The following is a 54,526-nucleotide window of genomic DNA, read 5'->3' as shown; positions in this document are numbered from 1 at the left end:
GAAGACCGAGCCCGGGCGGAGTTCCGCGGGTTCGCGCTGTCGACGCTGCCGGAGCAGTACCACCTGGAGATGCGCGCGCTCACCGCGGCCGTCGCGGCCTCGGTCGGCTCCGCCGAGCAGCGCGAGCAGGCTCACGCGCTGCTCGCGGACTACGCGGGCACGCACGTGGTCGTCGGCGGCTGCGCGTCCTATTCCGGTGCGGTCGACCACCACCTCGGCCTGCTGTGCGCCGCGCTCGGCCGGCACGAGGAGGCCGTCGCGCACCTCGAGGCCGCCGTCACGCAGTACCGGCTGCTCGGCGCGCCGGCGTGGGCGCAGCGGGCCCGGGAGCAGCTGGCGGACGCGACGCGCGGCTGTGTGTTCCACCGCGACGGTCGCGTGTGGACACTCGGCTACGAAGGCCGGCAGGTGCACCTGCCGCACACCAAGGGTCTCGCCGACCTCGCGGCGCTGCTCGCCGCGCCCGGCAAGGACGTGCCCGCCCTCGAGCTGCTCGGCCAGCCGGCGACCGGGGCGGACCCCGTCCTCGACGACGCGGCCCGGCGCGCCTACCGGGCGAGGATCACCCGGCTCGACGCGGCCATCGCGGACGCCGCCGACGAGGCGGAAGCCGAGCGCCACCAAGCGGAACGCGCCGAGCTGGTCCGCCAGATCACCGCGGCGGCCGGCCTGGGCGGCCGCCCGCGCCGCCTCGGCGACGACGCCGAGCGCGCCCGCAAGGCGGTGACGGCCCGCATCCGCGACGCGATCGAGCAGATCCTGCGAGCGCACCCGCCGCTGGGCCTGCACCTGAGGGCGACCGTCCACACAGGAACGTACTGCGCCTACCGCCCACCGGGCGACCTCCGGTGGCGGCTGTAGTACGCCGTCACTTCGCGATCAGTGAGCATCCGGTCCGGCCACTCGACGAAACCCGCCTGGCGTGCGACGTCCTTCACAGCGTTCAGCGCGCTGCTCCACTGGTCGGATTCGATCGCCTGGGGCAGCCGCCAGCCCAGTTGCTCTCGCCGGGCTTGGCGCAGGGTCAGTTTGCGGAAGTCCCCGCAGTGCCCGGCTTCCTTGTCCGTGAACGGCGGGTCGCGCGTCCACGGCCGCAGCCCGATCCGCTCGAACCGGACGAGGGCGTCGGCAGCGAGGCGTTCGGAGGTCGCCACGGCTTCGTCGATCGACGGGCGGCTCCGCAGCTCCTGGAGTTGCTGCGTCGCGGTCATGCCTTCGATGCGGGGATCGGAGGGGTCCGCGGGAAGACAGGCGGTCAGCAGGAAGAGGAGGACGAGGGTTCCCGCGGCCATCCTGCCTCTGGTCATCGGTCCGTCTTACCGGCCCGCGGTCACGAGGAGATCGCGAACGGCTCGCCGCGGCCATCTCGTGACCGGGTGCGGGCCGGTCTCCGGGGGTGGTCAGGTGCCGAACCGGTGCGTCGCCGGATCGGACGTCGTGTGCGCCGGCCAGCCTGGGTTGCCCGTCTTCGCGAATTCGACCCACGTCCGGTGCACGCGGTCGGCGAGGCCTTCGGGTGCGCGGCCGGGGCCGAGCAGGCCGGTTTCGCCGTGCAGCCACGGCTCGTCGGCCAGGTCGAAGACGAACGGCAGCTCGACGGTGTGCGCGGCGCCGAGCTGGCCGTCGAACGCGGTTGAGCGGTGGCCGAACGAGTAGACGTGGGTGCGGCCCGGGGCGAGGCGCGCGTGGGCGTCGGCCAGACGCGCCGTCCCGTGGCCGAACAGGGCGTCGCCGAGCGCGGCGGCCTCGGCGGTGCCGGCCGGCTTTCCCTGGGGGACCAGGTACAGGTTCCCTTCTTCGGTGTTGGTGCCGACCAGCAGGTCGACCTGATCCGCGGTGAGCGCGTCGGCGGGCTGCGTGGGCAGTACGAGGCTGAACGGGCTCAGGCCGGCGAGCGGGTCCGCGGCGGTGTCCGTGCGAAGGTCCAAACCGGACAGTGCGGGGAGGGCTTCGAGGAAACGCTCGTCCGGGATGCCGGCGAAGGCCGAGGCCGTCGGCGCGGTGCCGAGCGCCGCGGCCGCCGCGGTGGTGACTCGCCGGGCCTGCTCGGGCGTGAAGGCCCCGGTACCGCTGCCGCTCTGCATGATCGCGCGCCGGAACAGGCCCTTCGCCCCGGCTGTGGCGAGGAGCGCGCCGACGAGCGTCGCACCGGCGGACTGGCCGAACACCGTGACGTTGCCGGGGTCGCCGCCGAACAAGGCGATGGTGTCCTGGACCCAGCGCAATGCCAGCAGCACGTCGAGCAGGCCCCGGTTGTCCGGGGCGCCGTCGAGCGCCAGGAACCCGGGGACGCCGAGCCGGTATTGGACGGTCACGAGGACGACGCCGTCGCGGGCGAACGCCCGGCCGTCGTAGAGCGCGGCGCGGGCTGACCCGGTGACGAAACCGCCGCCGTGCACGAACACCATGACCGGGCGGTGCCCGTCGTCGGCGGCGGGCGTGCGGACGTCGACGGTGAGGTAGTCCGCGCCGCGAACCCAGCCGGGCCCGAAGTACGGCGTCAGGTCGAGGCGGCCGAAGTCCCGGACGGGCTGGGGCGCGGTCGGTCCCGGTCCGGTCCCGTCGCGGACGCCGGACCACCCCGGGTGCGGCGCCGGCTCGCCGAAGCGGCCGGCGCCGATGGGCGCTCGGGCGTACGGGACGGCGCGGTAGCGCTCGCTGAAGGTGTCGCGGAGGCCGCGGACGGCACCCGCCGGCGTCCGCACGACGGGATTCTGCTGATCTGACAAGGGAAATCCTCTCGGGTCAGGCGCTGCGGGGGAAGCCGGCCCAGCCCGCGATGGCGAACCGGCTGCCGTCGCGTTTCACCTGGGCGGCGCCGTGCCCGCCGAAGTGGGCGGGGAAGACGAGCGCGCCGGTTTCGGCGGCCCGGCCGAGCAGGTTCCGGCGGGTGACGCGCGCGGCGGCGGGGTCTTCGCAGAAGCACGAGTTGGTCTCGGGCTCGGCGATCTGCAGCGCGGTGTGCACGAGGTCGCCGACGAACACCGCGCGGTCCCCGCCGGACTCCAGGTGCAGCACGGACGATCCCGGCGTGTGGCCGGGGGCGAGTTCCAGCCGCAAGTCGCCGTCGATGCGGTGCGAGCCGTCCCACAGCTGCGTCAGCCCGGCTTCGTGCACGGGGGCGACGCTGTCTTCGAAGACGTTCTGGTTGCCGCGGCCGAGGCGGGGCCGGTGGTCGTTGGCGGGGTTCCAGAAGTCGAAGTCGCGCCGCGGCATCAGGTAGGTCGCGTTGGGGAAGGTCGGCACCCAGGTGCGCCCGTCCAGCCGGGTGTTCCACCCGACGTGGTCGACGTGCAGGTGGGTGTTGACGACGAGGTCGACGTCCTCGGGCCGCACGCCGGCGGCGGCGAGAGTGCCGAGGAAGCCGGTGTCGAGGTGGCTCCAGACGGGGGAGTAGGGCCGCTCCTTGTGGTTGCCGACGCCGGTGTCGACGAGGATCGTGCGGCCGCCGCTCCGCAGCAGCCAGGTCTGGACCGCCGACCGGCATTCGTTCGTCTCGGGGTCCCAGAAGTCCGGGGCCAGCCAGTCGCGGCGGTCCTGCCAGGACTCGTCGGTGCTGTCGGGGAAGAACTCGGCGGGGGTCATTTCGACCGAGCCGTAGAACTCGGTGATGCGGGTGACGGTGACGTCTCCCAGGGTGATCCGGTCGGTCATGGCGATCCTTCGGTTCGTGGGGAGTTCGGTTCACACCGCGGCGGTGCGTTCGTGCAGCCACCGGGCCAGCCCGAGCAGGGTGGTCTCGGCGCTGAGGGCCATTTCGTCGCGCAGCCGCGCGACTTCCTGGTGGCTGGTCCCGAGCACGGGGTCCATCCGCAGCAGCCGCCATTCCTGGGCGACGATCGTCCCGGGGTGGTCGTCGCGCAGGAGCCAGCGCCAGCGGACGATCCCGTCGGCGATCCCGCCGACGACGAACGAGAACTCGCCGGGCGGGTCGGCGGTGAGGACCTGCGAGCGGCTGTCCCACTCGCGGTCACCGCGGCGGTTGTGGCCGCCGAACCACGCTCCGGGTACCGGTCCGGCGCCGTCGTCGTAGCGCACCCGCGAAGCGGTCGGGCTCCACAGCCCGATTCGGGTGACGTCGCTGACGAGGTCGTAGACCTCCCGCGGCGAAGCCGGCACCCAGACCCGGCGGGTGAAGGTGAACGCCGCCGGATCGAGAACGCTCGTGGTCATGGTGGGGGATCTCCTGGACTTCTCTCGTGCGCCGCCCCTTGGCGGCCGCGTCCAGGTTCACCGGGCCGGGCCGCGGCGAGCCAGCCCCGGCGTTTCCTACCCCTGGCGGTGTCAGGTTGGCGGCGCCGCGGTGGCGCATACTCGGACCATGGCTGATCACGGGCGGCTGGCCGAGTACCTGCAGGCGATGCGCGCACGGGTGCGGCCGGACGACGTCGGGCTGGAGACCTACGGCGAGCGCCGGCGGGTGCCCGGGCTGCGCCGGGAAGAGGTCGCGAGCCTGGCCGGCGTCAGCGCGTCCTACTACGTCCGGCTCGAGCAGGGCCAGTCGGCGAACGCCTCCGACCAGGTGCTCGACAACATCGCGCGGGCGTTGCGCCTCGACACCGACGAGCACGAACACCTGCGGGTGCTAGCCCGGCCACGGCGTCGCCGAGCCGCGAAGCGCCCGCCGGTCGAGCGGGTGCACGAGGCGACCGGACAGCTGCTGGACGGCCTGGGTGACGTCCCGGCGATCGTGCTGGGGCGGCGGACCGACGTCCTCGCGTGGAACCGGCTCGGCCACGCCTTCTTCGCCGGCCACCTCGACTTCGACGCGCCCGCGCGGCCCGCCGACCGGCCCAACATGGCCCGCTTGGTCTTCCTCGACGCGCACACCCGCGACCTCTATCCACAGTGGACAGCGAAGGCGAAGGCGGTCGTCGGCAACCTGCGCCTGACCGCCGGCCGCCACGGTGACGACCAGCTGCTCAACGCGTTGATCGGGGAGCTGGTCACGAAGAGCCCCGAATTCGCCGCGCTGTGGGCCGACCACCGCGTCCAGGCCTGCACGGCCACCGAGTACGCGATGCGGCACCCCCTGGTCGGCGACCTGGTGGTCCACCAGCAGGCGATGACCCCCGCGCACGCGGCCGAGCAGACGCTGGTCGTCGCGACGAGCGAACCCGGGTCGCCGTCCCAGTCGGCCCTCGTGCTGCTCGCACGCGCGGTCCGGGACGCCGCGTGGCTCCGCCGGTAGGGTGCGATCGAGTGGTGGAGGGCGGTGGGCATGGGAGCGAGCAAGCCCCTCCTGCGCTCGGCGGTCCTCGCGGCGGTGTGGGCGCGGATTCCCGGGGTGGAGGTGCTGTCGTCGGGTGATGGTGGCCCGCTGACCCGGACCGTCAAGAAGATCGTCGATCCGCTGGTGCTCCGGACGGCGGCGCGGCCGCGGCTGGGGCGCCCGCTGCTGGAACCGGCCGCGGCGGCGGAGCTCACCGAGCTCCTGCTGGCCGACGCGCCCCGGCTGAAGGCGACGGCCGCGTGGTTCACGCACCTGAAGCGGCAGCGCCGCGCCCTGCGCATCACCGCGGGCGACGTCCAGGACGTCTGCTTCCCCCTGGCGTACGAGCTCGCGACGGGCGTCGGCATGCCCGGCCCGGACGCGCCGGAGACGGCCGCGGCGGCGTTGCGCGAGCTGCACGGCGAAGGCGACGAAGCCGGCGTTGCCCGGCTGACCGCGTACCTGACCGATCCCCGGGTCGCCGCGGACCTCACCACCGAGCTGCACCGCCGCTGGCACACCGAAGCCGATCCCGGCCTCGCGCCGGAGGACGCCGTGGCGCTGCTCGGCGAGTTCGTCGACGACCTCACCGACGCCACGTGGCGAGTGCTGGCGAGTTCCGCCGCGGGGCACGCCCTCGGGCTCGCCCTGCGCCGGCCCGGCGGCGCCGACGTGCTCCCCAGCTGGCCGGTGCTCGGGCTGCAGCGTGGGGACCGCACCGCCGTCCCGCCGTTGCTCCGGCGCGACGAAACTGGGCCCGAGCTGCTCGAACGCAGCGTCGAACGGCGGGTGCGGGCCACGCTGCGCCGGCTCCCGGCCGACGAGCGAGGGCCGCTCGAAAGCCTGGTCGACGACGAGCTCGCCCGGATCGCCGCCGGCTTCGGGCTCGGGGTGCCCGCGCTGGCCACCTGCTTCGCGCTCGGCGTCGTCCTCGCACCCGCGCTCCGGCCGCTCGACGGCGTCGCGGCCGCGAGCGGGCCCGAGTTCGCGCGGCAGCTCAACGCCCAGGTCGCGCGCGAGGGGTATGTGCTGCACGCCCGCCGGGCATTGGCGGGCGCCACGCCGCTCACCCCGCGGCCCGACGCCGAGCTCGTGCGCGAACTGCGCGAGTTCGCCAAGCAGTTCCTCGGCCGGCTGTGGATCCGGCTGCACGGCTTCGACGTGCGCGGTGACCTCCCGGCCGATGCCGCGGACGTCCGGGACCTCGTCACCGGCGTCGTCCGCTCGACCTCCCTGGACTTGCGGACGAAGGTGCGCCGCGCGCTCCTGGCCCGGCTGCCGGAGCTGGAGGCCGTGTCGTGACGCACCCGGTGCACACGCCCGTCGTCGCGGTGGACGGCGGCCTCGTGCGCTTCGCCCTGGCCGACCTGCTCGCGGGCGCGCCCGGGCCGATGCGCATCGAGCTCGGTGACGCGGCCGCCGCGGAGCCGTGGCTGACCCGCCTGATCGGCGAGGACCGCGCGGTGGAGGCGATCACGGCCGGCCACGTCGACGTCCCCGGCCGCCCCGAGCTGGCCACCCTCGCGCTGCTGCTGTGGGCCCGCCGGTGGTGGCCCGCGAGCCCGGCGCTCGGCGTGCCGCCCCTGGACCCGGCGCTGCTGGACCTCGAAACGGCCGTCGCCACCGCCGCCGTCGAGAACGTCGCCGAAGGCATGCTCGACGGCTTCGAAGCCACCCCGGCCGAGCTGTTCGCCGCCGCCGCCGACGGGGTCGCCGCGACGGCGGTCGCGGACGAGGTTCGCGACCTGTGCCGGAGGTTGTCGGCGTGGTTCGACGACCGGGACGACGTCGTGCGGGCCGAAGCCGCCGCCGCGCTCGCCGCCGCTGTGGAGCCGGGGCAGCGCGCGTACGCCCTGGCCGCGGGCACCGGCTCCGGGCCGGCCGAGGACGGCGTGGTGGCCGAGGGCCGGGCCAGCGTCGACTGGGCGCGGGTGCCCCCGGGTGTCCTCGACGCCGCCGAGGACACAGTGACCTGGCGGATCGTCGCGGCCGCGGCGGCCACCCGGCTCGAGGTCGAGGTCGCCGGGGCGCTCGCCGACGCGACCCTCACGGCGTTCGCGACCCACGACGGCGAAGTGCTCGCGGAAGTCCCGTTGCTCCTGGGGCCGGGCTGGTTCGCCGGCGCGGCCGATCTGGACGACGCCACGGCCCGCCGGGCGACGTCCGTCCACATCGGACTCATCGTGGGCGTGACGGCCGAGGACATCGCCGGGACGACACCGGCGGACCGGGCCGAGGTGGTGTCGCTCGTCCGGGCGCGTGGTGCGCTGCCGCCGGCGGCCCGGACGCTGGCCGAGCGCGCGGCCGCCGCGGCGGGCGACGAGGAGTTCTGACGTGCTCGCCGGGATGCCGCCGCCGCTGAACCCACCGGACCGGGCCCTGCCGGACGAACTGGCCGGCGCGAGTTCGCACGGGTACAACTGCCGGTGCGTCGCTGCGCACTTCGGCCTGGACCCGGCACCTTACGGCGTCCTCCCCGCGTGCTCGCTCACCGAAACCGAGTACCAGGGATTGCTGGAAGAAGCCCTCGAGATCCAGCGAACGGCCAAACACCTGGCCGCCGCCCGGGACATCGCGGGCGCGCAGCGGGAGTACGGCCGGATGCGGCAGCTCGCGCACCGGCTCGACCGGACCGACCTCGAGCTCGCCGCCGTCAGCGACCTGGCCACCGTCTGCTACTCCGCGGGCGACCTGACCAAAGCCCGCGTGTGCGCCGAGGCCGTGCTGAACGCGTTCCGCGTCGGCGTGGCCGCTGTTGTCCACTTCGGACAGTACGCCGAGATCAGGATGATGGAAGGCTCCCGCGAAGTCGCCGAACGCGTCCTCGTCTCTCTGTCCACAGAGGAGGGTGACGTCGCGCGGGCCCGCGAGCTGATCGCCGGGCAGCGTCGCCGCGCGGCGCTGCGGAAGGCGGCCGAACCGGGGCAGTACCCGCGCGTGCTGCTCGACCCGCACGGCGCCGACGAGCTGACGCTGCGCATCCTGGAAGCGCGGGTGCGGGTGGTCGCCGGGGATCCGGCCGGCGCGCTGGCCGCGCTCGAGGACATCCTCACGGCGCTGGAGGCCATCGCCGATGTCGAGGAAGTCCGGGACCAAGTCGCTTCGCTGCAGGCGATGGCACGCGCCGAACGCGCGGGCCTCCGTCAGGCCGGTGGCCAGGACGCGGCAGCGCGGGCCGACCTGGTCCGGCTCGACGCGCAGCACGAAGGCCGGCCGGCGGCCGCGAAGTTCGCCGTCGACCTGGCGGCGGACCGGGCGCTGGGCGGTGACTTCCCGGGCGCGGTCGCCGCGATCGTCGCCGCCCGCGACGAGCTCGCGGCGACCGGCGCGACCGGCGACGTCGCGGAAGCGAGCCACGCGCTGGGCTCGCTGCTGCTGCTCGCCGGCGACGCGCGGCAGGCCCGCGCCCAGTTCGAGCACGCGGGTGCGCTCTGGACGGCCAACGGGGACACGCCGGGCCTGCGCAGGCTGGACGTCGCGCTCGCCCGCTGCGCTGCCGCGGAAGGCGACTGGGCGACGGCGGAGGAGCACGTGACCCGCGCGCGGGAATCGGCGCGGGCGTCCGGGATCCGGCTCCAGCGCCTGCACACGGACTTCGCGGCGGCCGAGATCGGTTTCGCCCGGGGCGAAGACCTGCCGGCGGTGCTGGACCTGCTGCTCCCGGTGGCGCTCGCGGCGGCGGACTACCGGTTCGAGTTCGCGTCGCCGCGGGCGCGCGCGGCGTGGGCCCGCGACGTCGCCGGCCCGGCGACCGGGCTGCTGATGGCGTTGCTGGGCCAGCTGAAAGAGCCGAGGCTGGCGGCGGAGCTGATCGAGCGCACCTGCGCGGTGGGGGCCTACACCGGGGCCGGCGAACCGGCGCTCGACCTGACCGGCACACCGCCCACTCCGGAGCCGGAGCCGGTCGCTGCCGGGCTGCCGTTGGCCGCGCTGGGTGCCGTCACGGCGTCGCTCCCGCTCCGCCTCGCCCCGCCGCCCGCCCTGCGGTGGTCTCCCGGCTCGCCGATGCGGCTCGACCGCTGGCTCCGGCTCGCCGCCGAGCGCTACGGCTTGCCCCGCCCGGAAACCGAAACCGTGGCGACCTGGCCCGCCGCCGAGGCCGGCCGCGAAACCTTCGTCCTGCGCTACGCCGACGCCGGGCACACCTACCTCAGCTGGCGGACCGCGGACGACCTCGACACCGTCCACACCCACCCGGTCGACGCCGCCCTGGTCGCGACGGCTCGCGAACGCTTGGCCGACGCCTCGCCGACACCGCGCGAAGGGGAAAGCGTCGCCGACGCCGTCCGGCGCGCCCTCGGCGACGACGCCTTCGGTGGCTTCGCCGGTGAACAGCGGCTGGCCCGGATCCTCGCGCTCAACCTCCTGCCCGCCGATCTCGTCGCGCGGCTGCGGGACGCCGCCGCGCGCGGACGGCGGCCGCTCCTGCGCGTGCAGCCGTCGCCGAGCCTCGCCGCGGTGCCGTGGGGGCTGCTCGCCCTCCCCGACCGGCGGCCGGACCACGTGCTGGAACCCGGCGAGGAGGGCACCTGCTTCGACGGCGACGACCGCGTCCTCGACGTCGCCGATGTCTCCCTGCTCGCGCCTGCCGGGATCCCGCGCCGCCAGCCGTCCGCTGCGGGACCGCCGGTGTACCTGCTCGACCCGCGGATCCCCGGCCAGAGCGCCTTCGGCGACCTGGGTTCCGTGCTCGGCAAGCAGAACGCGGCGTCGCCGCTGATCCGCCACCTCGACGCGCGGCTCGCCGCCGGGCCGGTCCGGCCGTCCGCCGCACGGGGGCTCGACCTGGTCCGCCGCACCGACACCGACCGGCGGCTGCTCGCCCGGCTGCTGGCCGAGCCGTGTTCCCGGCTGGTCTTCGCCGGGCACGTCAGCCGCGTCCGCGACGAACACGGCGCGCAGACCGCGCTGCACCTGTCGTGCCCGGCGGAGCTGCCGGGGACGGCCGAGCCGATCGGGGCGCACCGGCCGTTCACCGCCGCTGACCTCGCCTTGTCCGATGTGGCCGCGATGCCGGCGCGCGTGGCGCTGATCGGCTGCGCCAGCGCGGGCGACTTCGGCCTGGCCGAGCCGTTCGGCGTGCTGCTCGCGGCCGTCGCGGCGGGGGCGCGGCTGGTGGCCGCGACGGTGTGGGCACTGCCGACGTCGGCGGCGGTGCCCGGCGCGGATCCGATGGCCGAGCTGGTGATCGCCGTCGACACCGCGCTCGCCGGCGACGACCCGGTCACCGAGCTGTGCGCGTGGCAGCGCGAGCGGCTCGCCCGGTGGCGCGAGCGGCCCGAACCCGCCCGCTCGCCGGTGTTCTGGGCGGCCCTGACCTGCCTCGACGCCTCCGACGACGGGCAAACCCGGGTTCGGTAGCGGCGCGTCCCGCCGAAGCTGTGTGCGTACCGCACAGCGAAAGGCAGGACCGATGTTCAAGAAGATCCGCGACAAGGTCAACGAGGCGACGCAGCAGGGCGCGGCCCGGGGCGCGCAGCAGTTCCAGCAGCACGCGGAGCAGTTCCGGCGGGCGGCCGCGGCCGAGGGGTACGACATCACCCCGCAGCTGCCGACGCCGCAGCTGGCCGCGCAGGCGTTCCGCAGCATGCACGCCGACCCCGCCATGGCGGAGTTCCTGGCGCTGCCGCCGGAGGAGCAGCTGCGCCAGCAGCAGGAACTGCAGGCCTACGGCACGCGGCTGCGGCGGCTGTACGACACCGGCGAGCCGGCCACGCTGGTGGTCCGGGCCCTCGAGCCGACCGACCGGACCGTCGCCGGGCAGGCGCGGTACACGGCGACGCTGGAGGTCACCCGCACCGACGGGACCACCTACCGGACCGTCACCCCGCTGATCACCCCGCTCGCGACGATCCAGCAGTACGCGCCGGGCACCCGGCACGAGGCCCGCGTCGACCCGGCCGACCCGGCGCAGGTCGCCGTGTTCGGCCCGATCGACTAGGGGGCCCGCCGTGTTCGGATTCGCCGGGTTCGGCCGGCCGGAGAGGCGAGCCGGGTGGCGGCTGTGGCTGCTCGGCGTCCCGACGACGCTCGCCTGGGCCGCCGCGGGCTGGTCCGGGTCGCTCGGGCTGCTGGACGGCTTCCGGCTGATGTCGCTGAACCGCGTCGACGCGTGGGGGGCCGACGCGGGCCCGGCGGTTTCGCTCGTGCTGTTCTTCGCCGCCGCGATCACGGTCGCGTCGTCGCTCGGCTTCGCGATGCTGTGGGCCGCCGTCCCGTCGGTGGACCGGATGGGCACCGGCTTCCGGGTGAGCTCGCTGACGACGGCCCTGGGCGTGGCGCTGGGCAGTGGCGTGGCGATCCCCTCGTGGACGCCGCCGGAGTCGGTGGGGCAGCGGTTGCCGTTCCTCGACGGGAAAGCCGAGCCGTGGTCCGATGTGGACTGGGTCGTCTACTACGAGCCTTACCTCGTGCCGGCGGTGTCCGGGCTCGTGGCGCTGGTCCTGATCGTGGTGCTGCTGCAGGCTTTCCTCAGCGAGGCCGAGGCGGACGACCGCGAGCAGGCACTGCGTCACCGCGGCCGGGAGGTGACCGGCTTCGTGACGCACGTCGAGTTCACCGACGTGTGGGTCATGGGGCACCCGAAGTTCGTCGTCCACGTGCGGTTCACGGCGGAGACCGGGGAACGCACGGTCGTGACGACGATGGTCACCCCGTTGTTCCAAGCTCCGTGCCGCGGTTCGGCGGTGCGGGTCCGCTACGACCCCCGAGACCCGGAAGCCGTGCTGGTCGAACCGGATCCGGCGGGGTCCCTCTTCTAGCGCCGGGAGTGCTGCCCATGTCCACCGCACCCGATCCCGTCCGTCCGCTCGCCCTCGTGCGCGGGTTGCTCGGCGGCGGTGTCACCGGGGTGACGCTGAGCGCGTTCGTCACCGGGATCGTGCTCGAGAAGGTCCCGCTGATCCTCTTCGGCCTGGGACTGCCCGTCGGCTACGGCGTCCTGCTCTTCGTCGCGGGCATGCCGCGGCGGGCCCGCGAGGCGATCGTCGTGCCGCGCGTGGCGCTGGCCAGAATCGAAAGCCTGCGCGCCGGCGGCACCGAGACGGGCGACGTCCCGGTCGACCTGGTCCTCACGATCGCCCCCGGCGACGTGCCGTCGTTCCGCGCCGGGATCACCCACCACGTCAACCTGGTCGACCTCCCGCGCTACCGCCCGGGGGACGTCCTCGTGGTCGAGTACCGCCGGACCGGCCGTGGCGGGGCAAGGTCGTCCCGTCGCCGCCGGCGGAGTGGGAGCGTCGCGCGGCCGAGGCGGTCGTCCGGTCCGCGCCGGAGTCCACTTTGGTCCAGGAGCCCCCGGAGGGGTGGGGGTTCGCGCTCGCCGCCTTCGCCGGGCTGCTGCTCGGCGCGGCCGTCGTGCTCGGCCTGTTCCGCGTCGAGCTGTTCACCCCGGAGCCGGTCGAGCCGCCGCCGTCGTCCTCGAGCTCCAGCACGGTCACCGTCGGCCCGCGGGAGTCCCCTCCGGACGCGGAGGAGCTGCGCGCGATCATCGAGTCCCTGGCCGGCCGCGCGGAAATCCCGGCCGACCGCGTTCCCGACCTCGTCCGGCAGGCCACGAGCACGCTCGACGTCGGGTGGCCGCGGAGCTGGCGGATCACCGTCGTCCGGGGACCGGACGCGGTGACCGTCCGGATCACCGCGACCGGGCCCGGCGGCAGTGCCTCCCTGGTCGTGCCGCCGCGCTGACCGGCCTGCTCAGGCAGGCGCGCACGTCAGCGTCGGTGGTGGTGCCGCCCCGGTCGCCTGGAACCCGAAGGTGGTGCTGCCGCCTGCGCCGATCCGGCCGTTCCACCCGGCGTCGGTGGCGACCACGCTCGCGCCGTTCTGCTTCAGGGTGGTGTTCCACGAGTTGGTGACCCGCTGGTCGCCGGGCCACGTCCAGCCGACCCGCCACCCGGTGATCGGCGTGCGGCGGTCGTTGGTGACGGTCACCGTCGCGACGTGCCCGGTGTCCCACCCGCCGTTGACGTGCAGGCTCGCCGAGCACCCGGCCGCCGGCAGGACCAGCAGCGTGATGGAGTTCGCCGGGCAGGTCGCGTCGATCCGGCCGTCGTCCGCCGGGAGATCGTCGCCGCGCACGATGGCGCCCAGGTCGGCCGGACCGTAGGTGAACCGCTGCGCCGCACCGGCGTTGTCGAACCCGGCCACCGACAGGGGTGAGGTGAGGTCGCCGCCGGTCTTGTTGACGACCATGACGGTCAGCGCCTGGTCGGCGGACCGCTGCGCCGCGTACACGGCCAGCTGACCCTGGTCGGCGGCGGTCGCCGACACGCTGACGTCGCCGAACCGGCTGCCGGCGCCGTCGTAGTTCCGGTACATGCGGAACGCGTACGCGCCCGGGTCGGTCGGCTTCGGTTCGCCCCACATCGTGGCGAGGTCGAGGCCCTCGCGGCCGAAGACGCCGAGGATGTCGGCCTCGGCCAGCGCGCCGTTGATGTCGTCCAGCGCGCCCCAGTTGTACTCGGTGATGGCCGTCTTGGTCCCGGGGTTGTACCGGTCGACCCACGACTTCATCGTGCGGATGAACTGCAGCGGCGGTGCGTTGACCCCGCTGGGGCCGATCCAGGACTCCTCGACGTAGGTGGGGTCCCACAGCGACCGGATGGACCGCAGCCGCAGCGCGTTGGCCTCGGGGGTCTTGTCGCCGCTGATCTGCGGGTAGAAGTGCTGGTCGAAGTAGTCGAGGAAGCGCTTGCCGCCGTGGGCGTCGCTGTAGTCCTTCATGTTCTTCAGGTACCACTGGGAGAGGTTGAGCCCGCCGTGCGCGGCGGAGTCGGTGCCCGGTCCGCAACCGTCCACTCCGGACGCGACCCATTCGCAGTACCCCCAGCCGGACGGGCCGAGTACGGCCGCGCTGGGGTCGGCGGCCTTGATCGCGGCGGCGGCCGCGGTGCCCTTGCCGCCCAGTTCGTCGTCCGAGACCGGCTCGGGGTGGACGTCCCGGTGCGTACTGGACCAGAGCACCGGCTCGTTGTCGAGTTCGTAGATCGGCACGCCACCTTGCGCCGCGGTGCCGAACCGGTCCACCAGGTGCGACACCATTTCGCCGTCGAAGGTCGCGTCCGTCCGGATGGAGGTGTCGGTGGGGTCGCCGCTGAGGTTCTGCTGGTCGAGCTTTCCGTTGCCGCAGTTGGGGTCCCACTGGTCGAAGCTGTCCTGCCGCGGATACCGCGTCGCGGGGAACCCGCAGGCGAACGGGTGGGATGACGGCGAATCCTTGGCCACCCACCCGCTCAGGGGCACGGTGACGACCGGCTTGATGCCGCGGCCGAGGGTGGACCCGACCATCCCTTCCACGGAGTGCTCCTGGTCGGCGACGATGTTCTCGAAGTACCAGTCGCTGCCGGTGTTGTAGGTGTGGTTCTTGAAGTTGTACCGGCTGGTGGCGTTCCCGCCCCAGCGCGCGACCGTCTGGCCGATTTCGGCGTTGAACGCCGGATCGCCGCCGTTGAGGCCGTAGATGTCCGGGCTGATCGGGTGCCGGGCGGCGGAGACGTCGATCGCCAGCGCGGGCCCGGTCGCGGCCGAGACCGGCGGGGCCGTGAGCGTCGCCGCCACGAGAGATGCGGCCACGCCGGTCACCATGACCGCTCGTCGCTTCCGCCATCGCCGAGCAGTCGTCACGAAAGCCTCCCACGCCGGGGTTTTCCTTGCCGACAGCATGGTGGAGTCGCGTGGAACGAACGTCCAGGCACCGCGCCCGGGCAAACGTTTGCCGTTGGGCCGGAAGGCGGATACGTCGACGATTTCGCTTGCGGTTCCGCAGGTAAGTTTCACCGGGACCGGGCGTAGGGGAGGAGGTGGGCTGCGGATTCCCGCAGTCGGTCCCGGACGGCGTCGAGGTCTACGTCGAGCAGGGTGTGGTCGCGTTTGCGCCAGCGCCCGGCGACCATGACGGCTTCGATGTCGCCCGTACCCGCGTACAGCGCGGCCGCGACCGGATCCGGTCCGAAGCTGTCGATGACGACGAGATCGGCCTGCATACCCGCCTCGAGCCGGCCGACGCGGTCGGCGAGGCCGAGTGCTCGCGCGCCTTCGACCGTCGCCCAGGCCAGCGCCTGCCTGGCGGTGATCGTCGCGGTGAGGGAGGGCGAGCCGGTGTCCTGCCGGTGACGCTCGTGGTCGTGACCGCGCTGGGCGGCCAGCGCGATCCGGGCGGCGGAGAGCACGTCGGCGGGGGTGACGGCGTCGGTGTCGGTACCCAGCGACGGTGCGGCGCCCAGCCGGAGCAGCCGGCCGGTTACGGGGAAGCCGTGGCCTTGGCCGAGTTCGTTTTCGGGCGTGCTGGTGAGGGTGGCGCCCGCGTCGACCAGGATCTTGATCCACTCTTCGGTGAGCCCGGCGCCGTGCACGACGTTGGTGGCGGGGCTCAGCAGCCCGGCGTCGCGCACCGCCGTCCACCCAGGTCCGGGTTCGCCGCCGCTCTGGTGCATCGACACGACGAGGCCGCGCTCGGCGGCGGCGCGGAAGTCGGCGACCGCGGTGTCCGGAGTGGACAGTTGGGGGCCGCGGACGGCCATGCCGAGGCTGAGCAGCGGGCCGGTGGACAGCCGGTCGACCTCGCCGACGGGGTGGGTCGCGTCGGGCGCGGAGTACGGGGTGCCGTGCAGGAACACCCCGCGGACGCCGGAGGCCGCGAGGCCGTCGAGCGCGGCGTCGGTGTGGTCCGGGGTGGGTGTGTTGTGGCACCAGTCGCCCAGGGTGGTGGTGCCGCGGTCGAGCTGGCTCAGCGCGCCGGCGAGGGTGCCGATGCGCATGTCCTCGGGGCGGTAGTGCCGGGCGACGGCGCCGTGCACGCGGCCGAGGTAGTCCGCCAGCGTCCAGTCGGCGCCCGCGCCGCGCAACGCGGTTTGCCACGTGTGCAGGTGGGCGTTGACCAGTCCGGGCACCACGATCCGGTCCGTCACGTCGACGATCTCGGCGCCGGTCGTGTCGAGTCCGTCGCCGACGGCGGCGATGGTGTCACCTTCGATCAGGACGTCGGCGCGTTCGGCGTCCGGCCGGTTCGGTGCCATGGTGATGACTCGCGCGCCGCGCAGCAGGACGCGGTTCATCCGGCCACCTCGGGAGTCATGGTGCGCACGGCGGCGCTGGTCGACTCGAGGAAGTCGCGGGTCGCGATGTGCCCGAGGTAGCCGTCGGGCCGGACGAGCAGCAGCGTGTCGCCCTCGAATCCGTAGCTGTCGCAGGCCTGGATGGTGATCCGTCGCAGCGGCGCTCCCACGGCCGGCCAGTCGAGTTCGCCGCTCGCCGCGGTGGCCTTCGGGCCGTACGCGACCACGGTGAAGTGCGGTCCCCGGTAGGTGTCGAACAGCCGCGAGCCGGGCAGGGCGGCGTCCGGCGCCCGGTCGCCGACTCGCAACGTCTTGGTGCGGTCGCGGCCGGCCGGGGCGAGGGGGCCGCCGTGGTAGGTCAGCGACAGCTGCTGTTCGTCCTTGCCGCGGCGCAGGCTCGACGGGTCGAGCTTGGCGAAGCCCTCGTACTTCTCGGTGGACAGGCCCAGCACACCGGCCGCGATCGGGAGGCGTTCGGCTTCGTAGCTGTCGAGCAGCCGCACGTCGGCTCCGGCGAGGACCTGGCCGAGCTTCCAGCCGAGGTTGTAGGCGTCCTGGATGCCGGTGTTGAGGCCCTGCGCGCCGGCCGGGGTGTGCACGTGCGCGGCGTCGCCGGCCAGGAAGACCCGTCCGCGGCGGTAGGCCTCGGTGAGGCGGATGTTGGGCCGGAACACCGACCGCCAGCGGATGTCGCGCACGGCGAGGTGCCGGTCGCGGGTGTGAGCCTGGATTCGCCGGGTGACGGCTTCCTCGCCGTCGGGTGGTTCTTCGTCCGGGGCCAGGCGGATCATCCACTGGAACAGGTCGGTGTGCGGCAGCGGGCACGCGCCGGCGAACCGGCCTTTCGCGCCCGGCCAGACGTGCCAGCGGTCGCGGGACAAGCCGGTGGTGACGGCGTCGACGATGAGCATCCGGTCCTGGTCGTCGGTCTCGCCGACGAACCCCACGCCGAGGTGCTTTCGGACGGCGCTGGACCCGCCGTCGGCGCCCACGAGGTAGCGGGCGGTGATCCGTTCGGGGCCGCCGGCCCCGGTCACGGTGGCGGTGACCGTCGTGTCGTCCTGGTCGAACCCGGCGAGCTCGCGGCCGTATTCGACCCGGCCGCCGAGCTTCCCGAGCCGGTCGTGCAGCACGGAGTCGGTGCGGTACTGGGGCATCAGCCGGGTGTTCGGGTGGGGCACGCCGGCGCTGGGTTCGCGGTTGCGGAACATCCGCCACGGGACGGTGACCGGGCCCAGGTGGATGCCGAGGCGGGGGTAGTCGCTGCTGCCGGCGAGAACGGCGTCGAGCACGCCGAGGTCGTCGAACACCTCGAGGGTCCGCGGCTGGATGCCCTTGGCGCGGGAGCCCGCGAAGGGGTGCGGGGCCTTGTCGACGATCCGGACGGCCAGGCCGCGGCGGAGGAGGTCGATCGCCAGCGTGGTGCCGGTCGGGCCGGCGCCGGCGATCAGGACGTCGAGGGGTTCGTTCACGGTTCGAGCCGATCGGGGTGGGGAACGGCGAACGACGCGACCAGGTCGCCGACGTCGTGGGGCCGCTCGAAGGGGGCCATGTGGCCGCATTCGGTGATGACGTGCGTCTGCCGCGGGCGCAGCAGCCCGACGACGGTGTCGAGGTGCGTGACCGGGGTGACCCGGTCGTCGTCGCCCCACACCAGCAGGACCGGCAGACCCAGCTCTGCCGTGCGGCGGAAGAGGTCCTGCCGCTCGTACAGCGGAAAGTCCTGCAAGGTCTGGAAAAACGCGTACAGGGAGCCTTCGTACCGGTAGGCGTCCCGGACCATGGCGACCAGCCGGGCGGAGAGCCCGGGGTCGCGGACGTTGTGCCCGAGGTGGTCTTCCAGCAACCGGCGGCCGAAGCGCCGGGCGACGAACCCGGCCACGACGTCGTTGCGCAGCAACCGTTGTGGCCGCGGACGTTCGCCCAAGCCGGCCGGTCCGACGACGGTGAGCGTGGCGACCGCTTCCGGGTACCGGTTCGCGTAGGCCATCGCGACGAGGGCGCCCATCGACGTGCCGACGAGGTGCCGCGGCGTCGTGAGGTCCAGTGCCGAGGTCAGCTCGGCCAGCTGCCGGACGAACAACGCCTCGTCGTAGCGGCCCCGGACGCGGTCGGAGTAGCCGCGGCCGTAGGCGCTGCAGGTCAGGGTGCGCAGGCCGCGGGCGTGCAGCCGGGCGGCGAGTCCGTCCCAATAGGACAGTGGGATCGTGATGCCGCCGACGAGCACGGCGAGTTCGCCGTCCTCGGGACCGGCGAGCTCGTAGTGCGTCACCCCGTCGGACAGGGAGGCGAAGCTGCCGCGCAGGGTTCGCCGGGTGGCCGCGTCGAGCCGGCGGTCCTCATCGGACGCGACGAAGTACTTCATCGCAGGAACTCCGCGATCGCCGTCGCCACCCAGTCGGGGTCTTCTTCCGGCAGCAGGTGCCCGCCGTCGGCGTGGACGCGCTCCTGGGCGCCGGGGATGTCGCGGGCGAAGTGCTGCCCGTCGACCTCGGCGCTGCGCAGGACCAGTGTCGGGACGGCGATCTTGGGGATCTCGGCGCTGCGGTCCGGCTGGTCGGTGTTGGCGAAGTCGACGAACGCCGACCGGTTCCCCGGCCGGCTCGTCAGCGCGTGCACCCGGTCGACCATGGCGTCGTCGACGATGGCCGAGTTCGCGCCGACGGCTTCCCGCAGCCCGCGTTCGGTCGCGCTTCGCGGCAGCCAGTGCCGAAGCAGTGGGCGGAGCAAGGGATTCCGGGCGAGGCGCAACCCGGCGGGCAGGGTCTTCCCGGGGTAGCCGGTCGCGTTGACCAGGACCAGCGCGTCCACCCGCTCGGGGGCGTCCAGGGCCAGGTTCCACGCGATGTTGCCGCCGAGGGAGTTCCCGGCCACCGCGAAACGCGGCAGGTCCAGCGCGGTCGTGAAGCGGGCGATCGTGCGCGCGGAGGTCCGGACGCGGTAGTCGCGGTCGGGCCGCGGTCCCGTCCGCCCGAAGCCGGGCAGGTCCGGGCGGATGACGTCGTGGGAAGCCGACAACAGTTCCGCCACCCGCCCGAAGCCCTCGAGCGAGGACCCGCTGCCGTGCAGCAGGACCACCGCGGGTCCCTGACCTGCGCGGACGTAGTGGATGTGCTGGCCGTCGACCGCCAGCGAATGGGTGCGCTCCATAATGGCAACAGTGTTGCCGTTATTCATCGGCGTGTCAACGCCGGTCATACTCACGGGGTGACAAGCTCGTCCTCGCCGGCCACGGCCGCCCGCCGATCGCGCGGCCGCCCCGCCGTCCCCCTCGACCGCATCCTCGCGACAGCGCTGCGGCTCGTCGACGAGGAAGGCGCCGAGGCGCTGTCCATGCGGACCCTCGCCCAGCGGCTCGAATCCGGCACGGCCACGCTCTACCGCCACTTCGGCAACCGGGCGGCGTTGATCACCCAGGTGATCGACCGGGTCTTCGGCGAGATCGACCTCGACCCCCGGTCATTGGCCGGGCTGGGCTGGGACGAGGCCTGCCAGGCCGTCGCCCGGGCGATGTTCGACGCGCTGGGCCGGCACCCGAAGATCGCGCCACTGCTGATCGAGCAGACCCCGACCGGACCGAACGCCATGGTGCTGCGAGAACGCTGCCTCGCCGTCCTGCTCGACGGCGGGCTCCCGCCGCACCTCGCCGCGCGCGCCTACGCCACCCTCGCGCGGTATGTCCTCGGCTTCGCCATCCAGCTCACCGGATCCGGGAGCGACGTCGAGCGAGAACGCTTGTCGACGCATTTCCACGACCTGCCGCCGGCCGAGTTCCCGGCCACCCACGCGGTCGCGGACTCGCTGCCGGTGCCGCTGGCGGACGAGTTCACCTTCGGCTTGGAACTGATCGTCGACGGCCTGCGCCGGTTGCGCGACCGCTGACCGGCGCGGATCTCAGTTCGCGGGGGCCGGGGCAGCCGGTACGGCGATGAGCTCGAGCGCTGTCACGCGAGCGTCGGCGAGGGCTTGGAGGCCTTCGGCGGCCGTCGCGCGGACCTGCGCCGGAGTCGCCTGCTCCGGACCCAGCAACGCGGTCACCGCCTTGGCGAGGACCTCCTCCGGAACCACCGGCCCCGGCCGGAACCGGCTCGGTGCGGGGGCTTTCAGGAAGCCGGTGAGCAGGGCGTGGAGGGCCAGCGCCTGTTCGGCGAGCGGCCAGTCGGTCCGGGCGAGGGCGTGCCGGCGCCAGATCGGGAGCACGCCGTACATCATCGCGTCCGGGCTCAGCGTCTCCAGCAGCTTCGCCGAGCGCGGATCGTCGGTGAGCGCGCCGAGGAGGCCGTCGTCGCCGCGGCGCAGGGCGTCGACGAACGGGTGCCGGGCCGCGGTGGCCAGCATGTCGGGCAGGAGCCGGGACGGCCGGGCGAGGTCGGGGTCGGCGGTGACCGCTTCGGTGACGTCGTCGGCCAGCCCGATGAAGTCCCGGCTGACCAGGCCGAGCAGGAGGTCTTCCTTCGTCTTCCAGTACAGGTAGACGGTGCCCTTGCCGATGTGGGCCCGGGTGGCGACGTCGGCGATGGTGACGCCTTTGCTGCCGCGCGCGAGCAGCAGCTCACCCGCGGCGGCGAGGATGCGCGCCGCCTTGGGCGAGCTGTGTTCAGGCAGGTCCGGCAACGCTGGTCCTTCCGGGGTCGAGTACGCGTCCGACGATATCGGCGTTCTTGAACTTCTCGATGTCGTCCACGCGCATCACGCGTTCGAGCAGGCGGCCGCCGAGCCGGGTCTTGGCCAGTTTCGGGAGCGTGCGGCGGAAGACGATCTCCGGGTGGCTGTCGGCCATGAAGATCTTGCGGTCGCCGGCCGCGCCGTCCTGGTAGTGGTCGATGTAGGGGCGCAGGGCGCGTTCCCACTCGGTCAACGCGGTTCCGACGTCGTCGTGGCGTTCGAGCATCGTGCCGAGCAGGTCGGCGCCGGTCAGCCCGGACGAGACCCCCATGCCGGCGTAGAGCGTGACGCACCAGGCGGAGTCGCCGACCAGGACGACGCGCCCGCGGTGCCACTGCGGCATCCGCACCTGCTCCACGGAGTCGAAGAGGGCGTTGTCGGCCGACTCCAGGTGGTCGACGACGTCGCCGAGCGTGCCGCGCAGTGGTCGCGGCCCGAAGGCGGCGCGGACGCGCTGCGCGGGCGTGGCGGTGAATTCGGCGCCGACGTCGTCGGTGCGGTAGGTCAGCATGATCGTGGGGTTGTGGTCGGCGAAGGCGAAGACCCACATCGACCGGCCCGGTTCGAGCAGCGTCGCGCCTTGGCCGGGGTCGAGGCCGGCCGGGGTCCCGGCGTACTCGAAGGCCACGACCATGTAGCCGAGGCGGCGCAGGTGGTCTTCGTGCGGGCCGAACACCAGCGACCGCACGGTCGAGCGCAGCCCGTCGGCGCCGACGACGAGGTCGAACCGCTCGGTGACCTCGACGCCGCTCTCGGTGTTCCGAAGGGTGACGTCGACCCCGCCGGCGTCCTGCTCGATCGCGGTGGGCACGGTGGAGTAGCGGATTTCGACGTCGTCGGGCAGGACCTCGAAGGCGGCTTGTTCGGCGTCGCCGCGCAACATCAGCCACGGCTTGCCGGGCAGGTCGCGGAACCCCGCGCCCGGCCGGCGGCGCCCGTTCCGGTCGAGGTTCACCGGCGGCCGCGGGCTGCCGCGGTCGTGCAGGTGGGCCCCGAGGCCCAGCCGCGTGGCCGCCGCCTTGCCCGCCCCGAACAGGGCGACGAAGTAGCCACCGGACCGCCGCCCCGGCGCGCGTTCGATCAGCACGGGCGTCCAGCCCGCGGCCCGCAACCGCGCCGCGGTGGCGATCCCGCTGACGCCCATTCCTACGACCAGTACCCGGCGTGTGGTGGTGTCGTTCATGACTTCGACCATACTGACCAGATTAGTCAGTTGGTCAGTTCGTGGTCTGGATCACGTCTGTTCGGTTGACCCGATCTGTGCTTCGGGAGTCCGCAGCCCGTACACGCGAGCAGCCGTGCCGCCGCGGATGGCGGCTTGTTCGGGCGGGGTCAGGTCGTCGAGCAGCCCGTCCGCGGCCTCCATGACCCTCGCGTAGGACCCCGCGAGCAGGCACACCGGCCAGTCCGAGCCCACCATCAGCCGGTCGGGGCCGAACGTCGTGAGCGCCGTCTCCACGTACGGCCGCAGGTCGGCCGGCTGCCAATTCCGGCCGGCTTCCGTGACGAGACCGGACAGCTTCGCGACGACGTTGGGCTCCCGGGCCAGGGCGGCCAAGCCGGTCGCCCAGGGTTCGAGCTGACCGGCGGCGACCGGCGGTTTGCCGAGGTGGTCGAGGACGAACGTGAGGTCCGGCAGCGCCCGGGCCGCCGCGGTGGCCGCCGGGAACTGGTGGGGCCGCACGAGCACGTCGTACACCAGCCCGGCGTCGCGCACCGCCGCGAGCCCCGCCAGGACGTCTTCCCGCGCCAGCCAGCGCGGGTCGGGCTCGGCCTCGACGAGGTGCCGGATGCCGGCCAAGAGCTCGCCGCCCGGCGCCGACCGCAGCCGCTCGATGTCCCGCGCCGGGGCGTCCGTGAGGTCGACCCAGCCGACCACGCCCGCGATGAGCGGCTCCGCGGCCGCCGTCGCGAGGAACTCGATCGACTCGTCCAGGTCGGGCAGGACCTGGACGAGCACCGTCGCGTCGATCCCCGCCGCGGCCGCCCGCAGGTCGGCCGTCGTGTAGTCACGCCGGATCGCCGCGGTGTCGTCGCCGTCCAGCCACGCGTGGCGCCGGGCGGAGGTGCGCCACAGGTGGTGGTGCGCGTCGACGCGCCGGCCGGGGTCGAGGGGGAAACGCGTGGCGGGGACCGTAACAGACATATGATGTCTCGCTCAAAGATCAAGTGACTCATCATATGTAAAAGCGCGGAAGGTAGTCACTGGTAACGCTAAGTCTAAGTTATGGCCGTGTTGTGGGTCGACTCTGGACAATCCGCGTGCCGGCGCGTAGCCATACATATGTTGTCTGGCTGAGGAGAGGTGGCCCGTTGGCCGAAGTGATCAGTGCCATCGACGCCGTCGACGTGCGCTTTCCGACTTCGCTGAGCCTGGACGGGTCGGACGCGATGAACCCCGAGCCCGACTACTCGGCGGCGTACGTGACCATCGGTACGAGCGCCGGTGACGAAGGCTACGGGCTGGCCTTCACCGTGGGCCGCGGCAACGACGTCGAGGTCGCCGCCGTCCGCGCGCTCGTGCCTCTGGTCGTGGGGATGCCGGTGGACGACGCGCTCGCCGACCTCGGCGCGTTCTCCCGCCGGCTGACCGGCGACAGCCAGCTGCGCTGGCTGGGCCCGGACAAGGGCGCGATCCACATGGCCGCCGCGGCGATCGTCAACGCCGCGTGGGACCTGCGGGCCCGCCGCGAAGGCAAGCCGGTCTGGCGCCTGCTGGCCGAGATGTCGCCGGAGGAACTGGTCGACCTGGTCGACTTCCGGTACCTGCGCGACGCCCTCACCCGCGAGGAAGCCCTCGACCTCCTCCGCCGCGCCGAACCCGGCCGCGCGGCCCGCCAGGCCGAACTCCTGGAATCCGGTTTTCCCGCCTACACCACGACTCCCGGCTGGCTCGGGTACTCGCCGGAGAAGCTGGCGGCACTCGCGAAGGAGGCCGTCCAGGACGGGTTCACCCAGATCAAGCTCAAGGTCGGCGCCGACCTCGACGAAGACGTCCGCCGGCTGCGGCTCGCCCGCGAAGTCGTCGGGCCGGACGTCCGGATCGCCATCGACGCCAACCAGGCCTGGGGTGTCGGCCAGGCCATCGAATGGCTGCGCCCGCTCGCCGAGTTCGACCCGTACTGGATCGAGGAGCCGACCTCGCCCGACGACGTCCTCGGCCACGCCGCCATCCGCCGGGCGGTGGCGCCGATCAAGGTGGCCACCGGCGAGCACACCCACAACGCGGTGATGTTCAAGCAACTGCTGCAGGCGGAGGCGATCGACGTCCTCCAGCTCGACGCGAGCCGCGTCGCCGGCGTCACCGAGAACATCGCGATCCTGTTGCTGGCCGCGAAGTTCGGCGTCCCGGTGTGCCCGCACGCCGGCGGCGTCGGGCTGTGCGAAATGGTGCAGCACCTGGCGATGTTCGACTTCGTCGCGGTGAGCGGCACCCAGACCGACCGCGTCATCGAGTACGTGGACCACCTGCACGAGCACTTCGTCGACCCGGTGCGGATCGAGCGCGGCCGCTACCTGGCTCCGCGGGAGCCGGGCCTCGGTGCGCGGCTGCACCCGGAATCCGTTGCGCGGTACCGGTTCCCGGACGGCCCGGTCTGGCAGCGGGACGCGGTGGTGGTCGCGTGAGCGGGGAATTCGACGGCGTCCGCGCGATCGTGACCGGCGGCGCGTCCGGCATCGGGCTCGCCACGGCGCTGCGGTTGTCCGCACGGGGTGCGCGGGTCGTTTGCCTCGACCTGAACAACAAGGTCGAAGAGCCGCTGACCGGCGTGCGGGCCGACGTCTCGGACGACAACTCGGTGCGAGCCGCGGTCGCCGCCGCCGTCGAGCACCTCGGCGGCCTCGACGTCCTGGTCAACAACGCGGGGATCGGGGCCCAGGGAACGGTCGAGGACAACGACGACGCCGAGTGGCACCGCGTCTTCGACGTCAACGTCGTCGGCATGGTGCGCGTGACCCGCGCGGCCCTGCCGCACCTGCGCGCGTCGCCCGCGGCGGCGATCGTGAACACCTGCTCGATCGCGGCGACCGCCGGGCTGCCGCAACGGGCGCTCTACAGCGCCACGAAAGGCGCGGTCCTCGCGCTTACCCGCGCGCTGGCCGCCGACCACTTGGCCGAAGGGATCCGCGTCTGCTGCGTGAATCCCGGCACCGCGCACACCCCGTGGATCGACCGGCTGCTGGCCACCGCCGACGACCCCGAAGCCGAGCTGGCCGCACTCGCCGCGCGCCAGCCCTCCGGCCGGCTCGTCACCGCCGACGAGGTCGCCGCGGCGATCTGCTACCTGGCCGGCCCGGACTCCGGGGCCACCACCGGCACCGATCTCGCCGTGGACGGCGGTATGTCCGGCCTGCGGCTCCGCCCGAAACCTGTCAACGAGGAGAGGTCATGAAGTTCCAGCACCTGCGCGCCGCCGCTGTCGTCACCGCCGGCGTCCTGACCGCGGCCGCACTGGCCGGCTGCAGCGGCGGCGGCTCGACCGCCGCTTCGGGGGGCAAGACCGTCGTGGGGGTCGACTACCCGCGCTCGGACACCGACTTCTGGAACGCCTACATCAAGTACGTGCCCCAGTTCGCCGGGCAGTTCGGCCTCGACCTCAAGACCACCAACTCGCAGAACGACGTCGCCAACCTGACGGCCAACGTGCAGACGATGATCAGCCAGGGCGTCAAGGGCGTGGTCATGGCGCCGCAGGACACCGCGGCGATCATCCCGACCCTGCAGCAGCTCGCGGGGAAGAAGATCCCGGTCGTGTCCGTCGACACCCGCCCCGACCAGGGCAACGTCTACATGGTCGTGCGGGCCGACAACCGAGCCTACGGCGAGAAGGCCTGCCAGTTCCTCGGCACCAAGCTCGGCGGCAAGGGCAAGGTCGTCATGCTGCAGGGCGACCTCGCGTCGATCAACGGCCGCGACCGCACCGAAGCCTTCAACGACTGCATGAAGAAGAACTTCCCGGGCGTCACGGTCTTCGGCGAGGCCACCAACTGGGACGCCAACACCGCGGCCCAGAAGCTCCAGACGCGGCTGACGGCGAACCCGGACATCAAGGGCGTCTACATGCAGTCCAGTTTCGCGCTGTCCGGCACGCTGCAGCTGCTGAAGCAGCGCGGCCTGGCGGTCCCGGCGAGCGACCCGAAGCACGTGTTCATCGTGTCCAACGACGGCATCCCCGAGGAGCTGGCCAAGATCCGGGCGGGGGAGATGGACGCGACCGTGTCCCAGCCCGCGGACCTGTTCGCCAAGTACGCCCTGCAGTACGTCAAGGACGCGATCGCCGGCAAGACACCGGCGGTGGGCAAGACCGACCACGACAGCACGATCATCCAGGTCCGCGACGGCCTGATGGAGGACCAGCTGGCCGCGCCGCTGGTCACCGCGGACGGTGCCACGTTCGGGCCGGTGAGCAGCGTCAAGGTCGACGACCAGTCCCTGTGGGGCAACAGCAAGAGCTGAAGCGCCGCGGAGAGGAACCGAACATGAACACCGTGCCGGTCGTCGAGGCCCGTCAGGTGGTCAAACGCTACGGCGCCACGGTCGCACTGGACCACGCCGAACTGACCGTCCTACCCGGACAGACGCACGCGCTCGTCGGCCGCAACGGGGCCGGCAAGTCGACCCTGGTGTCCGTCCTCACCGGACTGACCGAGCCGGACGCCGGAACCGTGGGGCTGAACGGGGAACCGGCACCGGCGCTGTCCGACCGGGACGGCTGGCGGACGCGGGTGGCGTGCGTGTACCAGCGGTCGACGATCATCCCCGACCTGTCGGTGGCGGAGAACCTGTTCCTGAACCGGCAGGAGACCCGCGGCGGGTTCGTCCGCTGGGCCGCGCTGCGCCGCTCCGCCACCGAGCTGCTCGACCGCTGGTCGGTGGACGTCGACGTGCACCGGCCGGCCCGCGAGCTGAGCGTGGAGCAGCGGCAGTTCGTCGAGATCGCGCGGGCGCTGTCGTTCGGCGCCCGGTTCGTCATCCTCGACGAGCCGACCGCGCAGCTCGACGGGGCCGCCATCACCCGGCTGTTCGGCCACATCGCCGAGCTGCAGCGCCAGGGCGTCACGTTCCTGTTCATCAGCCACCACCTGCAGGAGGTGTACGAAATCTGCGACACGGTCACGGTGTACCGGGACGCCCGGCACGTCCTCACCGCGCCGGTCGCCGAGCTGCCGAAGGCGGACCTCATCGCGGCGATGACCGGTGAGAACGCCGTCACGGTGCAGGAACGGACGTCGTCGGCCCGGTCCGGCCTCGAACCCGTGCTGCGCGTGGCCGACCTGAGCCTGGCGCCGTTCTACGACGGCGTGTCGTTCGACGTCGCGCCCGGGGAGATCGTCGGGCTGGCCGGGTCGGGCGGCAGCGGCAAGACCGAGCTGGCCGAATCCCTGGTGGGGCTGCGCAAACCCACCTCCGGCACGGTCTTCGTCGGAGACCGGCGGCCGCGGCCCGGCGACGTCCCGGCCGCGCTGGCCGCGGGGGTCGGCTTCGTCCCGGAAGACCGCCACCACCAGGGTTTCGTGCCGGAGATGTCCATTGCGGACAACACCACGATGAGCGTCATGGACCGGCTCGGCCCGGGCATCTTCGTCCGGTCCGGCCTGCGCGACCGGGTCGCCGGGAAGCTGATCACGCGGCTGGCGGTGAAGACCCCCGGGCCGCAACTGCCGGTGTCGGCGCTGTCCGGCGGCAACCAGCAGAAGGTCGTCATGGCCCGGGCGCTGGCCGGCGACCCCCGCCTGCTCGTGCTGATCACCCCGACGGCCGGGGTCGACGTGCGGTCGAAGGAGTTCCTCCTGGGCAAGGTCGCGGAGGCCGCCGCGGCGGGCACCGCGGTGCTGATCGCCTCGGACGAACTCGACGACCTGCGCCTGTGCGACCGGCTCCTGGTCGTGGTGCACGGCCGGCTCACCACCGAAATCCCCGCCGGCTGGCAGGACCGCGAGGTCGTGGCCGCCATGGAAGGAGTCGACCTCGATGCCTGAAAGCCCCGTCGCGGTGGACGTCCCGCCGCGGACCGGACCCGGCACCGCCCGGCCGCCCCGGCGCATCGCCCTGGCCCGCCTGCGCGACTTCGCGCTCGTGCCGGGGATCATCGCGATCGCCGTCGTCGGCCAGCTGGTGAACCCGGTGTTCCTCCAGTACGACAACGTGATCAACATCCTGCAGACCATGTCGGAGATCGCCCTGCTGGTGCTGGCCCAGACGATGGTCCTGGTCGTCGGCAAGATGGACCTCTCGCTGGAGTCCACGTTCGGGCTCGCGCCCGGCGTGGCGGCCTGGCTGACGGTCGGCGGCGGGCATTCCCTCGGGCTGCTGCCGTCCTGGACCGCGGTGCCCGTGGTGCTGGCCGTGGGCGTGGTGGTCGGGGCGCTCAACGCGCTGCTGATCGTCCGGTTCGGGCTGAGCGGGTTCGTCGTCACCCTCGGCATGCTGATCGTGCTGCGCGGCCTGCTGACCGGGATCTCCGGCGGCCAGACGTTCTTCGGCCTGCCCGATTCGCTGCTCTACCTCGGCACCACGCTGTGGGCGGGGATCCCGGCGTCGATCTGGGTCTGCGTGCTGCTGTTCGCGGGCGGGATCGTCCTGCTCGGCTACACGCGGTTCGGTCGCAGCCTGTACGCGATCGGCGGGAACGAGGACGCGGCGAAGGCCGCCGGTATCCGGACCGACCGGATCGTGTGGATCGTGCTGATCGGGGCCAGTGTGCTGGCCGCGCTCGGCGGGCTGCTGCTGTCCGGCCGGCTCGCCTCGGTGGCCGCGGCGCAGGGCAACGGCTACATCTTCACGGTGTTCGCCGCGGCGGTGATCGGCGGCGTGAGCCTGAACGGCGGCCGGGGCACGCTGTTCGGGGCGTTCACGGGCATTCTGCTGCTGTACATGATCCAGAACGTGCTGACCCTGGCCGGCGTCCCGGCCCAGTGGATCGGCGCGCTGAACGGCGCGATCATCCTCATCGCACTGGTGATGTCCCGCATCACCAGCGGCAAGCGGCAGACCTGACCGCGGTGCCGCTCCGACGGCACTTACGTGCCTGGCCGGCCGTCGAGATCGCGGAGGTCGGCCAGGTGCGCGCGCAGCCAGCGTTCCGAGGTGTCCACGTGCATCAGCGCGGCCGCGGTGGCGACCGCCGGGTCGCGGTCGGCCAGGGCGTCGTAGATCGCTTTGTGTTGCGACAGCGTGATGTGCGTCGCGCCGCGCTCGACCGTGCCGCGCCAGACCCGTGCGCGCAGGGTCCGCGACGAGATCCCGTCCAGCAACGCCGTGAGCGTCTCGTTGCCCGCGGCGCTGACGACCGCGCGGTGGAAGGCGGCGTCGAGCACCGTGAGGCGCTCGACGTCCTCGATCGCGTCGTGCATCGCGTCGAGCAGCTCGCCCACGTCCCGCAGCTGCGCGTCGGTGATCCGAGTGGCGGCCAGCCCGGTCGCCGCGGGTTCCAGGAGCCGGCGCACCTCGGTCAGCTCCAGGACGCTGCCGTCCCGCATCAGCGCCACCGCGTTGCCGAGGCCTTCCAGGAGCAGGCTCGGCGCGAGGCTGGTGACGTACGTGCCGTCGCCGCGGCGGACTTCGAGCACCCGCGCCAGCGCGAGCGCCTTCACCGCCTCCCGCGTGGGGCTGCGCGAGATCCCCAGCTCGGTGGCCAGCTCGTGTTCGGGAGGAAGCTTGGCACCCGCCGGGAACCGGCCGGACCGGACGAACTCCCGGATCCGGTCGATCGCTTCGTCGGTCAGCGACCTCGCCATCGCACTCCTCGTTGCTCGGACTCAACGAGGTCAGCCTAGCATTCGTATGATGTCTCTCTCGAACGAACCGATCGGCGTGCGCGTTCTCCCCTGATTTCAGGGCGAGACGTGTGATGTCTCGATGCCCGCGTTGCGCATCACATCCTGCGCGGCGGCCGGCCAGTTCCCGTCGGCGACCTGGACGTTGCCGTCGAGGACGTTGTGGTGCGGCGCGCCGGTCGCGACCCGCGCGATGCCCGTGTTGTACCAGTTGACGGTGAAGGTGCTGTCGTCGGTGTTGTTGGTGCTGCTCGCGTTGGTGAACGCCCAGACCCCGGCGTCCTGGATGACGTTGTTCGCGAGGCTCACGTATCGCGATCCTTCGTCCAGGTACAGGCCCACGGTGTTGTGGTTGTCGTAGATGTAGTTCCGGTCGATGACCGCGCCGGGGTTGGCGGAGAGGTTGTAGATGCTGCCGCCGTCGTGGAAGACCTTCTTCGTGCCGTGCACGAGGTTGTAGCGGACCACGGTGTCCTTCAGCGTGGTCGGCGTGGTGTACACGGGCTGGTAGGCGTACAGGCCGCGGTCGCGGTAGTCCTGGCTGCCGCCGGGGTCGTTGGCGCCCCAGCCCCAGCCGACGTCGATGCCGTCGTAGGCCAGGTCGGACACTTCGTTGTGCTCGATGACGGCGTGGGTGACGTAGGTGCTCAGGATCCCGGCCATGTCCTTGTAGTCCCGAGCCACGTTCGTGACCAGGTTGTCGGTGATGGTGACGTTCCGGTCGGCCAGCGCGGGGTTGCCCGGGTGGTGCGCGTCGGGCTGCACCCCGCCGACGACGATGCCGGAACCGGCGTCGTCGGTGAAGGTGTTGCGCCGCACCGAGATGCCGGACGCGCCGAGGCCGACGCCGCTCGCGTGCGCGTCGGCGTCGTTGCCGATGCCGAGGGCGACCTGGCCCAGGTGGGCGAACGTGTTGCCCTCGAACGCGATGCTGTCCGCCGCGGAGACCTGGACGGCGGCGGGAACCTGGTGCCAGCTGTTGCGCGCCGCCTCGAACAGGGGCAGCCGACCTGGCACGACGTCAGGAAGTCGGCGGGCTGCGGGAAGGCGGCGGCGAGGAACGCGCCGCTCTGCTGGTCGGCGTAGCCGATCGACGTCCCGGGCTCCAGCCAGGTGGTGTGCTCGAAGCCGAGCCCCCGGAAGGCGAGGTCGCGGACCGGCCGGCCGGGGGTTCCGCTCACCTGGACCAGCGACGTCAGGCGCGGCAGTTCCACGTCCTTGCCCACCGGGGACTGTCCCGGCGCGGCCTTGTAGAACAGCTTCCCGGCGGCCGGGTCGAGGTACCACTGCCCGGTCTGCAGGAAGGAGTACGAGTTCTCCAGCAGCAGCGTCCCGCCCGCGAAGGGACGGGCGAGCGTGTCGTAGCCCCAGTTGTTGTTGTTCCACGCCGGTTGCTGCATGGTGATCGTCGTGCCGGCGATGCTCTGCACCGGGGAGTACCGGTCGGTGAAGGAGTTCTGGCTCTCCACCTCGATCCGGTTCTGGGCGGGCAGGGAAGCCAGGTAGCCCAGCGCCGGGTTGACGATGGTCAGGCCGGTGGCGGTGACCTGGACGTCGGTCCGTGCGATGGTGATCGCCGCCCGGGGAGCCGAAGCGCCGTCGACGTAGAGCTGCCGCGAATCGGCGCCCTTCGGCACGTCGGCGACGAAGATGTTCGCCGCCGGGTCGTGCAGCTTCCACCCGGTCACGGGCTGGCCGCCGGAGAGCACCGGGGTCTGGCCGGGACGGCCCTGCCAGGTGATGGTGTGGCCGTTGCGGCCGGAGTCCTCGGCGGTGAACTTCAGCGGGGTGCTCAGCCGGTAGGTGCCGCCCGCGAGTTCGACGTGGACGTCCGCGAGCGAGGACAGCGTGCGGGCGAGCTTTTGCGCGTGCTGCAAGGTTTCTCCGCCGTGGGGCGCCACCACGATCGTGAACGCGGGGATCCCGGCTGCGTCAGCCGGGACGGCGGTCAGCGCCGTGACGCCGGCGGCGACGGCCAGCGCGGTCAGCACTTTCTTGACGAGGTGGCGCATGATCGTCCTCCTTGAGGATCGTGCGGGGAATCGGGGAGTTCGGTCAGCGGCCTGCGTCACCGTCGTCGAACGGGGTGGCGTAGGACGGCGTGCCGGCGCGCAGGACCATCCGCAGCGTCAACCGGATCCGGCTGGACCGGGGCAGGTCCACCCGCAGCCACGGGCCGTCGAGGTCGGCCGACGCCGACGTCACGACCGGTTCGCCGTGGCCGTAGTCGTAGAGGCCGCCGACCCACGACGGGTCCTCGCACACGCTGTACTCGACGCGGCGGAGGTGGTGCTCGGCGAACGCGCCGGCCTGCACGACCACCGACCGCGGCTCCTGCGGGTCGAGGTTGACCAGCTCGACGACGGTCGCCTCGGGGTCGATGCCGGAAACCAGCGCCGCCACGGACGGCGGCAGGCCCGGCCGACGCGCCTGGGCGTCGTAGTAGCGGACGCGGGCCTGCTGCAGGCCGCCGTTGTAGACGACCTGCGGAGCGCCCCACGTGAGCTGGACGAGAGCTTCGGTGACCACGGGGTTGGACTGCTGCCACAGGTGGATGTCGGCTTCCGGAACGGCCCGGCCGCGGTAGCGCTCCATGCGGGTCAGCCGGTGCCGCACCTGGGCCTGGGCCGCGGCCAGGATGCGTTCGGGGTAGTCCGGGTTGTCGCCCGCGAGGTAGGCGAACCACGGCTCCTCGTGCCCGGCCTCTTCCTTGCTGCGGAACGGCCGCACGGTCCGCCAGTCGTGGCCGCCCGCCGCGCGCAGCCGCTCGAGGCGTTCGCGGTCCTCCGGCGCGGCCGTGTGGTGCCACAACGCGGCCGGGACGCCCATCAGCATCGGGTTGTAGTCGAACCAGCCGCGGTCGTCGTAGCGGAAGGGGACGTGCAATGTCGGCGTGTCGACGTCTTCACGCAGCTGCACGGTCCACTTCGTGGCGAGGCTGGAGTCGGCTTCGGTGAACGCCATGACCTTGCCGTGGGCGATCATCTCGTCCAGCGCCGGGCGCACCAGGTCGGTGAACGTGTCGTCGCCGGTGGCGAGCGCGGCGGAGAGGGCGGCGACGACGGCGGCGTGCCCGACGCTGTACCAGCCGTGCGGCCAGGACCAGCCGTAGTGCCCGCCGTACCAGCGGCCCTCCAGCAGCCCGCCCACGGTCCCGTCGGGAGCGACGTTGTCGGGGAGGATGCCGTCGTTGGCCACCGCGCGGTCCCGCCAGGCGCCGACGTACTCGGCGAGCCAGTCGCGGTAGCGCTGCTCGCCGGAGAGCAGCAGGGCGTTGAAGACGAGCCCGGCGGCGGCCAGGTTGACCGCGGTGTCCCCGGTTCCCGTTCGCCGCCGCATCTGCTCGCCCAGCCGCGGGTCGCGGTCGCGCGGGGGCTCCTCGGCGTCCGCGGGCAGCAGCCACTCCAGCGGGAAGCCGTACGTCGCGGCTTCGCGGGGCAGCCACGGGTACGAGCCGCCGTCGAAGAGTCCTTCGCGCTCCGGATCGCTGCCGTTGTGCGGACGGCGGATGATGCGGTGCCCGGGGTCGTAGTTGCCGTGCGCCGGGTCGACGTAGAGCTCGGCGAACCGCAGCGCGCGCTCCCGCCACCGCCCGGGCGCGGCCATGCACAGGAAGTACAGCAGCAGCAGGCTTTCGCCCTGGTGGAACCAGTCGTAGCCGCGTTCGTACTCCTCGTGCAGCATGCCCAGCTCGGTCAGCTGCCGGGTGACGCCTTCCCAGTGCCGCTCGGACTCGGGGAGCAGGTCGTCGGCGCCGCCGAGCAGGTACAGCTGAGGCCAGTTGAAGAACGTCTCGTAGAAGTCGTCGACGCCGTCGCGGCTGGTGAGCCCGTCGTCGTAGGTGAGCCGTCCGTCCGGGCCGGTGAAGTCGCGGGCGAACCGGCGCCACGCCTGGTCGAGCAGCTCGAACAGCTCGCGTTGCGCGATCGCCCAGCCCGGTGGTTCGAGCAGGGGGACCGAGGCGGTGATGGCGGGGTACATCGGCTACTCCTTGGTCGCGCCGGCCAGCATCCCCGCGACCAGGAAACGCTGGGAGAACAGGAAGACCACGAGGACGGGCGTGATCGCCAGCAGGGTGGCCAGCGCCAGTTCCGGCCGCTGCACCGCCGCGGTGCCGACCGTCGGGTTGAACTGCGGCACCGAGTTCAGCAGGGTGCCCAGGCCCACCTGGACCGGGAACTGGTCGCTTTCCGGCAACAGGACGTAAGGCAGGAAGTAGTTGGTCCAGTTGGCGACGAAGCTGAAGAAGCCGACGAGGGCGACGATCGGCGCGGCCAGCGGCAGCGCGACGTGGCGGAACACGCCGAACTGCGAGCAGCCGTCGAGCTTCGCCGCGTCGATCAGGTCCCGCGGCACGGCGGTGCTGAAGTAGATGTAGGTGAGGTAGACGCCGAAGGGGTAGAACGAGTACGGCAGGATGATCGACCACATCGAGCCGATCAGGTGCACCGCGTTCACCTCGAGGAACAACGGCACCACGAGGGTCGCGTTCGGCATCAGCATCACCACGAGCGTCGCGACCAGCAGCGTGCGCCGGCCGCGGAACTCGGTCATCGCGAGGGCGTAGCCGGCCGGGATCGCCACGCACAACGTGATCGCGAGCGCGACGAACGAGTACACCGCGGAGTTGCCCAGCCACTGGAAGATCGCGTTGTCCTGGAAGGACGTCAGCGAGTGCCAGTTGTCCGCCAGCGCGGGCCACGACCCGAAGGACAGGGGGTTGCCGTGCACGAGCTGGTCGTCGGTCTTCGTGGCCGCCAGCAGGAGCCAAACCACCGGGAGCACGAAGAAGACGAGGAACAGCACGAGCACCAGGGCCACGAGCGGGTTCGGCAGCCGCCACCGGCCGCGACGCTGCCGGGGAGCCGCGCGGCGCACCGGCTCGTCCACTTGCGCGGGTACGCGGATGTCAGTCGGCATCGAAGAACCCCGATCGGGCCACGAACACGCCGGCGACGACCAGCCCGACCACCAGCAGCTCCACCGAGATCGCCGCGGCGGTGTTCACGTTGTTGTTCTGGAAGGCGAAGTCGTAGGACAGCTGGTTGAGGGAGTAGTCGCGGCCCGCGACGCCGACGCTCGCCTGCGACAGCAGCTGCGGTTCGACGAACAGCTGGGTCCCGCCGGCGAACGCCAGGATGACCATGTAGACGATCCACTTGCGCAACAACGGGATCTGGATGCGCCAGGCCGTCTGCCACGCGCCCGCGCCGTCGATCCGGGCCGCCTCCAGCAGATCGGGCGAAATGTTGTTCAGCGCGCCGTACACCACCACGATCCAGCCACCCGCCCCGGTCCAGAAGGCGATCAGCGTGAACAGGACCGGGAGGTGCTCCGGCGCGACGACCTGGCCGAAGGTGTCGAACCCGAACACGCGCAGCAGCGCGCTCACCGGGCTCACCGACGGGTCCAGCAGGAACAGCCACACCATGACGCTCGCGGCCCCGGCGAGCGCTCCCGGGATGTAGTACAGGAAGCGCAGGGCTTTGCTCGCCGCGCTCGAGGTCAGACGGTGCAGCAGCAGCGCCAGCCCGACGACGAACACGACGAGGGAAACCAGCCAGAACACCAGGTAGAGCGCGACGTGCCCGACGGCGTCGACGTACCGGAAGTCGCTGGCCGCGTCGACGAAGTTCGACAGTCCGGCGAAGGTGTCGCCCGCATCGGTGAAGGCGAAGTACACCGCGTACACCGTGGGAACGACACCGAACGCGATCAGCAGCACGACGTAGGCGGCGACGAACAGGTGCCCGGCCCGGCCCGGCCAGAACCCCCGCCGTCGCGACGGGTTCCCGGCCGGGCGGACGGTGGTCATTGGCTGACCTCGTACCCGGTGGACTTCGCGTAGTTCGTGATCGCTTTCTGCCACTCGGGGAGCAGCGAGACGATCGTCTTGCCCGCGGTCAGGCCCGGGGTCACGGTCGCCGCCCAGATCGCCTCCTGGCTGAACTGGCCGTAACCCCAGCCCGGCCAGACCTGCGGGGCGGCCGTCTGCAGCGGGCCCGCGATGTCGTTCGCGTAGTACTTGTTCGAAGACTGCTTCGCCAGCCACGTCTTCGCCGCCGCCTTGTAGGCGGGGTACCCCGGTGCGACGTTGCCCTGGTAGTCGTCCGAGGTGGTGACCCAGGTGAGGAAGTCGGTGGCGTCCTTGAGGTTGGCGCTGTGGGCGGACAGCAGCCAGGTGCCGCCGCCGACGTTGCCGACGGACGGGGACGCGTCCCCGGCCCACTGCGGCAGCGGGGCCGCGGCGATCTTGCCGGCCGGCGTCTTGAACGACTCCTGGAACACCGAGCCGCCGAACCAGGACGGCCCGGGCATCATGAGGACCTTGTCCGCGGAGTTCTTGGCGAAGTCGGAGCTGAACACGCTGCTGGTGGACATCGTCTTGTTCGCGACGAGCGTGTCGAGCAGGGCCGCCATCCGGGTGCACTCCGGGCTGGTGGTGTTCACCTTGACCGACTTCGGGCCGGTGATCTGGTTGGCGCCGCACTTGGAGGCCCAGAGGTAGATCTCCGGGGTGAAGTTGTCGCCGGCCGTGCCCACGAGGTAGCCGGGGTGCTCGGTGGCTACCCGTTGCCCCAGCGCCTGGTACTCCTCCCAGGTCTTCGGCACCTGGTAGCCCCACGACTGCATCAGCGGCGCGTCGTACCAGAGGACGGTCTGGGCGAGGTCGTTGCGCAGGCAGTAGAGCGTGCCCTCGACCGTGCACGGGTCGTTGGCCCCGGCGGTCCAGCCGCTCAGGGTGGCGTCGGGGATCTGCCCCTTGTTCAGCGGCGCCGTGAACCCGGCCGGCACCGCCCAGCTGACCTCGTTGTTCTGCGAGCTGAACACGACGTCCGGCCAGCCGCTGCGGGTGCGGTTGAACAGGCTCACCTTGGTCTGCAGGTAGTTCGAGCCGTTGGCGTCCCCGTCGTAGGTGACGATGTCCAGCGGCACGGACGGGTGCTGCTTCTGGTAGAGCTGGGCCGCGGGCAGCCGCGTGGAATCGACCCAGACGGTGATCTTCCCGCCCGTCTGCGGCACCGGCTGGAACCCGCCCTGAGCGCCGCTGCCGCTCCCGCCGTTGCCGCAGGCCGTGACCGCGGCGAGGACGGCCGCGACGCCGAGGACCAGCCCGGCGTACCGCTTGCGGCGCCCCGACGATCCGCTGACTCCGGTGGCTCGCACATGAACTGTCATGAGGAACTCCACTTCATCGTGGCACCCGCAGGTCGCACCTGATGAGGCGACGACACGTCGTATGTGTCGTACACATTGCTGCGAGCGGCCTCTATCGGGACCCATCACAGCTGGCCGACGCGTCTTCGTCAAGAGTTCTGCTTCGGGAAAATAAGTACTACACATTGTTGCTCGGGTCGCGCAGATGTAGGGTTCACGGCACCGAGCCGCGGACGAAGGAGACGACCGGGTGGACGAGACGCGCGCAGCCGGCGAGCCCGGGCCGCCCCAGGAGGCCGCCTACCGGCCGGGGTACGAACGCGTCGCCGAGCAGATCCTCACGCTGATCGCCGAGCTGCGGCTGCGGGCCGGTGACCGCATGCCGACGGAGAACGAGCTCGCCGCCCGGCTCGGTGCCTCGCGGACCGTGGTGCGCGAGGCGATCAAGATCCTCTCCGCCATCGGACGGGTGCGCGCCCAGAAGGGGCGTGGTCTCTACGTGGCCGACGACGAGGGGATGCTCGGCTCGGCCCGGTGGTCGGGCTTCTTCCTGCCGACCGATCTGGACCACGTCTACATGCTGTTCGAGTTCCGCCGCGTCCAGGAGATGACCGCGAGCAGGCTGGCCGCCACCCGGGCCACCCCGGTCGAGCTCCGCGCGATCGAGGCGGCCGCGGAGACCTGCCGCCAGGGGCACTTGACCGGCGAAGCACCGCTGTTCGACCGCGGGGACGAAGACTTCCACCTCGGGATCGCCGCGGCGTCCCACAACCAGTTCCTCTTGGCGGCCGTCCGCGAAGTCCGGCGCCTGCAGCACCAGTCCAGCACGATCGGCCTCCACGGCACCGTGGGCGGCCACGCGGCGGAGGCGGTCGAAGAGCACGCGGCGATCTACGCGGCCATCCGGGACGGCGACCCGGAAGCGGCGGCGGAGGCCGCCGCGGTGCACCTGGACAACACACTGGAGGACTACCGCCGCGAAATCCAGCGACGCGTCTTCGGCTGACGCGGTTCCGGGCCGGCCTTCCCGGTTTTGCCGCTACGAACGCCGTTCGGACGGCGGGTCGGCAGGTCCCGGACATCGACATCCGGGTGCCGGGACCGTTCGAAGTCGGCGGCGGCCCGCCGGCTCTGGTCGGCCGCACTCCGGATCTACGAAGACCCGAGCATGCCGGGTGCGGCGACGGCTTCTCGAGTCACCCGCGGCCGACTGGCGACCGACCCCGGCTGCGACGGCCGCGCGAGCCGTCGCAGCCTGCTGGTCAGACGGGGAACACGCCGAAGGCCTGCGCGGGCGTGCCGTTGCAGACCCAGAGCTGCATCGCGGCGCCCTCGGTGGCCAGCCCGCCCGGGTCGTCCAGGCAGTGCGTGCTCGTACCCGCGACACGCGACCGGAGGGACACGAAGTCCGGCAGGTCGCGGCTCGCCTGGAACCGCTGGTTGCTGATGCCGGAGCACGGCCATTGGATGACCGGAACCTGGTTGGTGTTGAGCCCCGCGGCGTCCATGCACTTGAGCGTGACGGCGTTGCGGATCTGGAAGACGTGGTTGTCGTGGTCGACGAAGTCCCACCGCTGGAAGGCGTCGCCGTTGCAGGTGACCTGCACGATCGGCACGCCGTCGGCCGAAGAGTCGCCTTGCGGCGCCAGGCACTTCCCGCTGGCGGTGTTCCGCACGGTGACGTCGAAGTGGTCGTCGGCGAAAGCGGGCGCGGCAGCGCCGACGGTCAGCATCGAGGCCGCCGCCAAAGCGAGCCCGGCCGTGACGATCCGTTTTCTCATCTGGGACCTCCCGTGGATTTCGGAAGCCGGACAGTCGAAGGCCGGCTTCCACGTCGGTGTTCGACGCAGTCGCTGACGATGGCGACCGCCGTCGACAATCCACCGACATCCCGTCGACCGGCCTTGTCGGCGAGCTTACTTACTTGTAAGTTAGCTCCATGACGACATTCGAGGCTGACGTGGCCGCGACCGACCTGGCCGCGGTCCGGGCGTTCAGCGACCGGTGGGCGAAGGCGTGGAACGACCACGATGCCGACGCGGTCGCCGCGATGTGCGCGGACGACCTCGTCTACGACGAACCCGCGGTCGGCCGCACGGTCCACGGCCCGGATGCGATCCGCGAGTTCGTGACGCGCATGGCGCGCGGCTACCCGGACTACTCCTTCACGCTCATGGGGTTGTACGCCGAGGTGACGCGGAGGGCGGTGCTGGTCGCGTGGCGCTTCACCGGCACGTTCGCCAAGACGGGCCGCCGCGTCGAGTTCCACGGTGACGACCGCCTCGAACTGGGTGAGGACGGGCTGATCCACGCCTATCGCTGCCTGTACGACAACAAGTTCGTGCTGAGCCAGCTCGGCGGAGCGGAGCAGGGGTGAGCGACGGAGGCCGCGCTCGCTTGCCGGCCGCGGCGCGCCGGGCGGGGATCATCGAGGCCGCCGACGCGGAGTTCGCCGTGAACGGCCTGGCGGGTACGCGGCTGGAAGCCATCGCCGGCCGGGCCGGGATCTCGCACCCGCGGATCGTGCAGATGTTCGGCTCCAAGCAGAAGCTGTTCCTCGACGTCGTCCACGCGGCGTTCGACCGGATCGAGGCCGCGTTCGAGGGTGCCGAGCCGACGCTGGTGGCGCTCGGTGCCGCTTACGTGCGCCTCCTGCAGCGTGATCGGACCGTCGGGCTGGTCGTGCTGCAGGGCTACGCGGCGGCGGCCGACGAGGCCGTCCGGGAGGCGGTGCGGCGACGTCATCTCGCTCTCCTGGACTCGGTCGCCCGGCTGACGGGGGCGGACGCGTTGCAGGTGCGGACGTTCTTCGCCACGGGCCTCGTCCAGACGGTGTCGGCAGCGCTGGACCTGCCCGGCCGCCGCGCCGACACGGCGTGGAGCGGGTGGATCCTCGGGCTGGCCGATCCGTCGGGCGGAAGCAGCTGACGTCAGGTGGTCACGGCTCGATCACCAGCTCGGCGATGCAATCACCCTCCAGGGTGAACCGGAACCGCAGATCGACGACTCCGCCGGGGAAGTCGCCTTCGAGGTGGTGCACGGCCACGTAGTGCTCGTCGTCGACGCGGTGGGCCGCGACGAGCGTCGTGGTGTAGGTGTACTCGCTCGCGGCCCGGGCGAGCCAGTCGCGGATCTCCCGCTTGCCGCGGTGGGTCCGGCCCTCGTCGGTGACGACGGCGTCCTCGGTGTAGCAAGCCAAGGCCGGGTCCAGGTCGCGGGCCTGGTGGGCGGTCAGGTAGCCGGTGACCACCGCGGGCAGCTGGTGGGTGTCGATCGCTTCACTCATGACCACCACCGTGGGGTCTCTCCCGGGGAGAGGGTCAAGCGGTGCACAGTGGGGGAGTGTTCCGTGGACTGACGATCGGCGACTTCGCGCAGCTGACGCACCTGAGCGTGCGGACCCTGCGCCGGTACCACGAGTCCGGGTTGCTGGAGCCCGCCTCCGTCGACCCCGCCAGCGGCTACCGGTACTACACCGTCGACCAGATCCCCACCGCCCAGGTCATCCACCGGCTGCGGGAGCTGGACGTGCCGCTGGCCGACGTGGCCAAGATCCTCGCGACCGAGGACGCGGCGGAGCGCGCGGACCTGGCCGGCGGGCACCTGCGGCGGCTGGAGGCGGAACTGGAACGGACCCGGGCCGCGGTGGTCTCGCTGCGGCGGTTGCTGCGTCCCGGCGACGACGAGCTTCACGTCGAGCTCCGCTCGGTGCCGGCGAAGACGGTCGCCGCCGTCGAAGGGGTCGTCGACCACGACGACGTGCTGGACTGGTACGCCGAGGCGATGGCCGAGCTCGACGCCGCGGTCGCCGGCCTGCCGTCGCTCGGCCCGCCGGGTGGCCGCTACGCCAACGAGCTGTTCACCGGTGGCCGGGGCGCGGTCCTGGTCCACCGGCCCGTCGGCGACCCGCCGTCGCGCGGCCGGGTGCGGCCCGTGCACCTCCCGGCCGCCGAACTCGCCGTCGTCGTCCACCCCGGGCCGCACGACGACATCGACGTCACCTACGGCCGGCTCGGCGCCTGGGTGGTCGAGCACGCCCTCACCGTGGCCGGCCCCGTGCACGAGACGTACCTCGCCGGCCCGCGCGACGACCCGGACCCGGCGACCTGGCGGACCGAGATCGGCTGGCCGGTGTTCCGGCTCTCGCCCCCACCGCAAGCGATGTCGAAGGCGCGCTGTTAAGCGCACGCCGGGAGAAGCGTAACTCCACGCGGTTCTGGTAACGCGCCCGTGTTCCGGGTGAAACCGTCCGGAAATCGTTCGCCGGTGCACTGATCGGCATGAACTTCGAGCTCGACGGCCTGCACCGGCCGGTGATCGTGGTCGGCGGTGGCCAGGCGGGACTGTCGATGTCCCACTGCCTCACCACCGCCGGAGTCGGGCACCTGGTGCTCGAACGCGAGCGCGCGGGGCACGAATGGCGGACCCGCCGCTGGGACAGTTTCTGCCTGGTCACGCCGAACTGGCAATGCCGGCTGCCCGGGTTCCCCTACGCGGGCGACGATCCGGACGGGTTCATGGTCCGCGACGAGATCGTCGCCTACCTCGAGTCGTACGTGAAGGACTTCGACGTCCCGCTGCACGAGGGCGTCGAGGCGACGCGGCTGCGGCAGCTGCCCGGCGGCGGCTTCCGGCTGACGACGTCGGCCGGGGAGCTGACCGCCGACCACGTCGTGCTGGCCACCGGCCCGTACCAGGTGCCGCTGAAGCCGCGGCTGGCCGAGCGGCTGCCCGAGCACGTCGTCCAGCTGCACTCGGCCGAGTACCGCAACCCCGCTCAGCTGCCCGAGGGGGACGTCCTCGTCGTCGGCACCGGGCAGTCCGGCTGCCAGATCGCCGAGGACCTGCACCTGGCCGGGCGTCGCGTGCACCTCGCCGTCGGGTCGGCGCCGCGGGTGGCCCGGCGCTACCGCGGCCGGGACGTCGTCGCGTGGCTCGACGAGATGGGTTACTACGCAAGGGGAATCGACGAGTTCGCCGACGCGGACGCCGTCCGGTTCCGCGCCAACCACTACGTGACCGGCCGCGACGGCGGACACGACATCGACCTGCGCGCCTTCGCCACCGAAGGGATGCAGCTCTACGGCCGGCTCAAGAACGTCCGAAGTGGACAGCTGGAGTTCGCCGACGACCTGCGTCGCAACCTCGACGCGGCCGACACGGTGTCCGAAGGCATCAAGGACTCGATCGACGCCTTCATCGCCCAGCGCGGGATCGCGGCGCCTCGCGAGGAGCGGTACAAGCCGGTTTGGGAACCGCCGGACGGGCCTCGCACCCTCGACGTGGAAGCGCTTTCGGCCGTCGTCTGGAGCACCGGGTTCGGCCGGGACCACCGGTGGATCGACGTCCCGGTGTTCGACGGCAAGGGCTACCCGACGCACCACCGCGGCGTCACCAGCTGTCCCGGCCTGTACTTCCTCGGCCTGCCGTGGCAGCACACCTGGGGCTCCGGCCGGTTCTGCGGCGTCGCGGCGGACGCGGAGTACCTGGCCCGGCGGATCACCGGCGGCGGCCGCGGGGACGTCCGATGGCTCTCCGGCACGCCGGTGAGCACCTACCCGGCCGACGACGACTGGGTCGCCCCACGGACGGTGGCGTGATGCGCTGGACGAACGACGCCCACCGGCACCTGGGCGTGCTGCCGGCGTACCCGTTCTACGGTGGCCCGCCGGTCGCGCCCGCGATCGGCAGCCGCGCGACGATCGGCGAACTGCTGTCCGATTTGGACCGTGAGGGTACCGAACGCGCGCTGGTGATCCCGAACTACGGCGTCCCGGACCCGGCGATCGCGTTCTCGTTCAACGAACTCTGCGTCGAGGCGGCGGGCAAGGACGACCGGATCAGCGCCGCGCTGTGGGTGTCCCCGAGGACCGAAGACGTCGACCGGACCGATGACGCGCTGAAGCTGGCGGGTGAGGACGGCGTGCGAGCCCTGAAACTCAGCTTCCTGCTGGGCGGCAAGGCGTCCGACCCCGCGTGCAAGCCGCAGCTCGACAAGATCTTCGCCACGGCGAGGGAACACGACCTCGTCGTGCACGTCCACACCTCGCCCGGAGCGGCGTCGGACATCGACGAGGTCGGCAAGCTCGTCGACGTCTACGCCGACGACGTCAAGCTGCACCTCGTCCACTTCGGCGGCGGGATGAGCGGGCACATCAAGCTCGTCGGCGGCCGCTTCTTCGACTGGATCGCCGCCGGCAAGCAGGTCTACACCGACCTGTCCTGGGCGATCGGCTTCACCCCGCGCTGGCTCGTCGACGAGATCTCGCACCGGGGCCTCGGCCACGACCGCGTGCTGTTCGCCTCCGACCAGCCGTGGGGCGATCACGAGGGCGAACTCGCCAAGCTGGCCGCCGCGGCCGGCGACGGCGAGCTCGCCGACCTGGTTTTCCGCGGCACGTTCGACGTGCTGTACGGATCGAAGAAAGGGAAATAGACCGATGGCAGAGCTGACCGAAACCGAGAAGACCAGCCTCGACGAGATCCCGCACCCGTCGCTGCCGCAGGGGTCCAACCTGTACGGCGGGACCAAGGTCTTCCCGGACTACCAGGCCGAACCCGGCCAGAGCTACTTCACGCTCGTGCACGGCATCGCGCACGAGTCGTCGGTGAGCTTCGTCGCGATCCTGCAGGCCACCCGCGCGCTGCGGAAGGGCTTCGAAGCCGCGATCTACTTCTACGGCCCCGGTTCGCTGAACTGCCTGGCCACGCGCGGCTTCCCGACCACCGGCAACGCCGCGTTCCCGGGTGAGCTGAACATCAACGACCAGCTCAAGACGTTCATCAGCGAGGGCGGCAAGGCCTACTGCTGCCGGTTCGGCCTGTCGCTGCACGGCGCGCGCGAGGAGGACCTCATCGAGGGCGTCATCCCGACGCACCCCCTGGACGTCCAGGACGCGCTGATCCACTACGCGCGCAAGGGCGCCATCATCAACTCCACCTACATGTTCTAGGAGCGGTCTGTGCGCGTTGGCATCGAAGAAGATCTGGACACCCGCGCCGACATCGCCGTCCGCGGGGTGCGCGTGGACGCACCCGTACAACGCAGCAAGGGCGCCGGGCCGAGCGACGACGGCCACCTGGTCGTCGACGGTGCCAACGCCACGCTGCCGCTGAACCCCGAGAGCCCCTACGAGGTCCGCGACGGCCGGATCCACCGGGGAACCGTCGATCTCGGCCTGAGCGTGACGCCGGTGGCGCGGCCGCGGTTCTACGATCTGTCCACTTCGGACGGCGTCCCGTACCGGAAGATCGCGTTGCTGCACGGCAAGGACGTTCTCGCGACGACCGCCGTGCAGACGTGCATCCGGTACGCCGAGGACCAGCGGTGCCGGTTCTGCACCATCGAAGAGTCGCTGCGGGCCGGGTCCACGGTGGCCGCCAAGACACCGGCGCAGCTCGCCGAGGTCGCCGAAGCGGCCGTACGCCTCGACGGCGTCCGGCAGATGGTGATGACGACCGGCACGACCGCCGGGCCCGACCGCGGGGCCCGGCACCTCGTCCGGTGCGTCCGCGCCGTGCTCGACGCCGTGCCCGGCCTGCCCGTCCAGGTGCAGATCGAGCCGCCGGGCGACCTCGCCGTGCTCACCGAGCTGCGCGACGCCGGAGCGACGTCGATCGGCATCCACGTCGAGTCCCTCGACGACGACGTCCGGCGGCGCTGGATGCCCGGCAAGTCCACGGTGTCCATGGCGGAGTACGAAGCCGCGTGGGCGGAAGCGGTCCGGGTGTTCGGGCGCAACCGCGTCTCGACGTACCTGCTGATCGGGCTCGGCGAGGACCCGGACTCCCTTGTGGAGGGTGCCGGCCGGCTGATCGACCTGGGCGTCTACCCGTTCGCCGTGCCGATGCGGCCGATGGCCGGCACTCTCGCCCGTCGGGACGGGGCCACCGCGCCTTCGCCGTCGCTGGTCGCCGACGTCACGAGCCGGATCGCGGCGTTGCTGCGGGCGGCCGGGATGACCGGGGCGGACCAGGGCGCGGGCTGCGCCGCGTGCGGCGCGTGCGGTCTGCTCAGCGCGGCGGGAGGCTGACGTGGACCACGACATCCTCGCGCTGCTGGGTGACGTCCGCAGTGTCGCGGCCCGCCCGGCGTTCCACCTCGAACCCGCCGACCACAGTGGACTGACGGCTTACCGCGCGTTGCGCCACGAGGCTTTCGTGTCGCGGCAAGGGCTTTTCGCCGGGCACGACCTCGACGACCACGACACCGACCCGCGCACGATCGTGCTGGTCGCGCGGAACACCGCCGGAGACCTGCTCGGCGGGGTCCGGCTCGGTCCGGCCACGGACGGCCCGGACCTCGGCTGGTGGCGGGGCGGGCGCTTGGTCGTCGCGCCCGGCTCGCCGGCCGGGATCGGCTCGGCGCTGGTCCGCGCGGCGTGCGCGCGGGCCGAAGCCGAAGGGGCGCTGCGGTTCGAAGCGACCGTGCAGACCCGCACCGAAAAGCTGTTCACCCGGCTCGGCTGGCACCGGGTGCGGCCGGTCACCGTCGCCGGCCACGACCACGTGCTGATGCGCTGGCCGATCGGCCGGATCGCCGCGCTGGCCCGCTCGACCAAGGCCGCGCTCGGCCCGCTGCTGCGCGGGATGACCGGCGTACCCGGCTTCGTCGGCGACGACGGCGTCCCGCTGCCCGGCACCGACGTCGTCGCCGCCTGCGACGCGATCATCCCGGCCATGGTCGAACGCGACCCGGAATGGGCGGGCTGGTGCTCGGTGCTGGTCAACCTCAACGACCTGGCCGCGATGGGAGCCACGCCGACCGGGTTGCTCGACGCGCTGGGCGCCCGGGACGCGTCCTTCGCCGCCCGTGTCCTGAGTGGACTGCGCAAGGCGAGCGAAGCGTACGGCGTGCCGGTGCTCGGCGGCCACACGCAGTTCGGGGTGCCGGCTTCGCTGTCGGTCACGGCACTGGGCCGGACCGCCGACCCGGTGCCCGGCGGTGGCGGAAAACCGGGCCAGCGCGTCTGGCTGACCGCGGACCTGGCCGGCGGCTGGCGCCCCGGCTACACCGGCCGCCAGTGGGACTCGACGAGCTTCCGGCGTACGCCCGAGCTGCGCGAGCTGCTCGGCTCGGTGGCGAAGGCGAGACCGGCCGCGGCCAAGGACGTCTCGATGGCGGGGATCGCGGGCACCCTCGGCATGCTCGCCGAGGCGTCCGGATGCGGTGCGGTCCTGGACGTCGAACGCGTCCCGCGGCCCCGCGGAGCGTCCACAGGGGACTGGCTGACCTGCTTCCCCGGCTTCGCGATGCTCACCACCGGCACCCCCGCGCCCGCGGGCCCGGCGGTCACCGCGGAGTGCGGCGAACTGGTCGCGGGCCGCGGCGTCACGCTGCGCTGGCCCGACGGCGAAACGACGCCCGCCATCGACGGCGGCGTCACCGGATTGGGGAACTCATGACCACGCTCAGGATGGCCGCGGTGGCGGCGCCGTTCGACCGCGACCTCGAAGGCGACTTCGCCCGCATCGAGAAGCTGATCGGGCAGGCGAAGGCGGAAGGAGTGCGGCTGCTGGCGCTGCCGGAAGCGGCCCTCGGCGGGTACCTCGCCAACCTCGACGGCGGCGCCGAAGGACCGCCCGCGCTGGCCGTCGACGGTCCGGAGATAACCCGGCTGGCCGCGCTGGCGGGCGACCTCGTCGTCACGGCCGGGTACTGCGAGATCGCCGGCGGCCGCCGCTACAACTCCGCGGTGTGCGTCTCCGGCGACGGCGTCCTCGGCCACCACCGCAAGGTGCACCAGCCCCTCGCCGAAAACGCCAGCTACGGCGCCGGCCGCGGGTTCGCCGCGTTCGACACGCCGGTCGGGCGCCTCGGCATGATGATCTGCTACGACAAGGCGTTCCCCGAATCCGCGCGGGCCCTGGCGCTGGACGGCGCCGAGATCGTCGTCTGCATGAGCGCCTGGCCCGGCAGCCGCACCCACGCGGCGCCCGATCTCGAGCAGGACCGCTGGAAGCGCCGGTTCGACCTGTTCGACCGGGCCCGCGCGCTGGAGAACCAGATCGTCTGGCTCTCGGCCAACCAGTCCGGCACCTTCGGCGACCTGCGGTTCGTCGCGAGCGCGAAGGTCGTCGAACCCGGCGGCGAGGTGCTCGCCGACACCGGCGTCGCCGAGGGGATGGCGATCGCCGAGCTCGACGTCCCGCAGGCGCTGGCCACGGCGCGGCGGTCGATGGGACACCTGGCGGACAGACGGCCCGACGCCTACCCGGTTAGTGTCCCGTGAATGGGGCAGATCCGCATCGCCGCCGTAGCCGCGCACTTCGGCCGCGACCTCGACTTCGACCTCCAGCGCATCGCGACGCTGATCGACCACGCGCGCTCGTCCGGCGTCGCTTTGCTGGTGCTGCCGGACGCGGCCCTCGGCGGGTACCTCGCCGACCTGCGCCATCCGGACCCGGACGCACTGCCGCCCGCGCTCGACCCGGACTGCCCGCAGCTGAAGACCATCGCCTCGCTCGCCGCGGAAATGGTCGTCTGCGTGGGCTACTGCGAGGCCGACGGGCCGCGGCGCTACAACTCCGCGGTGTGCGTCACCGGTGACGGCGTGCTCGGCCGGCACCGCAAGGTCCACCAGCCGCCGGGGGAGCGGGTCGCCTACGCGCCCGGTGCGGAGTTCGCCGCGTTCGACACCCCGGTCGGGCGGCTGGGCATGCTGATCGACTACGACAAGACGTTCCCCGAGTCGGCGCGCTCGCTCGCGGTCGACGGCGCCGACGTCGTCGCCTGCCTGAGCGCGTGGCCGACCAGCATCACCAACCGCGCGCCGCGGATGGCACAGGACCGGCAGTCCCGCCTGTTCGACCTCTACGACCAGGCGCGGGCGGCGGAGAACCAGGTGGTGCTCGTCTCGTCCAACCAGACCGGCGCGATGGGCGGCATGCGGTTCCTCGGCCAGGCGAAGGTCGTCGGACCCGGCGGCGAGATCCTCGCCCGCACCTGGTCGAAAGCCGGGATCGCGGTGGCCGAGCTCGACGTCGAGCAGGAGCTCGCCAACGCCCGCCGCGTGCTGCACCACCTGGGGGAACGGAAACCGTCGGTGTACCGGGAGGCTTGATGCGCATCGCCCTGCTGAGCTACTCCACGAAACCCCGCGGCGGCGTGGTGCACACGCTCGCCCTGGCCGAGGCCCTCGCCGAGCTGGGCGAGGACGTCACGGTGTGGACGCTCGGCCGCGGCGGCGACGCGGGGTTCTTCCGGCCGGTCGACCCGCGGGTGCGGCTGTCGATCGTGCCCTTCCCGGACGTCCCCGGCGAGTCGGTGGGGGAACGGATCCTGCGCTCGATCGCGGTGCTGCGGGCGGCGTTCACCCCGGCGGAGTACGACGTCGTGCACGCGCAGGACTGCATCAGCGCCAACGCCGTCGACCGCTGCGTCCGCACGATCCACCACCTGGACACCTTCACCACCCCGGAACTGGCGGCCTGCCACGAACGCGCGATCGTCCGGCCGTACGCGCACCTCTGCGTGTCGGCGTCGGTCGCGGCCGAGGTCCGGGCCGGCTGGGGCATCGAGGCGGCGGTGATCCCCAACGGCGTCGACTACGACCGGTTCGCGACGGCACCGCGGACGGCGCAGCGGGGCCGGTACGTGCTGGCGGTCGGCGGGATCGAGCCGCGGAAGGGGTCACTCGACCTCCTCGAGGCGTACGCGTTGCTGGCCGACCCGGACCTGCGGCTGCTCATCGCCGGCGGCGAAACGCTCTTCGACTACCGCGACTACCGGACCCGCTGGGAGAAGCGGGCCGCCGAGCTGGGCGTCGAGCCGGTCGTGCTGGGCCCGGTCGCCCACGACGAACTGCCGTCCCTCGTGGCCTCGGCGGCGGTGTTCGCTTTCCCGTCCACGAAGGAAGGCTTCGGGCTGGCCGCGATGGAGGCCCTCGCCGCCGGCGTGCCGGTGGTCACCCGCGACCTGCCGGTGCTGCGCGAGGTCTTCGGCGGGGCCGCGCGGTTCGCCGACGGGCCGCCCGGCTTCGCGCGCGAGCTGCGGGCCGCGCTCGACGGCGCCGACCCGGCACCGGGCCGGGCGCTGGCCCGGCGCTACACGTGGACGGCGGCCGCCGAAGCGCACCGGAACTTCTACCAGGGCCTGGTGCCTCGCAACCGCGTCGGCCGGTGACGCTGTCAGACCAGCGTCGCGACGAGGGTGGCCAGTGCGGGAACACCCTGGCCGACCAGGCCCCGCACCCGGGACCGGCGCGGGTCGAAGGCGAACAGGGCCACGCTCGCGGCCAGCATCGACGCACCGGCGGCCAGGACGAGGGCCCGGCCACCGGCGGTTCCGCCGCTCAGGTGCACGACGACCACGCCGGTCAGCGCCTGGAGCGCCAGGAAGGCGTTGTAGCAGCCCTGGTGGAACGCCCAGGGGCGGACCGCCTCGACGTCCGCGGCGCGTACGTCGAACATGCCGTGCACCGCGGTGCGGCGGAAGAAAACGCTTTCCTGCCCGAAGATCCACAGGTGCATGAGCGCCGCGGCGACGGCGAATCCCTGAGCGAAGACGTTCACCGATCGTCCCCCGGCCGCACCGTGCTTCCCGGGCGCAGCGCACCGGTCTCGTCCAGTTCGGCGAGGAGCGCGGGCACGCCGACCGTGAGCATCTTCTTGCGGACCGAGCCGAGCAGCTTGGCCATGGCGAAGCCGCCGACGCCGGTGAACCCGGTGTGGTGGTAGGTGAACCGGGTGCCCCCGGGCGTCGGCTCCAGCTGGTAGCGGACGTGACTGGGGGTCTCCCCTTCCGCGCCGACCCAGGTGTAGTGCAGGAACTCGCGTTCCCGGACTTCCAGGACCTCGCAGTCGACGATCCCGCGCCAGCCGGGCATCGGCTTGGCGACGAACCGGAACCGGTTGCCGACCACGGGTTCGAAGCCGACCGCGCGAGCGCCCTGTCCGGTCGACGTCCAGTAGGGGATCAGGTCCGGGTCGGTCATCGCCCGCCAGACCTTCAGGGGTGAGTGGGGGTAGTCGCGCGTGATCTCGATTTCGGCCATGGCCGGTCCTTCCCGGGTTGGTTCAGTGACTATAAAAATACAGTAGCAGAACTTTTCGTGTGGCTGTAGTAGTCTCCTGGCATGCGGGGATCGGCGCTCGGGCGAGCTGACGGGGAAGGGTTGCGCGAGCGGAAGAAGCGCGCGATGCGGCGGCAGCTGTCCGACACCGCCGCGCGGATGTTCCTCGAGCGCGGCTTCGACGCGGTCCGCGTGGCCGACGTGGCGGAGGCCTGCGGGGTCTCGGAGAAGACGGTCTTCAACTACTTCCCGAGCAAGGAGGCGCTGGTCCTGGACCGGCTCGAGCCGATGGCCGAAGCGCTCCGGACCCGGCTGGCGGATCCCGCGCTGCCGCCCGTGGCCGCGATGGTGAAGATCCTCGACCAAGAGGTGCGTGATCTGGTCACGGCCTTGGCGGAAGCCGCGGACGCGGACGCGGCGCTGGCCGGCTACCGGAAGTTCGGGGAGCTCATCCGCGAGAACCCGTCTCTGCGGGCCTACCAGAACGACGTCACCGACCGGTTCGTCGACGTCGCCGCAGAAGCGCTGGCCGCCCGGGCCGGGTTCGCGTCCGACGACCCCGAACCCCAGATCGCCGCGGCCGCGCTGCTGGGACTGTGGCGGGTCCAGTTCCGCGCGTTGCGGGCCCAGCTGCGCCCCGGCCGCCCCCTCGCGGAGGCGGTCGAAGCGGTCGCCGGCGAGGTCCGCCGCGCCGCCCGCCTGATCGAAGACGGCCTCGCCGTCTTTCCGCTGAACGCCGGACCCGGCAACTGACTTCTCGGCGGCTTGGGAAGTCGTGTCCGGAAACTACTCGGATGCGGTTGTTGCTGCTTCGGTGACGGTGCGGAGGTGCGCCAAGGCGGTGATGGCGAACGCGAGGTGTACTACCGCCCAGTTCCCGTCTTCGCGGTGCAGCACCTGCAACAGGTCGAGGGCGGCGTCGTTCGCGTTGCGGCCGAGGCGGCGGGCGGCGATGACTTGCTGGGTCAGTTCGTCGAGGGTCCGGTGGAATTCGCTGAAGGGTCCTGCGTTCGAGTCGCGAGCGCGGGGATCGGGAGACATGTGACTCAGGGTGACATGCTGGGACAGCCGGTTACGACTTCGACGCGCCGGAACCCCCCGGGCGGGGGGTAGCCGGGGCTACCGCACGTGTGCGGTATGGCAGGCATGGTCCGGTGTCAGTCGTCGAGCGATCGGTCGTCGAAGAAGAAGTTCTTGACCGGGACGGTGTGGGTGACGCCGCCGCCTTCGTTCGAGGCGGGTTCACCGCACGACTCACCGGCGAGGAAATCCTTTGCCCGGCCGGCGACCGCGGCGATCTCGTCGGCGTGTTCGCCGAAACGCGACGTCGTGAACTCGGCGGCGCGGTCGACGACGTCATCGTTCGCGATGTTCTTCAGGCTGTCGAAGTCGATGCCCATTGATGCGTCTCCCGGATAAGTGAGCGGAGTGCGGCTGACGGGTTTCATCAAAGCTGTTCGGCACCGGCCCGCAACTTGATCCGGGTGGCTGGGTGAAGAGCGGCGCCGGCGGTAGGTTCTGGGCGCGGTGGACGTTACGCTGTCGCGGTTTTCGCCCCGGCCAAGCGCTTCCGCTCCCTCACGCGGGTGGATCTGCGGTGCTGCAACCGGCTGGTGGATGACGAAAATGTGCGCGCGAGCACCCGGGGTGTGGTTGCCGATTCTGCGGGACCGTGTTCATATCCCAGGCGTCATCCGGCTCGCAGAGACATAAAAGGAGTCTTTAATTTCATGTGTAGGACAATTGCCCGGATCCCGGTCGGCGCGACCGGTCTGGCGGTCAGCGCTTCCCGTCACTGATGAACCGGGCCGCCCGGCGGCAGCGGCAGATCCGGGTCGACTTCGATTCCGGCGGCGCGAAGCGTGTCGTCGAGGAGGTGCCAGACCCAGCGGGTGAGCATGCCCGCGAGTCGCGCCTTCGTGAGCGCGTGCGGCGCCTCGAGCCATTGCGCGGCGCAGGAGTCGACGAGACCGACGACACCGAAGGAGAGGACGGGCGCGATGCGGGTGTCGAGCCGGAACGTCGTCAGGTAGTACTCGAACACCTGGGTCAGCCGGCGCGCGATCACCGTTTTGACGTCGGCGATCGCGCCCTCGCGACGGCCGATCTGGGAGTGCAAGGTCAGGTAGCGGTACAGGTTGCCGTGTTCGGCGAGCCAGCCGGTGTGGGCGTCGACCGCGGCGGAGATCATCTGCATGGCGCTGCCCCGGGGCTCCCACACCGGCCGGAGCGACACGATGATCTGCTCGGTGGCCCGGTCGGCGATGGCTCGCGTCAGGTCGGCCGCGTCGTCGAACTGCCGGTACAGCTGCGGGCGCGCGACGCCGGCGGTGTCGGCGATGTGGGCGGCCGACACGAGCGGACCGTGTTCGGCGATCGCTCGCAGAGCGGCGTCGACGAACTCACTGCGCCGACGCTCGCGCTGCCCGGCCCACCGCGCCGCGCGGCCGTCGCCGGGTCTGGGTGACGTCACTTCACGCAGCGTACCGGGTGGCCGGTAAGGGCTACACATGTGTAACTGTTACTTTGTGCACCATCGAATTACCGAGAGTGCATGCGGCGCGAACGGCTCCCTGATCGAGGCGTCGCTGCACGAAGTCAAGAAGCGGCTGAATCGGAGTTTGCGATGGACGAACCCACGGACGATGACCGCCTGCCGGATCGGAGGCTGCTCGCCGACCTGCGCGCGGGGAACCTCGCCGCGGGCGAACAGCTCTTCCGCCGCCACGCCGAGCCCCTGCGCCGGATCGCCGCGCGCTGGGCCAGGCAGCCCGCGGAGCGGGACGACCTGGTGGCCGAGGCGTTCACGTGCGCACTCGCCGTGGTCCGCGCCGGCGGTGGGCCGCGGGAGGACCTCCGCCCGTATCTGGTCGTGACGATGCGGAACCTCGCCGTCCGCTGGAACCGTCACCGGGAGCGCGTCGAGCCCCACGCGGTGGTGCCGGGCACCGACGTCGCGGAAGGCCCCGAGGAGCTGGTGCTCCGGCGCTCGACCGACGAGCTGGTCAGGTCCGCTTTCCACACCCTGCCGGTGCGCTGGCGGACCGTGCTGTGGAACATCGTCGCCGAAGGCCACACCCCGGCCGACCTGGCGTCGGTCATGGGGATCTCACCGAACGGCGTCGCCGCGCTGGCCAGCCGCGCCCGCGCGGGGCTGCGGCTGGCCTACCGGCAAGCCGAGCAGGTCCCCGCGCCCAGGCCTCAGGCGTGCCAGGAAGCTTTGCGCCAGCTGGAAATCTGGTTGCGAAGAGGTCGGTACCACGCCTGCGCCGCGACGGTCGCGGCGCACGTGACCGCGTGCGCGTCGTGCCGGCAGGCCGTTCCGGGATCAGCTCGCGAGGGGTTGTCCGCCCTCGATGTCTTCATCGGCGCTGACCGCTGATGGACAAAGTGGACACGACCCAGCGTGGTCCGGCGACCCCCATCTTCGACATGCTGATCGCCGAGGTCGGCCTGTCCTGGACGGACATGGAGAGCGACGCCGCGAGCTGCGCTGCCGCTGCGTCACCCGCCGACCGGAACGCCCCTGAGGGTTAGCTCATCCGAAGGATCTATCGCCCTCCTTGCGTCACCGCCGGCGACCGCGTCCGTCGAATATTCGACCAACGGGGGTGAGCGGTGACCGATCGGGATGTGGTGCGGGACCTCCGCGGCCGGTGGCGGATCGCGAGCATCGCCAGCGGGTGGCGGTTCCCGGCCGACTGGGCTGTGCCCCAAGTGGACGTGGTGTGCAGAGCCGTGCTGTCCGAGGGGGACGTGGCCGGCGCGTTGAGCGGGCTGGGCCGGTCGCGAGCGTGGACCGGCGCCGGGCTGGACGAGACGTTGTACGACGTCGCCGCGTTGCACGCGGTGCTGGACCGCGACTCGGACCCCGACGGGCTGATCTCCGCCCACCCCGACGCCGCGCCGTTCGCCATGCTTCGCGCCGCCGCGCTGGGGTGGGCCGAGCTCGCCGGCGAGGCCCCCGGCGGCGCGGCGACCGAGTCGTTCAGCGGCTTGGCGACCGAAGGGTACCTGCGAGTGCGGTTGGGCGAGGTGTACCGGCGCGTCTCACGGACCGGGCGCACCGCGGCGGACCGGCCGGTGCTGGTGGTGATCGGTGTCGATCTGTCCCGAGTGGACAGTTGGTCGAGCCCCTTGGCGATGGTCCTCGTCGCCGACGTCCTGCGCCGGGTCTTCGACAGCGGGGAGACCGCCGCCGCGCTCGGCCGGTCGACGGCGGTCGTCCTCGCCGAGCGCGGTACCGGGATGGAGCACCGCGTCAGGAACCTGCGATGCCGGATCACCGATCGGCTCCGCGGCGATCCGCAGCTGGTCACCGCCGCTCCGCCGAAGGTCTGCTGGTACCACCTGCCGGACAGCCTGTCCGCGGCCCACGACCTGCTGCACCTCGTGGCCGGGCGATGACGGCGCGGTGGTGATCAGCTCAGCGGACAGGTGCCCTGGTACGTGGCGATCGCCGGGTCACCCGTGGGCAGCGGGCAGAGGAACCGCTCGTACCGGGTGTCCTCGTCGACGAAGCGCTTCAGCCAGGAGATGCTGTACTCCGCGATCGTCGTGTTCGGCTTGGTCGGCGCCAGGTGCCCGGCGCCGGCGAGCAGCAGGTACGCCTTGTCCAAAGTGGACGGCAAGCTCCGGTAGAACGG

58 protein-coding genes (2 of these 58 cut by a window edge) are annotated in these 54,526 nt (G+C 72.2%); 30 read left to right on the top strand and 28 right to left on the bottom strand.

The features are described 5' to 3' along the window. Positions 1–861, top strand: the 3' end of a protein-coding gene (locus ACIRSS_RS48310) for an ATP-binding protein (protein ID WP_400908693.1). The gene continues 2,397 nt to the left of window position 1, outside the view; 861 of the gene's 3,258 nt are visible here — the last part of the coding sequence; the start codon falls outside the window, past its left edge; the stop codon is at positions 859–861. Here ACIRSS_RS48310 and ACIRSS_RS48305 read toward each other — a convergent pair. From ACIRSS_RS48305 to ACIRSS_RS48290, 4 genes are all read right to left on the bottom strand, one after another. Beyond that, positions 825–1,307, bottom strand: coding sequence for an LppA family lipoprotein (locus ACIRSS_RS48305; protein WP_400908690.1), 483 nt, complete (start codon positions 1,305–1,307; stop codon positions 825–827). The two genes, ACIRSS_RS48310 and ACIRSS_RS48305, sit on opposite strands and share 37 nt — an antisense overlap. Positions 1,308–1,400: 93 nt before the next feature. Then, positions 1,401–2,705 (bottom strand): carboxylesterase/lipase family protein, encoded by a 1,305-nt coding sequence (locus ACIRSS_RS48300; protein WP_400908688.1) that lies wholly within the window; start codon positions 2,703–2,705, stop codon positions 1,401–1,403. A 40-nt stretch (positions 2,706–2,745) separates the two neighbouring features. Next, positions 2,746–3,654: an MBL fold metallo-hydrolase gene (locus ACIRSS_RS48295; protein WP_400908685.1), complete on the bottom strand. Its 909-nt coding sequence runs from the start codon at positions 3,652–3,654 to the stop codon at positions 2,746–2,748. Positions 3,655–3,684: 30 nt separating this feature from the next. Further along, entirely contained in the window at positions 3,685–4,173 is a 489-nt protein-coding gene (locus tag ACIRSS_RS48290) for an SRPBCC family protein (protein WP_400908682.1), read from the bottom strand. A gap of 148 nt (positions 4,174–4,321) precedes the next feature. On the opposite strand from ACIRSS_RS48290, the gene ACIRSS_RS48285 reads away from it, so the two are divergent. From ACIRSS_RS48285 to ACIRSS_RS48260, 6 genes are read left to right on the top strand one after another with little or no spacing between them, the layout of a single operon-like run. Continuing rightward, complete coding sequence (locus ACIRSS_RS48285; protein WP_400908679.1) at positions 4,322–5,191, top strand: helix-turn-helix domain-containing protein; 870 nt, start codon at positions 4,322–4,324, stop codon at positions 5,189–5,191. 30 nt (positions 5,192–5,221) lie between these two features. Beyond that, positions 5,222–6,514, top strand: coding sequence for a hypothetical protein (locus ACIRSS_RS48280; RefSeq protein ID WP_400908677.1), 1,293 nt, complete (start codon positions 5,222–5,224; stop codon positions 6,512–6,514). Next, the gene (locus ACIRSS_RS48275; RefSeq protein WP_400908674.1) at positions 6,511–7,545 is read left to right on the top strand and encodes a hypothetical protein; all 1,035 of its coding nucleotides are present in this window, start codon (positions 6,511–6,513) and stop codon (positions 7,543–7,545) included. The genes ACIRSS_RS48280 and ACIRSS_RS48275 overlap by 4 nt, the downstream gene beginning before the upstream one ends. A 1-nt stretch (position 7,546) precedes the next feature. Beyond that, complete coding sequence (locus ACIRSS_RS48270) at positions 7,547–10,573, top strand: hypothetical protein (protein WP_400908671.1); 3,027 nt, start codon at positions 7,547–7,549, stop codon at positions 10,571–10,573. A gap of 52 nt (positions 10,574–10,625) precedes the next feature. Beyond that, the gene (locus ACIRSS_RS48265) at positions 10,626–11,153 is read left to right on the top strand and encodes a DUF3592 domain-containing protein (protein WP_400908669.1); all 528 of its coding nucleotides are present in this window, start codon (positions 10,626–10,628) and stop codon (positions 11,151–11,153) included. 10 nt (positions 11,154–11,163) lie between these two features. After that, positions 11,164–11,973: a DUF3592 domain-containing protein gene (locus ACIRSS_RS48260; protein WP_400908666.1), complete on the top strand. Its 810-nt coding sequence runs from the start codon at positions 11,164–11,166 to the stop codon at positions 11,971–11,973. On the opposite strand, the gene ACIRSS_RS48255 is transcribed toward ACIRSS_RS48260, so the two are convergent. Then, positions 11,970–12,332 carry a hypothetical protein gene (locus tag ACIRSS_RS48255; protein WP_400908664.1) on the bottom strand — a complete coding sequence of 121 codons (363 nt, stop codon included), beginning with the start codon at positions 12,330–12,332 and terminating at the stop codon, positions 11,970–11,972. The two genes, ACIRSS_RS48260 and ACIRSS_RS48255, sit on opposite strands and share 4 nt — an antisense overlap. A gap of 161 nt (positions 12,333–12,493) precedes the next feature. Here ACIRSS_RS48255 and ACIRSS_RS48250 point away from each other — a divergent pair, with 161 nt between their 5' ends. Then, positions 12,494–12,898, top strand: coding sequence for a hypothetical protein (locus ACIRSS_RS48250; RefSeq protein ID WP_400908661.1), 405 nt, complete (start codon positions 12,494–12,496; stop codon positions 12,896–12,898). A gap of 9 nt (positions 12,899–12,907) precedes the next feature. Here ACIRSS_RS48250 and ACIRSS_RS48245 read toward each other — a convergent pair whose 3' ends face one another. From ACIRSS_RS48245 to ACIRSS_RS48225, 5 genes are all read right to left on the bottom strand, one after another. Further along, positions 12,908–14,785 carry a glycoside hydrolase family 44 protein gene (locus ACIRSS_RS48245; protein ID WP_400908659.1) on the bottom strand — a complete coding sequence of 626 codons (1,878 nt, stop codon included), beginning with the start codon at positions 14,783–14,785 and terminating at the stop codon, positions 12,908–12,910. A gap of 200 nt (positions 14,786–14,985) precedes the next feature. Continuing rightward, the gene (locus ACIRSS_RS48240; protein ID WP_400908657.1) at positions 14,986–16,266 is read right to left on the bottom strand and encodes an amidohydrolase family protein; all 1,281 of its coding nucleotides are present in this window, start codon (positions 16,264–16,266) and stop codon (positions 14,986–14,988) included. Next, positions 16,263–17,738, bottom strand: a complete 1,476-nt coding sequence (locus ACIRSS_RS48235; RefSeq protein WP_400908655.1) for an FAD-dependent oxidoreductase — start codon at positions 17,736–17,738, stop codon at positions 16,263–16,265. Before ACIRSS_RS48235 ends, ACIRSS_RS48240 begins: the two co-directional genes overlap by 4 nt. Then, positions 17,735–18,631 carry an alpha/beta fold hydrolase gene (locus ACIRSS_RS48230; RefSeq protein WP_400908652.1) on the bottom strand — a complete coding sequence of 299 codons (897 nt, stop codon included), beginning with the start codon at positions 18,629–18,631 and terminating at the stop codon, positions 17,735–17,737. Before ACIRSS_RS48230 ends, ACIRSS_RS48235 begins: the two co-directional genes overlap by 4 nt. After that, positions 18,628–19,416, bottom strand: coding sequence for an alpha/beta fold hydrolase (locus ACIRSS_RS48225; protein WP_400908649.1), 789 nt, complete (start codon positions 19,414–19,416; stop codon positions 18,628–18,630). The genes ACIRSS_RS48230 and ACIRSS_RS48225 overlap by 4 nt, the downstream gene beginning before the upstream one ends. A gap of 57 nt (positions 19,417–19,473) precedes the next feature. On the opposite strand from ACIRSS_RS48225, the gene ACIRSS_RS48220 reads away from it, so the two are divergent. Then, the gene (locus ACIRSS_RS48220; RefSeq protein ID WP_400908647.1) at positions 19,474–20,148 is read left to right on the top strand and encodes a TetR/AcrR family transcriptional regulator; all 675 of its coding nucleotides are present in this window, start codon (positions 19,474–19,476) and stop codon (positions 20,146–20,148) included. 12 nt (positions 20,149–20,160) lie between these two features. Here the strand turns inward: ACIRSS_RS48220 and ACIRSS_RS48215 are convergent, their stop codons facing one another. The 3 genes from ACIRSS_RS48215 to ACIRSS_RS48205 are packed head-to-tail and all read right to left on the bottom strand — an operon-like array spanning position 20,161 to position 23,077. Next, entirely contained in the window at positions 20,161–20,880 is a 720-nt protein-coding gene (locus ACIRSS_RS48215; protein WP_400908644.1) for a TetR/AcrR family transcriptional regulator, read from the bottom strand. Then, positions 20,864–22,114, bottom strand: a complete 1,251-nt coding sequence (locus ACIRSS_RS48210) for an FAD-dependent monooxygenase (protein ID WP_400908641.1) — start codon at positions 22,112–22,114, stop codon at positions 20,864–20,866. The genes ACIRSS_RS48215 and ACIRSS_RS48210 overlap by 17 nt, the downstream gene beginning before the upstream one ends. A gap of 51 nt (positions 22,115–22,165) precedes the next feature. Next, positions 22,166–23,077, bottom strand: coding sequence for an amidohydrolase family protein (locus tag ACIRSS_RS48205; protein ID WP_400908639.1), 912 nt, complete (start codon positions 23,075–23,077; stop codon positions 22,166–22,168). Positions 23,078–23,244: 167 nt separating this feature from the next. Between ACIRSS_RS48205 and ACIRSS_RS48200 the strand changes: the two genes are divergently transcribed. From ACIRSS_RS48200 to ACIRSS_RS48180, 5 genes are read left to right on the top strand one after another with little or no spacing between them, the layout of a single operon-like run. Beyond that, positions 23,245–24,558: an enolase C-terminal domain-like protein gene (locus ACIRSS_RS48200; RefSeq protein WP_400908636.1), complete on the top strand. Its 1,314-nt coding sequence runs from the start codon at positions 23,245–23,247 to the stop codon at positions 24,556–24,558. Continuing rightward, positions 24,555–25,325 (top strand): SDR family NAD(P)-dependent oxidoreductase, encoded by a 771-nt coding sequence (locus ACIRSS_RS48195; protein WP_400908633.1) that lies wholly within the window; start codon positions 24,555–24,557, stop codon positions 25,323–25,325. The genes ACIRSS_RS48200 and ACIRSS_RS48195 overlap by 4 nt, the downstream gene beginning before the upstream one ends. Next, positions 25,322–26,389: a sugar ABC transporter substrate-binding protein gene (locus ACIRSS_RS48190; protein WP_400908630.1), complete on the top strand. Its 1,068-nt coding sequence runs from the start codon at positions 25,322–25,324 to the stop codon at positions 26,387–26,389. The genes ACIRSS_RS48195 and ACIRSS_RS48190 overlap by 4 nt, the downstream gene beginning before the upstream one ends. Positions 26,390–26,412: 23 nt before the next feature. Then, the gene (locus tag ACIRSS_RS48185) at positions 26,413–27,912 is read left to right on the top strand and encodes a sugar ABC transporter ATP-binding protein (protein ID WP_400908627.1); all 1,500 of its coding nucleotides are present in this window, start codon (positions 26,413–26,415) and stop codon (positions 27,910–27,912) included. Beyond that, positions 27,905–28,930 (top strand): ABC transporter permease, encoded by a 1,026-nt coding sequence (locus ACIRSS_RS48180; protein ID WP_400908624.1) that lies wholly within the window; start codon positions 27,905–27,907, stop codon positions 28,928–28,930. The genes ACIRSS_RS48185 and ACIRSS_RS48180 overlap by 8 nt, the downstream gene beginning before the upstream one ends. A gap of 23 nt (positions 28,931–28,953) precedes the next feature. On the opposite strand, the gene ACIRSS_RS48175 is transcribed toward ACIRSS_RS48180, so the two are convergent. The 7 genes from ACIRSS_RS48175 to ACIRSS_RS48145 all read right to left on the bottom strand — a co-directional run bounded on the left by ACIRSS_RS48175 (position 28,954) and on the right by ACIRSS_RS48145 (position 36,888). Then, complete coding sequence (locus tag ACIRSS_RS48175) at positions 28,954–29,670, bottom strand: FadR/GntR family transcriptional regulator (protein ID WP_400908621.1); 717 nt, start codon at positions 29,668–29,670, stop codon at positions 28,954–28,956. Between the two features lie 96 nt (positions 29,671–29,766). After that, positions 29,767–30,393, bottom strand: coding sequence for a hypothetical protein (locus ACIRSS_RS48170; protein WP_400908618.1), 627 nt, complete (start codon positions 30,391–30,393; stop codon positions 29,767–29,769). After that, a complete protein-coding gene (locus ACIRSS_RS48165; protein WP_400908615.1) occupies positions 30,357–31,721 on the bottom strand; it encodes a hypothetical protein in 1,365 nt (454 codons plus the stop codon). Before ACIRSS_RS48165 ends, ACIRSS_RS48170 begins: the two co-directional genes overlap by 37 nt. Positions 31,722–31,764: 43 nt before the next feature. Next, positions 31,765–33,690, bottom strand: a complete 1,926-nt coding sequence (locus tag ACIRSS_RS48160) for a hypothetical protein (RefSeq protein WP_400908612.1) — start codon at positions 33,688–33,690, stop codon at positions 31,765–31,767. 3 nt (positions 33,691–33,693) lie between these two features. Next, positions 33,694–34,629, bottom strand: a complete 936-nt coding sequence (locus ACIRSS_RS48155) for a carbohydrate ABC transporter permease (RefSeq protein WP_400908609.1) — start codon at positions 34,627–34,629, stop codon at positions 33,694–33,696. After that, complete coding sequence (locus tag ACIRSS_RS48150) at positions 34,619–35,524, bottom strand: carbohydrate ABC transporter permease (RefSeq protein WP_400908606.1); 906 nt, start codon at positions 35,522–35,524, stop codon at positions 34,619–34,621. Before ACIRSS_RS48150 ends, ACIRSS_RS48155 begins: the two co-directional genes overlap by 11 nt. Beyond that, entirely contained in the window at positions 35,521–36,888 is a 1,368-nt protein-coding gene (locus tag ACIRSS_RS48145) for a carbohydrate ABC transporter substrate-binding protein (protein WP_400908603.1), read from the bottom strand. The genes ACIRSS_RS48150 and ACIRSS_RS48145 overlap by 4 nt, the downstream gene beginning before the upstream one ends. Positions 36,889–37,117: 229 nt before the next feature. On the opposite strand from ACIRSS_RS48145, the gene ACIRSS_RS48140 reads away from it, so the two are divergent. After that, positions 37,118–37,873: a FadR/GntR family transcriptional regulator gene (locus ACIRSS_RS48140; RefSeq protein ID WP_400908600.1), complete on the top strand. Its 756-nt coding sequence runs from the start codon at positions 37,118–37,120 to the stop codon at positions 37,871–37,873. Positions 37,874–38,129: 256 nt separating this feature from the next. Here ACIRSS_RS48140 and ACIRSS_RS48135 read toward each other — a convergent pair whose 3' ends face one another. Beyond that, positions 38,130–38,648 (bottom strand): RICIN domain-containing protein, encoded by a 519-nt coding sequence (locus ACIRSS_RS48135; protein WP_400908597.1) that lies wholly within the window; start codon positions 38,646–38,648, stop codon positions 38,130–38,132. A gap of 158 nt (positions 38,649–38,806) precedes the next feature. Here ACIRSS_RS48135 and ACIRSS_RS48130 point away from each other — a divergent pair, with 158 nt between their 5' ends. Together ACIRSS_RS48130 and ACIRSS_RS48125 are read left to right on the top strand one after the other, a co-directional pair. Then, the gene (locus ACIRSS_RS48130) at positions 38,807–39,244 is read left to right on the top strand and encodes a nuclear transport factor 2 family protein (RefSeq protein ID WP_400908594.1); all 438 of its coding nucleotides are present in this window, start codon (positions 38,807–38,809) and stop codon (positions 39,242–39,244) included. Further along, a complete protein-coding gene (locus ACIRSS_RS48125) occupies positions 39,241–39,795 on the top strand; it encodes a TetR/AcrR family transcriptional regulator (protein WP_400908591.1) in 555 nt (184 codons plus the stop codon). The genes ACIRSS_RS48130 and ACIRSS_RS48125 overlap by 4 nt, the downstream gene beginning before the upstream one ends. 10 nt (positions 39,796–39,805) lie before the next feature. Here the strand turns inward: ACIRSS_RS48125 and ACIRSS_RS48120 are convergent, their stop codons facing one another. Continuing rightward, entirely contained in the window at positions 39,806–40,153 is a 348-nt protein-coding gene (locus tag ACIRSS_RS48120) for a nuclear transport factor 2 family protein (RefSeq protein WP_400908588.1), read from the bottom strand. A 56-nt stretch (positions 40,154–40,209) separates the two neighbouring features. Between ACIRSS_RS48120 and ACIRSS_RS48115 the strand changes: the two genes are divergently transcribed. The 9 genes from ACIRSS_RS48115 (at position 40,210) to ACIRSS_RS48075 (ending at position 48,991) form a co-directional block, all read left to right on the top strand. Next, entirely contained in the window at positions 40,210–41,049 is an 840-nt protein-coding gene (locus ACIRSS_RS48115) for a MerR family transcriptional regulator (protein ID WP_400908585.1), read from the top strand. Between the two features lie 98 nt (positions 41,050–41,147). Beyond that, a complete protein-coding gene (locus tag ACIRSS_RS48110) occupies positions 41,148–42,467 on the top strand; it encodes an MSMEG_0569 family flavin-dependent oxidoreductase (protein WP_400908583.1) in 1,320 nt (439 codons plus the stop codon). Beyond that, the gene (locus ACIRSS_RS48105) at positions 42,467–43,303 is read left to right on the top strand and encodes an amidohydrolase family protein (RefSeq protein WP_400908581.1); all 837 of its coding nucleotides are present in this window, start codon (positions 42,467–42,469) and stop codon (positions 43,301–43,303) included. The genes ACIRSS_RS48110 and ACIRSS_RS48105 overlap by 1 nt, the downstream gene beginning before the upstream one ends. 4 nt (positions 43,304–43,307) lie before the next feature. Further along, a complete protein-coding gene (locus tag ACIRSS_RS48100) occupies positions 43,308–43,820 on the top strand; it encodes an MSMEG_0572/Sll0783 family nitrogen starvation response protein (RefSeq protein WP_003073383.1) in 513 nt (170 codons plus the stop codon). Between the two features lie 9 nt (positions 43,821–43,829). Continuing rightward, positions 43,830–44,900: an MSMEG_0568 family radical SAM protein gene (locus ACIRSS_RS48095; protein ID WP_400908579.1), complete on the top strand. Its 1,071-nt coding sequence runs from the start codon at positions 43,830–43,832 to the stop codon at positions 44,898–44,900. 1 nt (position 44,901) lies between these two features. Beyond that, positions 44,902–46,272: an MSMEG_0567/sll0787 family protein gene (locus tag ACIRSS_RS48090; RefSeq protein WP_400908576.1), complete on the top strand. Its 1,371-nt coding sequence runs from the start codon at positions 44,902–44,904 to the stop codon at positions 46,270–46,272. After that, positions 46,269–47,099 (top strand): carbon-nitrogen hydrolase family protein, encoded by an 831-nt coding sequence (locus ACIRSS_RS48085; protein ID WP_400908573.1) that lies wholly within the window; start codon positions 46,269–46,271, stop codon positions 47,097–47,099. Before ACIRSS_RS48090 ends, ACIRSS_RS48085 begins: the two co-directional genes overlap by 4 nt. After that, the gene (locus ACIRSS_RS48080; RefSeq protein ID WP_400908570.1) at positions 47,100–47,930 is read left to right on the top strand and encodes a carbon-nitrogen hydrolase family protein; all 831 of its coding nucleotides are present in this window, start codon (positions 47,100–47,102) and stop codon (positions 47,928–47,930) included. It begins immediately after the preceding gene. Continuing rightward, positions 47,930–48,991 (top strand): MSMEG_0565 family glycosyltransferase, encoded by a 1,062-nt coding sequence (locus tag ACIRSS_RS48075; RefSeq protein ID WP_400908567.1) that lies wholly within the window; start codon positions 47,930–47,932, stop codon positions 48,989–48,991. The genes ACIRSS_RS48080 and ACIRSS_RS48075 overlap by 1 nt, the downstream gene beginning before the upstream one ends. 5 nt (positions 48,992–48,996) lie before the next feature. Here ACIRSS_RS48075 and ACIRSS_RS48070 read toward each other — a convergent pair whose 3' ends face one another. Then, positions 48,997–49,380 carry a DUF1304 domain-containing protein gene (locus ACIRSS_RS48070; RefSeq protein ID WP_400908565.1) on the bottom strand — a complete coding sequence of 128 codons (384 nt, stop codon included), beginning with the start codon at positions 49,378–49,380 and terminating at the stop codon, positions 48,997–48,999. Beyond that, the gene (locus ACIRSS_RS48065; protein ID WP_400908562.1) at positions 49,377–49,862 is read right to left on the bottom strand and encodes an SRPBCC domain-containing protein; all 486 of its coding nucleotides are present in this window, start codon (positions 49,860–49,862) and stop codon (positions 49,377–49,379) included. The genes ACIRSS_RS48070 and ACIRSS_RS48065 overlap by 4 nt, the downstream gene beginning before the upstream one ends. Positions 49,863–49,943: 81 nt before the next feature. On the opposite strand from ACIRSS_RS48065, the gene ACIRSS_RS48060 reads away from it, so the two are divergent. After that, entirely contained in the window at positions 49,944–50,633 is a 690-nt protein-coding gene (locus tag ACIRSS_RS48060; protein WP_400908560.1) for a TetR/AcrR family transcriptional regulator, read from the top strand. Between the two features lie 33 nt (positions 50,634–50,666). Here ACIRSS_RS48060 and ACIRSS_RS48055 read toward each other — a convergent pair whose 3' ends face one another. From ACIRSS_RS48055 to ACIRSS_RS48045, 3 genes are all read right to left on the bottom strand, one after another. Next, positions 50,667–50,921 (bottom strand): hypothetical protein, encoded by a 255-nt coding sequence (locus ACIRSS_RS48055; protein ID WP_400908557.1) that lies wholly within the window; start codon positions 50,919–50,921, stop codon positions 50,667–50,669. Between the two features lie 116 nt (positions 50,922–51,037). Beyond that, positions 51,038–51,280, bottom strand: coding sequence for an antitoxin (locus ACIRSS_RS48050; protein ID WP_400908554.1), 243 nt, complete (start codon positions 51,278–51,280; stop codon positions 51,038–51,040). A 392-nt stretch (positions 51,281–51,672) separates the two neighbouring features. Beyond that, positions 51,673–52,353, bottom strand: a complete 681-nt coding sequence (locus ACIRSS_RS48045; protein ID WP_400908552.1) for a TetR/AcrR family transcriptional regulator — start codon at positions 52,351–52,353, stop codon at positions 51,673–51,675. A gap of 153 nt (positions 52,354–52,506) precedes the next feature. Here ACIRSS_RS48045 and ACIRSS_RS48040 point away from each other — a divergent pair, with 153 nt between their 5' ends. The 3 genes from ACIRSS_RS48040 (at position 52,507) to ACIRSS_RS48030 (ending at position 54,287) form a co-directional block, all read left to right on the top strand. Next, the gene (locus ACIRSS_RS48040) at positions 52,507–53,262 is read left to right on the top strand and encodes an RNA polymerase sigma factor (RefSeq protein WP_400908549.1); all 756 of its coding nucleotides are present in this window, start codon (positions 52,507–52,509) and stop codon (positions 53,260–53,262) included. Beyond that, on the top strand, positions 53,262–53,417 hold the full coding sequence (locus tag ACIRSS_RS48035; RefSeq protein WP_400908546.1) for a hypothetical protein: 156 nt from the start codon (positions 53,262–53,264) through the stop codon (positions 53,415–53,417). Before ACIRSS_RS48040 ends, ACIRSS_RS48035 begins: the two co-directional genes overlap by 1 nt. Positions 53,418–53,498: 81 nt before the next feature. Then, complete coding sequence (locus ACIRSS_RS48030) at positions 53,499–54,287, top strand: GGDEF domain-containing protein (RefSeq protein ID WP_400908543.1); 789 nt, start codon at positions 53,499–53,501, stop codon at positions 54,285–54,287. 14 nt (positions 54,288–54,301) lie between these two features. Here the strand turns inward: ACIRSS_RS48030 and ACIRSS_RS48025 are convergent, their stop codons facing one another. Further along, positions 54,302–54,526 carry the final stretch of a dienelactone hydrolase family protein gene (locus ACIRSS_RS48025; protein ID WP_400908540.1) on the bottom strand. It continues 669 nt past the right edge of the window, so 225 of the gene's 894 nt are visible here — the last part of the coding sequence; its start codon lies beyond the right edge, outside the window; its stop codon occupies positions 54,302–54,304.

The organism is Amycolatopsis sp. NPDC101161 (assembly GCF_044768185.1).
GTDB lineage: Bacteria > Actinomycetota > Actinomycetes > Mycobacteriales > Pseudonocardiaceae > Amycolatopsis.
This window is presented reverse-complemented; position numbering and strand designations above follow the sequence as displayed.

What these genes read in the sequence shown, in the direction of transcription:
- ACIRSS_RS48055 (WP_400908557.1), bottom strand. Translation starts at nt 50,921, where the DNA reads ATGTCTCCCGATCCCCGCGCTCGCGACTCGAACGCAGGACCCTTCAGC.
- ACIRSS_RS48130 (WP_400908594.1), top strand. Translation starts at nt 38,807, where the DNA reads ATGACGACATTCGAGGCTGACGTGGCCGCGACCGACCTGGCCGCGGTC.
- ACIRSS_RS48145 (WP_400908603.1), bottom strand. Translation starts at nt 36,888, where the DNA reads ATGACAGTTCATGTGCGAGCCACCGGAGTCAGCGGATCGTCGGGGCGC.
- ACIRSS_RS48210 (WP_400908641.1), bottom strand. Translation starts at nt 22,114, where the DNA reads ATGAACGACACCACCACACGCCGGGTACTGGTCGTAGGAATGGGCGTC.
- ACIRSS_RS48165 (WP_400908615.1), bottom strand. Translation starts at nt 31,721, where the DNA reads ATGCGCCACCTCGTCAAGAAAGTGCTGACCGCGCTGGCCGTCGCCGCC.
- ACIRSS_RS48205 (WP_400908639.1), bottom strand. Translation starts at nt 23,077, where the DNA reads ATGTCTGTTACGGTCCCCGCCACGCGTTTCCCCCTCGACCCCGGCCGG.
- ACIRSS_RS48190 (WP_400908630.1), top strand. Translation starts at nt 25,322, where the DNA reads ATGAAGTTCCAGCACCTGCGCGCCGCCGCTGTCGTCACCGCCGGCGTC.
- ACIRSS_RS48085 (WP_400908573.1), top strand. Translation starts at nt 46,269, where the DNA reads ATGACCACGCTCAGGATGGCCGCGGTGGCGGCGCCGTTCGACCGCGAC.
- ACIRSS_RS48150 (WP_400908606.1), bottom strand. Translation starts at nt 35,524, where the DNA reads ATGACCACCGTCCGCCCGGCCGGGAACCCGTCGCGACGGCGGGGGTTC.
- ACIRSS_RS48110 (WP_400908583.1), top strand. Translation starts at nt 41,148, where the DNA reads ATGAACTTCGAGCTCGACGGCCTGCACCGGCCGGTGATCGTGGTCGGC.
- ACIRSS_RS48285 (WP_400908679.1), top strand. Translation starts at nt 4,322, where the DNA reads ATGGCTGATCACGGGCGGCTGGCCGAGTACCTGCAGGCGATGCGCGCA.
- ACIRSS_RS48075 (WP_400908567.1), top strand. Translation starts at nt 47,930, where the DNA reads ATGCGCATCGCCCTGCTGAGCTACTCCACGAAACCCCGCGGCGGCGTG.
- ACIRSS_RS48100 (WP_003073383.1), top strand. Translation starts at nt 43,308, where the DNA reads ATGGCAGAGCTGACCGAAACCGAGAAGACCAGCCTCGACGAGATCCCG.
- ACIRSS_RS48305 (WP_400908690.1), bottom strand. Translation starts at nt 1,307, where the DNA reads ATGACCAGAGGCAGGATGGCCGCGGGAACCCTCGTCCTCCTCTTCCTG.
- ACIRSS_RS48160 (WP_400908612.1), bottom strand. Translation starts at nt 33,690, where the DNA reads ATGTACCCCGCCATCACCGCCTCGGTCCCCCTGCTCGAACCACCGGGC.
- ACIRSS_RS48265 (WP_400908669.1), top strand. Translation starts at nt 10,626, where the DNA reads ATGTTCAAGAAGATCCGCGACAAGGTCAACGAGGCGACGCAGCAGGGC.
- ACIRSS_RS48035 (WP_400908546.1), top strand. Translation starts at nt 53,262, where the DNA reads ATGGACAAAGTGGACACGACCCAGCGTGGTCCGGCGACCCCCATCTTC.
- ACIRSS_RS48230 (WP_400908652.1), bottom strand. Translation starts at nt 18,631, where the DNA reads ATGAAGTACTTCGTCGCGTCCGATGAGGACCGCCGGCTCGACGCGGCC.
- ACIRSS_RS48240 (WP_400908657.1), bottom strand. Translation starts at nt 16,266, where the DNA reads ATGAACCGCGTCCTGCTGCGCGGCGCGCGAGTCATCACCATGGCACCG.
- ACIRSS_RS48290 (WP_400908682.1), bottom strand. Translation starts at nt 4,173, where the DNA reads ATGACCACGAGCGTTCTCGATCCGGCGGCGTTCACCTTCACCCGCCGG.
- ACIRSS_RS48120 (WP_400908588.1), bottom strand. Translation starts at nt 40,153, where the DNA reads ATGAGTGAAGCGATCGACACCCACCAGCTGCCCGCGGTGGTCACCGGC.
- ACIRSS_RS48135 (WP_400908597.1), bottom strand. Translation starts at nt 38,648, where the DNA reads ATGAGAAAACGGATCGTCACGGCCGGGCTCGCTTTGGCGGCGGCCTCG.
- ACIRSS_RS48175 (WP_400908621.1), bottom strand. Translation starts at nt 29,670, where the DNA reads ATGGCGAGGTCGCTGACCGACGAAGCGATCGACCGGATCCGGGAGTTC.
- ACIRSS_RS48185 (WP_400908627.1), top strand. Translation starts at nt 26,413, where the DNA reads ATGAACACCGTGCCGGTCGTCGAGGCCCGTCAGGTGGTCAAACGCTAC.
- ACIRSS_RS48060 (WP_400908560.1), top strand. Translation starts at nt 49,944, where the DNA reads ATGCGGGGATCGGCGCTCGGGCGAGCTGACGGGGAAGGGTTGCGCGAG.
- ACIRSS_RS48105 (WP_400908581.1), top strand. Translation starts at nt 42,467, where the DNA reads ATGCGCTGGACGAACGACGCCCACCGGCACCTGGGCGTGCTGCCGGCG.
- ACIRSS_RS48065 (WP_400908562.1), bottom strand. Translation starts at nt 49,862, where the DNA reads ATGGCCGAAATCGAGATCACGCGCGACTACCCCCACTCACCCCTGAAG.
- ACIRSS_RS48180 (WP_400908624.1), top strand. Translation starts at nt 27,905, where the DNA reads ATGCCTGAAAGCCCCGTCGCGGTGGACGTCCCGCCGCGGACCGGACCC.
- ACIRSS_RS48155 (WP_400908609.1), bottom strand. Translation starts at nt 34,629, where the DNA reads ATGCCGACTGACATCCGCGTACCCGCGCAAGTGGACGAGCCGGTGCGC.
- ACIRSS_RS48280 (WP_400908677.1), top strand. Translation starts at nt 5,222, where the DNA reads ATGGGAGCGAGCAAGCCCCTCCTGCGCTCGGCGGTCCTCGCGGCGGTG.
- ACIRSS_RS48225 (WP_400908649.1), bottom strand. Translation starts at nt 19,416, where the DNA reads ATGGAGCGCACCCATTCGCTGGCGGTCGACGGCCAGCACATCCACTAC.
- ACIRSS_RS48050 (WP_400908554.1), bottom strand. Translation starts at nt 51,280, where the DNA reads ATGGGCATCGACTTCGACAGCCTGAAGAACATCGCGAACGATGACGTC.
- ACIRSS_RS48295 (WP_400908685.1), bottom strand. Translation starts at nt 3,654, where the DNA reads ATGACCGACCGGATCACCCTGGGAGACGTCACCGTCACCCGCATCACC.
- ACIRSS_RS48040 (WP_400908549.1), top strand. Translation starts at nt 52,507, where the DNA reads ATGGACGAACCCACGGACGATGACCGCCTGCCGGATCGGAGGCTGCTC.
- ACIRSS_RS48080 (WP_400908570.1), top strand. Translation starts at nt 47,100, where the DNA reads ATGGGGCAGATCCGCATCGCCGCCGTAGCCGCGCACTTCGGCCGCGAC.